We start from the raw sequence: 47,805 nt of genomic DNA, 5'->3' as shown, positions 1-47,805 counted from the left end.
CTCCCCCATCGGCGCACCGCCCACCGACGTCTCCGCCGACGAGATCATCGCCGGACACCGCGAGCTGATCCGGCAGGCCCACGCGAAGGGCGTGCGTGCCATCGGCGCCACCCTGCCGCCGATGAAGGGCTCGCGCTACCACTCGGCGCGCGGCGAGGCCAAGCGCGACGCGGTCAACGCCTGGATCCGCGGGTCGGGAGCGTACGACGGGGTGGTCGACCTGGACCGCGCGCTGGCCTCGCCGTCCGACGAGGACCAACTCGACCCCGCCTACGACTCCGGCGACCACCTGCACCTCAACGACGCCGGATACCGGGCCGTGGCGGAAGCCGTCGACCCCGCCGACCTGAGCTGAACGGAGCCGGCCTTACGGGCTGGTCCAGCGACTACGGGGCCTGCGGTCGGCCTGGGGCGCGGTGCCGGTGTTGCCTGTACCGCTTCAAATTCCGAACCACTGCTGCAAGGCTGCCTGGAGTGTTTCGATCTCCATGGGATCGGGCCGGGGTGATGCAGATGCCCAGGCCACATAGCAGTCCGGTCGAAGGAGCAGGGCGGTGGGCGCGGGGGTCTGGGAGCGCGCCGTGACGATATCGACCTGGTCGTGCCGTAGGGCAAGTGACTCCGCCAGTGATGCTTCTTCGGTCAGGTCGACCAGCAGAGGGCGTGCGGTTCTGGTCAGCTCGGCCAGCCGGACCGGCCCGGTGGGGGTGTGCAGGTCCATGTCCGGGGCGAACCGGCCGGTCAGCGGGTGCGTCTCGCGTCCGCCCATGTCGTAGCGGACGTCGGCGCCCGCGGTGAGCTCGGCCAGGCGCTGCACGGTGTCCGGGTCGCGGAGCAGTTCGGTGAACACCTCGCGAAGTCCGGTGACATCGCTGCCGGGGGCGATCAGGGCCGCCTGTGCCTGCGCGTTCAGCACCATGCGCTGGGCGGCCGATCGCCGCTCTGTCTCGTAACTGTTCAGCAGCCCGGACGGGGCGCTTCCCCGGATCTCGGCGGCGAGTTTCCAACCGAGGTTCACCGCGTCCTGCAGGCCGAGGTTGAGCCCTGGACCGCCCCCCGTGGCGGCGTACACGTGGGCGGCGTCACCGATCAGGAACACCCGGCCGTCGGCGAACCGTTCGGCGACCCGGGTGTTACCGCCGGTCAGCCGGCGCAGCGCGTGCGGTCCTTGGCCGTCGGGTGGACCAAGCGGCACGTCGACGCCGAGCACGCGGCGGATGCTCGCCCGCAACTCCTCCAGGCTCATCGGAGCGTCGGTCGTGGGCTGGTCCCACTCTGTGGTGCTGACCAGCGGCGGGTGGCCAGGCATCGGCGCGTAGGAGAACCCTCCACGCTCGGTGCGGTGGGGCATGAACGGCATGACGGCGCCGTAGCCGGGCACGTTCAGCGCACCGGTCGCAGGATCGACCCAGCCCGCCGGGACCGTCGCATGCGCTGAACGCACAGTCATCCGGTCGTAGGTGATGCCGGGGAATTTGATGCCGGAGAGCTTGCGCGTGGTGCTGTGAGCTCCATCCGCGCCGATGAGGTACCGGGCCCGCAATTGGTAGGCCTCGCCCGGGCTCGCGACGTCGATGGTCACCGCGTCGTCGTCCTGCGATAGGCCGACGACCTCGTGTCCTCGCCGGATTTCCACGCCAAGTTCGATGGCGCGCTCCTGCAGGACCTGCACTATGCGTCGCTGCGGCACCGGCAGGGCATAGACAGGGCTGTCCTGCAGCAGGCTCAGGTCTAGGCCCATCGCGCCGAACATGAAGTATCTGGAGTTCGGCTGCGGAGGTTGTGGGCTACCACTGAGACGTTCATGCAGCCCCCGGTGGTCGAGCATTTTCACGACTTGGCCGAGCAATCCGTTCGCTTTCGGTTCCTCGCTGGGCTCAATCAGCCGCTCCAGCACGACCGGCCGGGCTCCTGCCAGGCTCAGTTCGCAGGCCAACATCAGCCCGTTCGGGCCACCGCCGGCGATGACGACATCTGTGATCACGTGTTCTCCTTGATTCGTACGGAAAGGGCATGACGGATGGAGCGCTGAAGCGCAGGGTCGTGGGCGGTGCCGGTCCGGCTCGCTTCGAGTTGCGGTCTTTGGGACGTGGTCAGCCGCGGTAGTACTCGGCGAGGGTGGTGAAGGCAGCCTTGGGTTCCCAAGGCATGTCGGGGTAGGTGGCTCCGAGCTGGTCCTCGTAGACTTTGACGATGCCGTAACTGGCCAGGTCCAGGTCGTCGCGAGGATCGCCGTCGGGCCGGTGCACATGGTCGTACAGCGCGAAGGTGAACACGAACGTGCTGTCGACGCCGCCAGCTTCGAATGCCTCAAGCAGCTCACGCACATACGCGGCCTGACCAGGCTCGTCCCGGGCATACTCACCGTTCAACCGGACAGGCCCATCCTTGTCGTACTCGACGATCTCCAAACCGCGAGCGCCCCGATCGCCGGCACCCTGATAGCCGGCCGCGCCGAACTCGGTGATCGCGACCGGCTTTCCCTGCGCGACCAGGCCACGGACACCTTCGGCGAAACGGTCGGCGAATTCGGCCGACCGGTAGAGATCCATGGACACGATGTCGAAGAGTGCCCAGTCGACGCGCTCAAGCGGCACGGAGGCGTAGGTCACCTTGCCGCCGAAGCGCTCGCGGACCAGCGCCACGGCCGTGCCGAGGAATTCGTTGACACGTGCGCTGAGCTCGCCGATCTGCTCCCGCACGCGATCCGGCCGGCTCAGCAACGCGACCCGCTCGTCGGTGCTGTCACCGGGCAGGAACCCAGGATTCATCAGGCTCAACTCGGCACCAACGACGAACACCACCTCGGCTCCCCGCCGCCGCAGCCGCTCCGCGCGTTCGGCGCAGTCCGCGAACAGCGACAGCATCTCCTCGGCGGTCAGTTCGAGGGGGTAGGGGGAGAACCAGACCTCCACACCCAAATCGGCGGCGTGCGCCGCCGCCAGCTCAATCCGCTCCGGGTCACCGCCCATGACACGGACCGCGGTGCAGTGCAGGTCATCGCGGATGATGCGCAGCTCGCGCTCGACCACATCCGGGTCGAAGCGCTTCCGGGAGATCGCTCCGTTCTTGACGAAGCCGGTGTCATAGCTGATGCCCTTGGCCCTCATCGTTCTGGTCCTTCCTGATGGAGTGAGGACGCCAGGCTAGACAAAAAGAATGCGTGCACGCAAATTTGCGCGCACGCATCCAAGCTATGCTGAGACGGTGACGATGAGACGGACGGGGCTGCGCGAGCAGAAGAAGCTGGCCACCCGAGAGGCATTGCGTGCGGCGGCCCTGCGGCTGGCTCTTGAGCGTGGACCGGACAACGTGCGCGTCGATGACATCGCCGAGGCCGCCGGCGTCTCACCGAGGACGTACAACAACTACTTCTCCAGCCGCGAACAGGCGATCGTCGCCGCCGTCGCCGGCGAACGGGAAGCGCGAGTCGCGGCGGCGGTGGCCGACCGGCCCGCCGACGTCGGCCTCGCCGACGCCGTCATCGAGGCGATCGTGGATCAGTACACCGTCCCGGACGCATCCGGCCGGGACGCGCTGCTGCTGATCACCACCCGCCCCGCGCTGCGCGACGCATTCGTCGAAACCACCACCGCGATCGAACATCCCCTCACCGACGCGATCGCCGAACGTCTCGGCGATGGCGACCCGCACACCGCACGGGTGCTCGCGGCGAGCGTGGCCGCCGCAGTTCGCGTGGCGCTCGAGCAGTGGCTGCAAACCACTGCCTCGTCCTCCACAACCAGTGGGCTCGTCGTGCCGTCCGGCTCGCTACCAGACCTCCTTCGCACCACTCTCGCACCCCTCACACCCGCACTCGACGCCGCCGAGCAACGAGCACTCCGCCGCCGGCATCAGTGAACCCCCGCCTCAAGAAACGGCGCCCCGGCATCTGTCGCTGAATCGTCGCTGGCGCGTAGGAACCCGCCGAACACCACCAATCAGACCGCGCCCGCTCTCGTGCGACTACGACGCCTGGCACGTGACAGAGAACTCAAATGATCTGTCGCACTGGCCCTTCCAGAGCCTGTAGCGCGTCAGAACTTGCGCATACGTTCTGATCTGGGGTTTCTCTGGCCAAGCTACGCGGTTCTGCGGTGCTCGCTGATCGCTCCGCGGAGTATCCGGTCGGCGTTCGATCCGGCCTCCCATGGGCACCACAACCTGCTCATCTTGATCGGGTGGTCGTCGCCCACGCGCTCGGTGAGGACGATGCCCGTTGTAGTGATCGATGTACCCATCCAGGACAGCGCGCAGGTGCCTGTGGGTGCCAAGAACTCGCCCGCCTGCGACCGGCGCGCATTCGTGGATCAGCCCGCCGAGGCGGTCACGTCGAATGACCCTGATATCGTCCTCGACCGGGTCGGGAAGGGCTCGCAGCGGACCGGCCTGGCCCCGGGAGCGAGGTGGGCGATACTCATTGAAGTGGGTCTCGTAGATGGCCGGCACGCGTCGTAAGTGGCGGGCGTTGACGATAAGGATCCGATCGAGGAGTTTCTCGGCGCAGGCCGCCGATCCAGCGTTCGGCGAACGCGTTGGCTCGCGGAGCCCGAGGTGGCGTCTTGAGGATGCGGATACCCTCGGCCGTGAAGAGCTCGTCGAACATCGTGGTGAACTTCGTATCCCGATCGCGGATGAGGAACCTGAACCCCTCCACCCTGTCCCCCAGCTCGATCATCAAGTTCCTGGCCTGCTGCGCAACCCACGACCCGGGTGGGATGCTCGGTGGCACCGAGGACGTGCACCCGGCGGGTCCTGATTTCCATGATGAGCAGGCAATACAGGCGCTTGAACAGCACGGTGTCGCAGTGAGAGAAGTCGCTCGCCAAGATGCCCTCAGCTTGAGCGCGCAGGAACGCAGTCCAGGTTGGTCCCGCGCGTCGCGGCGCTGGGTCGATGCCGGCCTTCTTGAAGATGAGCCACACCGTTGAGGCCCCGACCCGGTTGTCCAGAGCGGCGAGTTCCCCGGCAATCCGCCGGTACCCCACCGCGGATTCTCCCGGGCCAGACGAAGTACCAAGGCCTAGACGGAGGCGCGGGGGGCCGGCCCTGGCTGCGGCGCTTGAATGTCCAGCGCCGCGGCACCAGATCGGCGTGCCAGCGCAGCAGCGTGCCCGGCGTCACGAACAACCACCGACGATCTTCCGAAGACAGCAGACGCGCCAACACGCTGATCACCGCCCGATCCGCCCATGACGGCTGGGGCCTTGCCACCTGCCGACGCAACACCGCGAGCTGATGACGCAAGACCAGAATCTCCGCGTCCTTCGACTGCTGTGAGCGAGCCAGCAGCACCACCCACTCCGCGAGCCGGACGAAGATCAGATACAGCAACCGCAGCGCCATGGACAGCGATCATGCCTGCCAGACCGAGAACGCCAAACCCCAGGTCAGCCCCAACGGCCGAGTTTCGGGCACCCACAGGCTCTGGAAGCACTCTAGGAAGATTCTCCCCGTCGTCGTGTCGACCTGTGCCGACGCGTGCCGTGTGGTACCGCGTACACGCGCGCAATCACCGAGCAACCACGCGTTCCTGACCATCGGCATTATGCACGTCGGCCGGGCCCACACTCCGCCAGATCAAGGCTCCCGCAACCGCGACGCTCCTACCCATCATCCACGTCCGGCAGGGTCCCCCCTGAACGCGCGGACACGCCCTGACCGGTTCAACATCAGCATCGCTGCGGCACAGTTGAAGCCGTGACACGACAGCCGCGAGAGAACTACGTCCGCCTCTATCCAGAGATCAGCCTGGCGGGGAGTCTCCAGGCCGCGATGCAGACCGTGCTCAATCACGCAGGCTATGAGCTGACAGCGCTGCCCGCCAGCGCGCCCGGATGGTGGGACTGCGCAACACGAGTCGGTGATCGTCACCGGCATGTGAACGCCAACGCGGCCAGCCAGGAACGCTGGTTCCTGATGGAGTTCTGGGACCGAGGCGTCATGATGGCCAAGGCCCAGACCGGCGACCTGTCCGTGGCGGCTGACGCCATCGGCCTCTGGCAGGCGGGCTCGCGTCTGCATGAGTTGAAGGCCGCATGCCCGTTCGTCGAGTACAGTCCGCTCGCCGAAGCCCACGAACGCGGCGCCGCGGTCGAAGCCCAATGGGCGATCTACCGCACCACCTCAGCCCGGCACGTCGATCACGATCTGATCGAAGCCGCCTACACCCACCCCCGGCTGCGAACACTGTTCCCCATCCACAGCCACCGGTCGCTGAACTTCAGCCGCTGCACCGGATTCCCCTACACCTACGACATTCCCATGATCGATCACCGACCTAACGGAACATACCGCGTCGTGTGGTGGCACGATCGCTCGCCTGACGGACCCGCCATCGAAGAAGCCGACAACGCCCACGACGCCGTCGCCGTGGTCATCGCCCACCTCCCGGACGGCTGCGGGCCAGCCGTCGCTGGCACCGCCAGTGACCTTGACAGCCCGACCGCAGATTCCACATAAAGGGCAGAAGGTCGCCGGGCAGGCCGTGCCCGAGCTTGGTCGGCCCGACGGCGCCAAGCTTGCTGCGGGGAGGACCGATTCGCCGCCCGTTCCCCTTCGCGAGAGAAGGCCACCCAGCCGAGCGCAGCAAAATCGTGCAACTCGGTGTGGCAGGTCAGCTACGGTCGCTTCGGAGGTGCACGTGTCCTGGCCATCTGTGATCATTCTTGCCTCCAAGGCAGAGTGCTCGTCGCTTGAGGGGCGGATCCGTTCCTTCGAACTCGTGCCAGACCCTGCGACGGGCGACGAGAGACTGCACTGGCAGGGGTACTCGTATTACATCGACCTCTCAGGTGGGATCCTGGCCGACTTCGGGCCTGAGGAACTGGAGCAGATCGCGGCCCGGATCGGCGAACCGTATGGGGTCTATGTGTCGTGCCAGTCCATGGACGCTGCCCGGGTCTTCCTAGGGCAGGTTCTTCCTGGCCTCGACGGGCTCGTTGACACCAACCACAACGACATCCTCCCGGCCAGCGAGTTCCTTGCATTGCTGGCTCGCCATCCGCGATGGGACTGGCGGCGCATACCGAGCGCGGACCCCCAGTAGAGCGGCTCTCTACGCACTGTGGTTTTGTCCCGCGCAGGTCCCGATGAGGATGACGGCGAGGTGAAGCGCGGCCCGATACTCCAAACGTCATCGTCCGGAATGTGGCTCACTTGTCATCAGTTGCACCGAGCAAGGTCTCCTCCAATGCGGCCAGTTCGGCAGGGTTGACTGTAGGTGGCGTCCCTCCGAAGCTCTGGACACGTTCGACGAACCGATCGTCCAACCGCACGTGGTACTGCGCGACGTAATAGGCCAGGTCGGTGTACCAGAACCACTGGCCATCGGTCAGGAGCGCCAGGTGGGCGACGGGCTCTTCTGAACTGCTCAGAACGTCGGGCACCGATGATGCGGTAACCGCGAGCACAGTGCCCGCACGCAGATACCTCACCAGGAGGCCCTCATTCTCATCACCCTGATCGCGCACTGCCAAACGCAGTGAGGGCCCGTCCAGGCGCCCATGGCGCAATTCCCGGAATTTGCCCAAAAAACGATCCGCGTACTGCCTATGCCCACCCATCGGAGCAGAGTAACGCGCGCTGACCACCCCAGAATTTCTGCCGGTCCAGGGCGTTCCACTAGCCCGTAGGAGCTTGCGACGTGACGGCGGACCAGAGTCACCGGCATGCAGCTTTCGCTCATGGATATGATCGCTGACATCAAAGCGCTCGGCCTCGCGGGCGCGGGGCCGAGGTGTTTACCGCTGGCGGCGCCGATGTCACCGTCGATGGTTCGAGCCCTCTTAGAGCTGCTAACTGCGGTACTTCGCCCAGCGGCCCAGCAGTACCGAGCCCACGTCGATGCCGCCCAGCAGTGCGGCGCCAGCCTCCGCGGCCTTGTGCACCAGCTCACCGGGCGGCGCCTGGATCTGCCGAGTGATCTCGTCGAGTACCCGGTGGGCGTCCACGGCCTGCGACAGCTCCTGGGCCGCTCGTCTCGGATCGGTTTTCGAGCGGGACAGCCTTAAAAGGTCGAGCAGGCGGGTGTTGCGTAAATACCGTTCTGATGCATCTCAGGGGCACAGCTTGCGGTATTCGGGGCCGGCCGGGATGTAGAGGGCCCATTCGGCGAGGGTGAGGGATCGTCCCACTTGGCGGCACAGAGCGGAGAGCACGTCGTCTGGGTGGCCGACGTCCCAGAGCCGTACGCTTCCGTCGGCGTTGCCGGTGGCGAGGGTTCGTACCGGTGAGCGAGAACGCGACCGCCTCGATCCCGGAGGTCTGGCTGGTGAGGGGCGTGCCGGTCTGGCGGCGGGTGCTGACCTCCCAGAACCGGACGACGCCATCGCTGCTGCCGGTGGCAAGGGTCTTGCCGTCGGGTCAGAAGGCCAGGCCTTGCGCGTCCCCGGCATGGATGCCGGGCTCGCCTATCCGGCGGTGTGTGGCGGTGTCCCAGAGCCGCACGGACTGGTCGGCGCCGGCGCTGGCCAGGGTGCCGCCGTCGGGCGCGAAGGCCACGGAGTTCACCTCACCGGTGTGGCCGGTCAACATGCCGATCTGGCGGTGGGTGCCAGGTCCCACAGCTTCACCGCTCCGAAGGCGTCGGTGCTGACCAGCGTTCTGCCGTCCGGGGAGAACACGACCGCTTCGACCCAGCCGGTGTGGCCGAAGACGGCGATCTGGCGATGGGTGGAGACATCCCACAGCCGTACGGTGTCATCGGCCGAGCCGCCGGCGAGCCAGTGGCCGTCCGGAGAGAACGCGAGCACCTGCGGCAGTTCCTCGATGAAGTCTCCCTGCTGACGGTCGGTCTGCACATCCCACAACCGCAGGTAGTTAGGGCCGGTGGTGGCGACCGTGCGCCGGTCCGGACTGAACGCGGCGAAGATGGGTCCCAGAGCCGGATGCCACGGTCCTGGCCGCCGGTGAGCAGAATGCGCCCGTCCGGGGAGAACGCCGTGCCGGGGAAGTCGCGCACGAGCATGCCAGGGCGCCAGCGCATCGGTAGCCCATTTTTATCTGAAATTCACCTGAAATGATCACAAAGCGGGTTTTGTAGGAGTGTGAGGATCACACCGCCGCATGACTCGTCGGATCGTCCGCCTGTGAGGGCGGCGCGGAGCACTGCCGGGAAGCGAGTCGTGTCGCCCACGCTGGTCGGGCGCGTTGAGGAACTGGCGACGCTGGTGGCGGCGGTGACGGGTCCACCGGCGGTGGTGTCGGTCGAGGGCGAGGCGGGGGTCGGCAAGACCAGGCTGGTGTCGGAGCTGCTCAGCCGGCCCGAGGTCGCCGGCCACCGGGTGCTGCTGGGCCGATGCCACCAGTTCCGCGAGTCGTTTCCGCTGGGCCCGGTGATCGAGGCGGTGCGCGGCATCGGGGACGAGCTGCGGGGGCTGCGTCTCAGCGGGGTGGCCGGGGCGTTGCGGCCGTTGTTGCCGGAGCTGGCGGAGGTGCTACCGGCCGCACCCGATCCACTGGACGATCGGATGGCCGAGCGTCACCGGATTTTCCGGGGCTTGGCGGATGTGCTGGTGACGGCTTCGCCGGCGGTGCTGGTTCTGGAGGACCTGCACTGGGCGGAGGAGCAGACCACCGATTTCGTGGCCTACCTGCTGGGCGATCCGCCGCCTGGGCTGACGGTGGTGCTCACCTATCGGGGTGAGGAGGTCAGCGCGGCGGTGCGGGCCTCGACGGTCAGGCTGCCACCTGGTACGAGTAGAGCCCATCTTGTGCTGGCACCGTTGGACCAGGGCGAGACCGGCGCTCTGGCGACCGCGATCCTGGACACCGACCAGATGTCGGAGGAGTTCGCCCGCTATCTGTGGGAGCGCACCGCCGGTTTGCCGTTCGCGGTGGAGGAAGTGCTGGCTCTGGTGCGTGAGCGCGGTTCGCTGGTACGCCGCAGTGACCGCTGGACCCGCAGGGTGCTGGAGGAGCTCGAGGTTCCCCGGGGGGTCAGGGACTCGACGCTGGAACGGATCGCCCGGCTGCCGACCGGTGCTCAGCGGCTGGCCGAGGCCGCAGCTGTGCTGCAGACCCCCGTTGCGCTACCGGTTCTGCGGTCCGTCGCCGAGGACGCGGGTGGAATCGAGGGACTGGAGGAGGCAGTCGGCTCGGGCCTGCTGATCGAGGACGCGAAGCGTTCGGGTTCCGCCACGCGCTGGCGGCCCAGGCGGTCTACGAAACCCTGAGCAGTCCCCGCCGGCGCGAGCTGCACGGCCGGGCGGCCGAGGCGTTGCGGGCCCTCGACCCCGTTCTTCTCGGTCAGGTGGCTCATCACCTCAGGCAGGCGGGCCGCCTCGACGAGTGGGCCGCGGCCGCGGAACAGGCGGCCGGGCAGGCCATCGCGCTGGGGCACGAGGACGAGGCCGTCCGCCTGCTCGCCGAGGTCGTACGACATGCGCCGATGACGGGCGAGCTGCGCGGTCGGGTCGCGGTCAAGCTCGGGTGGGCCGCACTGGACACGCTGCATGCGCGGGAGGTCATCGCGCTGCTGGACCACCTTCTGGACGATGACCTGGCCGGGCCGGTGCGCGGAGAGTTGCGGTTCCTGGTGGCCGTCGCCTTGGGCCAGGCGGGCCAGGACCCGGCCCGGCAGCGGGAGCTGTTCATGGCCGCGATCAGTGATCTCCAGGACCGTCCGGATCTGCGGGCGTGGGCGCTGATGGGCCTGGGCGTCACGCCTCGTCCGGGCGGCCCGATCTCAGAGTGTGTGCAGTGGCTGAACCAGGCACTGGAACTGGTTGACGAGGTCGACGACCGGCTGCTTGAGGTGTTCGTGCTGGGCAAGGCCGGTTCTGTCTTCCTGGACATCGGGGACCCGTCGTGGCGTGGTGTGGCCGATCGTATGCTGAAGATCACCGGCGGCTCCCCTCAGCAGCGTCGCGAGGCTAACGCCCATTATTCGGTCGGTATCTCCGCCTGTTACGCGGGCCACTTCGACATGGCGGAGTCGATGCTCACCAGTGGACTCCGCGCTTCGGCCGTGCAGCAGAACCGGCGGCTCGAGGTCATGCTCCGCAGCGGACTCGCGCTGCTGCGGTATTGCCGCGGTAGCTGGAACGGATTGCGCGGCGAGGTCGACGACCTCCTCGCCGACGTGGCCCATTACGCGACGAGTCGCATGGACATCGAGCTGGTCGGCGGTGGCCTCGACCTGGCGTACGGCGCGGTCGACGACGCACATGAGCGGCTGCGGCGGGTCACCGAGCTGGCAGTGGAGATCGGGGCGTACGAGGTCGTGCCGGTGGCGGTCGGCGGGTGGGCACGCGCCACGCTGGCGCGAGGTGACAGACAGGGTGCGCTCCACTGCGTCGGGGTTCTGCTGGACGCGCTCGACGTACAGGGTCTTTGGCCATCGGTCGGCTGGGCGCTGCCGTCGGCCGTCGAGGTATGGGCGGCGGCCGACGAGCACGAGGAGGCGCGACGCTTCACCTATCGCGTGGAGCGAGAGCTGCGTGATCTGGATGCCCCGCTCGCCTCCGCTGCCTTGTGTTACGCCCGGGGTGTGCTGGACGGCCGCGCGGACGAGTTCGTGGCGGCGGCCGAGGAGTACACCAAGGTGTCCGCACCGTACGAAGCGGCGAGGGCGAACGAGCGGGCGGCCGGCCTGCTGCTCGCCGACGGGGACGTGCGGGGAGGCTCGATGCTGCGGGACGCCGTGGCCGCCTACGAGCGGCTCGGCGCGAGGTGGGACCACGACCGTGCCGCCGGTGTCGCTCGGTGGCACGGTGTCGCGCTCCCGGCCCGCCATCGCGGTGGGCGTCAGGGCTACGGCGCGGGGTTGTCTCCCCGCGAGCGTCAAGTGGCGGAGCTGGCCACCGCCGGGCGGACCAACAAGGAAATCGCGCAAGCGCTGTTCGTCTCGACCAAGACAGTGGAGAAGCACCTAGCTGCGGTGATGCGCAAGCTCCAAGCCCGCTCGCGCACGGAGCTGGTGCATCTGCTGGGGCGCGCGGCGGGCAAAGATGGAGGGTTTCCCTAATAGCTAGCGGTTCACTCACTCCCCGAGCCTGTCGGTGTGGAAGAGACCAAACCATCGGCAGTCAGCCCATCAGCGCCGGACGAGGAGATCGGATCGACCGACCGCGACCCGAACGAGCAGCGTCCGTCAGTGGAACCGGAGGCCGCGACACCACCCGAACCCATCGAACCGGACGAGGACGGGTGGGTGCCGTTGTGAGCTGCCTCATTAGCCGGCTCCGAGGACCGATCTTCAGCCGGCTCTGAGGACCGGTCTCCCTCCGCAAGGTCAGGCAAAGTTCCGAAAGGGTCCCCCATGCGTTTCTTCCGTTCGAGCGCGTCCGCGCTGTTAGCGGGCGCGTTGATGGCCACGGCGGCCGGGCCCGCCGTGGCCGCTGCGCCCCCCACCTCTGCGCCTCAACCATCCCCCAGCACCTCTGCTTCCATCGGCACCAAGGCCGCCGCCAAACCATCGGAGGAGAAGTACTTCACGCTGCTGACCGGTGATGTGGTCCGGCTACGGACCGCGGCCGACGGCAGCGCGATCGGTGACGTCGTCCACGATGTCGCCCCCGTGGGCGACATCACCTTCCAGCAGAGGTCAGGAGGTCTCTTCGCGCTTACCGGCGACGTGGTCCGCCAGATCGCCGCGGGCAAGCTGGACCACGAGCTGTTCAACCTGACCAAGCTCGCCGAATACGGCTACGACGACGCGCACACCAAGCAGCTGCCGGTCATCGCCATCTACAAGAACACGCAGGCTCGGGCGGCGGTGCCGGCCGCGCCGAAGGGCACGTCACGCAAGCGGACGCTGGCCAGCGTCAAGGGCCAGGCGCTGGCAGTCGACAAGAGCAAGACGATCGACGCGTGGGCGGCGCTCAGGGGCGGAGACACGCAGAAGGTCTGGCTGGACGGCCGGGCGAAGGCGTCACTGGACGTGAGCGTGCCCGCGGTCGGCGCGCCGGCCGCCTGGTCGACGGGACTGACCGGTAGGGGCGTGAAGATCGGTGTGGTGGACACCGGCATCGACCAGAATCACCCGGACTTCGCCGGCCGGATCGCCGCATCGCAAAGCTTCGTGCCCGGCATCTCCTCCGCGACGGACGACAACGGGCACGGCACGCACGTCGCGTCGATCGCGGCCGGGTCCGGCGCGGCGTCCGACGGCAAGCACCGGGGCGTCGCACCGGATGCCGAGCTGGTAGTCGCCAAGGCACTCGACGCCGATGGAACCGGTGCCAATTCCGACATCATCGCCGGGATGGAATGGGCGGCCGGCCAGGGTGCCAAAGTGATCAACATGAGCCTGGGCGGCCTTCCGAGCGACGGAACCGATCCGCTGTCGCAGGCGGTCAACCGGATCTCGGAGACCACCGGCGCCTTGTTCGTCGTCTCGGCGGGCAACGACGGCGCCGCCGAGTCGCCGTACTGGGTCGGCAGCCCGGGGAGCGCGGACCAGGCGCTGACCGTGGGAAGCGTGAACAAGACCGCCCCCTACGAGCGCAGCTACTTCTCCAGCTGGGGCCCGCGGCTGGGCGACAACGCGGTGAAGCCGGAGATCACCGCGCCGGGAGCGAACATCGCCGCCGCCAGGGCGGCCGGCTCGAAGCTCGGAGGCGACGTCGGCAACAACAAGTACCAGTCGCTGTCGGGCACCTCGATGGCCGCGCCGCACGTGGCCGGCGGCGCCGCGCTGCTGGCGCAGCAGCACCCAGACTGGAGCCGCGGCCAGATCCGCGACGCGCTGGTCAGCACGGCCAACCCGGGAGAGGAAGGCGAGGTGACCCGGGAGGGCGCCGGCATGATGGACCTGGCTCAGGCCGTGGCCGGTGGCCTGACCGCGACCGGCACCCTGAACCTAGGCATGATCAAGCCTCCCTACGAGACGGCTACCGGGACGGTGACCCTGCGGAACACCGGTGCCGAGGCGGTGCAAGCCACCCTGGGCGTCACGCTGTCCAAGATGGATGCCAAGGTGGTCAAGGCCACCCCGTTCGCGCCCGGCGACGCGGTCACGGTGGCCCCGTCGCAGGTGGACGTGCCGGCCGGAGGCACCGCCACGGTGACGGTCACGGTCAACCCGGGAGCTCTGGAGCTCGGGGCGTACTACGGCTTCCTCGAGGCCCGACACGGTGACGGGGTGGTACGGACCACGCTGGGCTGGACCAAGGACGTCGAGCGGGTCCAGCTGAAGGTCCGCGGCATCGACCGCACCGGCGCCCCGGCCCACACCACGTGCTGCTCGCTGCTGAGCCTGATGGACCTGGAGACCGGCCAGGATTGGCTCGGCCTGTACGACCACGGAACGGCGTACTTCATCGGGCTCGGCTACGACCCGATGGTGGCGCGCGGCCGCCGGTACGCACTGATGACCAACATTTCGGATTGGACCGCCAAGGAGCCGTACTCCAAACTGTCAGAGACCATCGCCGGTGAGCCGGAGCTGGTCATGGACGGACCTCGGGAGCTGATCTTCGACGCGCGGAAGGCCCAGCGCGTGAAATACCCCACCCGTCAGCCGACGGAGGCGGTCGACCGGATGAGCGTGGGCTGGGACCGGCGTGTCGGAACGCCCGGCTACGACCTCGGCGTGATCGGACAGAGGTTCCACGGCAACGTCAGCCCGGCCGAGGTCTATGTGCTGCCCGGCACGACCACGGCCACCACCGGCACCTTCACGATGGGATTCGGCACGATGCTGGTCGCTCCCGCTCTGACCATGAAGATCACCGGCCCGCGGGCACAAGAACTGCATCCCGTCTACCCGTTGGAGTACTCCAACGCCTGCTACGCCGTCCTGCGATGCACGGCCACGTTCCGGTCACCCGGGTCGTATCAGGTGGTGGACGCGGGCAAGGGCAGCCCGGCAGAGCTGGCCGCGGCCGGCGTCCGAGGCAAGGTGGCGCTGGTCGACGAGACCCTCGCCATCGATGAATGGGGTGCACCGACGCCGCTCGACCAGGTGGCGGCCGACGCCGCGGCGGCGGGCGCCACCGGTGTGTTGGTCACCGTGGCCGACGCCGGGCCGGCCCGCCGCGCCGTGGAGAAGCCGACCACGGTGCCGGTAGCGGTGCTCACCCACGAGGACGGTAAGCGGCTGGGCGCGCTTGCCGCCAAGGAACGGACCACCGTGGAGACCGGCGGTGACCCGGTCTCTCCTTTCCTGTACGACCTGTCCTACATCGTCAAGGACAAGATGCCGACGGACACCGTCTTCGAGACGGGGCCGAGGGATCTGGCCACCATCACGGCTCGGTACCGTGCGGACACACCCGGCACGCTGTACCACGTCAACGGCATCGCTCCCAACCATCTGATGAAGGAAGACACCAAGGTCGTCGCTCCGTTCACCCGCACCGAGTACGCCTCGCCGGGCGTGCGCTGGCAGTTCGTCAGCCAGACCAACGGGCTCCGCGAGGAGAGCTCGCGCGAGTACGCGGCCGGTGCCACTGTCACCGAGGACTACTTCTCCGCGCCGATCGCGCCCGGGCCCACGGGCCCCGGGCCGAACCTGACCGCACAGGCGTACGCGCAATGGGGGTATGGCTATATCTCGTTCAATCTGTTCCCGCTCCGGATCGGCAACGGGTATCACCACCTGCCTGAGTGGCCGCAATCGAACATCCGGTACCTGAAGGACGGCAACGTGCTCTGCGAGACGGCGTACATCAGCAGCTGCACCCTGCAATCGCCGACGCCCGGCCGGTATCGGATAGAGCTCGACACGACGCAGTCGATCAGGCCGCTGTCCACGTCAAGCCGTACGGCTTGGGAGTTCGCCGCCCGGCTCGACGGTCAGGAGCCGGCCGGGAACGAGTTCGGCGAGATCCTGCCCATGGTCGACGTACGCTACGACGTGGCACTAGACCCGTACAACACGGTCCGGGCCGGATCGGATTACTCGATCAAGCTGCTCCCCGGCTACCAGCCCGGATACAGCGGATCGGACAAGTTCACCGTGCACGCCTGGGTCAGCGGTGACGACGGGGCCACGTGGACCGACCTGGGCAGCCGCAAGGTCAGCGGCGGCAAGACGGCCGCCTACGAGGCCAACGCGCCAAGCAACAGCGAGTTCGTGACCCTGCGTGTGCAGGCCACCGACTCCGCCGGTAACTCGATCGACCAGACCATCACCAGGGCCTGGAAGGTCGAGCAGGGGTAGGAGGGCCGCGGCATCGGCGCCATTCGCAGGACCACTCCGCGAATGGCGCCGTTCGTGCGCGGGGCGGTTCGTGCTGGTCGAGCGGCAGAGCATCTCCAGCCCGGCAGCCGGTCGGACGCCTTCGAGCAGGGCTGCCCTTCAACAGCCGCACACAACAAGCCCGACACGCCAGCGCGGCCGAAGACGGCAACGAGCCCGAGGACATTTCGATGCAGTTGCGGTGTCCTGGGACCGCGATGCCTACCTCGCGGCGGCCGCGATCAGACTGACAGGCGGCCGTCGAGGCGGCGGGCGGCGATCGCCTCGACCAGACCGCGGTGAGCGTCGTAGATCACAAGCTGAACAAGTACGAGGTCGGCAAGGCGTGAACGGGGTACATGGAGCGCTCCAAGCGGAGACTGGCCGGTCAAGAAGCCAGGAGGTCGAAGTGGACACGATGAACAGGGCGAGAGCGATCCAGCGGGCCGGGCACGCGGGCCGGTGACGGTCCAGCAGCCATCCGAGGCCTCGGCTGAGCGGTACGCAGAGACCGAAGATGAAGATCAGCCACGGTAGAAGCAGGAGTCCGACGGCGATGGTGGCGATCAGGACCACTGGGGTCAGGAAGAGCGCCAGGTTCAGCTCGGTGCGTGATTTGCTGCGTGTCTTAGTGCCCGTGAACAAACTGATCGCGGCCGTGCCTGGACTGGGTGAGGAGATCGCGCGAAACGTCCTGTACGAAGGGGAACCTGCCCTTGGGGTTACGTCCATCTGATCTTCATCTGCCCGTCAACGTGGGCTCATAGCGTAACGATCATGCCCCGTGAGCCCCAACCCACCCTCCAGGACGAATGGTCGGCGTGGGAGCCCTATCCCCAGCGGCAGCCCTACTGGCCGGGGCTTGGCGTCGAGCGCGTCGACGGGTACGAAGTCGATCACGCCCGGCTGCAGGCCATCGGCACGCACTTCATGACCGAGTTCGAGGGGGTCTACCAGCGCCTGCCCAAGCCGCAGTACAGCGACTTCGCTGACCGCATGGGTTACCACCCGACGGGGTGGCTGGCCGCGCAGACCTGGACGACCTTGGTCGGCAGCTTCGAGGATGCGTTGTGCTTCCTGACCAAGGACGCGATGATGGAGACGGCGGTGGCGGCCAGGGGCGTCGCGACGAGCGGGCGCACTTACGAACTGGCCGACAAGGACCCCTGGCTGTCCAAGCACGGGGGTGGGGGCATCTCGGATCGAGCCGACCGCTACCCGGTGACCAACGCCTACCCGTCGGGATCGATCGGGCTGATCACACCGTATGAGAACGTCGACGACGTGATCGGGAACTGGGTGGCGAACGAGCCCTGGATGGACGACGACAGCCGTGCCTACGTCAGGTCCAAGCTCATGAGCTGGAAGCCGGAGGGACTGACCTCCTACGCGAGCACGGTCACCGGCATCGCCAACGGGCTGGTCGAGGTCGCGCATGGGCTGATGTCGCGCGCGCAGGAGATGAGGGACGCGCCCTGGCGGGGAGCCGCGGCGGACCACGCCCAGCAGTCGCTCCGGCAGATCTACGAGAACGTCCGCGGACTGGCCGCCACCCACGGCCAGGTCGCGCAGGGCCTCACCGCCGCCGCCGAGATCATCACGACCGCGCAGAGCCGCTTCGACGCGGTGGTCAACAAGGGCGGCTGGGAGTTCTCCGACCTGTGGAACGGCGACGACGAGGACGCCAGGCACTTCCTCAAGGGGGTCGGCCAGCAGCTCGCGGACGTGCTGCGGCAGATGCCGCAGACCGCGCGGATCGACCTGCCAGGCCTGATCCCCGAGGCCGCGCGGGCGACCTACTCCCTGGCCGGGTGACTGCGCTGGAAGCATTCCAGCAGGCCGCCGCAGTCAGCACCTGACCGACCAGCGGACCCTGGTCGGTCAGGTGGCCCAGGGCACCGCTGATGCGATGATGACAAGACAGGCATGGCCTTCTCAGGTGATCATGTGGCGGCGAGAACCTCATGATCTCGAAGGTCGCGCCCGTTCGTTGCTCAGACGACGACCCATCGACGCGCCTACGTGCACACCGTGCCACTCACCTCCGGAAAACGGACACTCGGGTCGTCAGTGACACCTTGCCGGAGCCCGGGTCAGGCGCCCCAGCCGTCGGACGCGGCCGCGGGCTGCCAATTGGTGCGGCGCAGCCAGTCCTCGAACAGAGGGCCAGGAGGCGGCCTCGAAGGCCTGCCCCGGCGCCGTGAGAACGAGCCGCTTGGCCCTTCGGGCCTCCGGGTCTGGTTCCCGACGCAGGAAACCTGTACCGCGTCAAATCGCAGGCGCGACAGCTCTGAGCTGTGGTTTGCCTGGGGCGGCGTCCGCAAACAAGATCACGGGCTCGTCGCGGCGGTGCCGCCGCTACGGCGGATGCGACTCCCCATCGAATAAGTCAACATTTCCTACTGGATATACATGTTATGCTCCCAGGCATGCGCATCATCCCCTTTTGGGTCGTTCTGTCCGCCGCCGCACTCATGCTGACCGCGTGCGGCGGATCCGAGCGGCCGGCCGCCTCAACCCCCGGAAAGTCCGTCATCCTCATCACGCCCAACCCGGTGGGGGCCAACAGCTTCCTGCAGCTCAGCGTCAAGGGCGCGGAGGCGGCGGCCAAGGAGATCGGCGCCTCGTTCAAGCTCTACGAGAGCAAGGACCCCACGAGCATCGCGCAGAACCTCGACGCCGCCGTCAGGGCGAAGCCGACCGTGATCGTCGGCGTCAGCTTCTCCTTCGACGACCTGTTCGCCACCGTGCCGAAGCAGCATTCCGGACAGCAGTTCCTCCAGGTGGACTCATGCGCCAAGGACCAGCCGGCCAACCTGACCTGCGTGTCGTTCAAAGAGCACGAGGCCGCGTACCTGGCCGGGGTTGAGGCGGGCCTGCTGACCAAGAGCGGCAAGCTCGGCGTGGTGGCGGCGCTCGACTCGCCGTTCGTGCACCGCTGGATCGCCCCGTTCTTCGCCGGCGCCAAGTCCGTCAAAGCCTCCGCCACCGGCACGCCGCTGTACGTCGGCGGCAACAACCCCTTCAGCGATCCTGCCAGGGCCAAGTCGCAGGCCCAGACGCTCACCGGCCAGGGGGCCGACATCGTGGCCGCCGCCGCGTCGGGCGGCAACCAGGGCGTCTTCGAGGCCGCGGCCGCCGCCGGGGCCAAGTCGTTCGGCGTGGACGTCAACCAGTGCAAGCAGAGCCCGGGCACCGTCATCGACAACGTGCTCAAGCACGTGGACGTGGCGGAGAGCGCCGCCATCAAGGACATCGCGGCGGGCAAGGCGGGTGGCGTCAAGGTGTACGGCTTGAAGGAGGGTGGCGTCGGCGTGAACGCGCTCGGCGACGATCTGGCCTCCTCCGGCTGCGCGGTCGCCTCCAACCCTGACGTGGTCGCGAAGGTGAAGCAGGTCCGGGACGACATCGTGGCGGGCCAGATCGTGGTCGCCGACCCGCTGGCCGGATGAGCGCGGCGGTCGAACTGGTGGGCATCACCAAGCGTTTCGGCGCCGTGCGGGCCAACGACGGTATCGACCTGGCAGTGCAGCCGGGTGAGGTGCACGCCGTCGTCGGCGAGAACGGCGCGGGCAAATCCACGCTGATGTCCATCCTGTACGGGCTGCACCAGCCGGACGCCGGCCAGGTGCTCCGCGCGGGCGTTCCGGTGCGGCTGCGCTCCCCCGCCGACGCCATCGCGCACGGCCTCGGCATGGTCCACCAGCGGCTGCGGCTCTTCCCCGGCCTCAGCGTGGCGGAGAACGTCGTGATTGGCGCGGAGCCGGTGCGGCGCGGCGTACTTGATCGCGCGGCCGCGCACCGGGCGGTGGCGGAGCTGGCCGGACGGCACGGGCTGGGCGTGGACCCGGCGGCGCGGATGGTCGGCGATCTCCCGGTGGGAGTGCGGCAGCGGGTGGAGATCCTGAAGGCGCTCTACCGGCGGGCCGAGGTGCTCATCCTCGATGAGCCCACCGCTGTGCTCACCCCCGGCGAGGCCGCGGGCCTGTTCCGCATGGTGCGGGAACTCGCGGGTGGGGGCGTGTCGGTCCTGCTGGTGACGCACAAGCTGGAGGAGGTGCTGGCGGCGAGCGACCGGGTCACGGTGCTGCGCGGAGGGCGGGTGACCGGCCGGTTCGACACGGCGGCCACGTCGGTGGACGAGCTGGTCGGCGCCATGATCGGCCGCTCGCTGGGGGGTGTGCGGCAGGCGCGTCCGCAGCCGGCGGAGGCGAGCCTGGCATCGGTCGAGGGCGGCGTACGGCGTCCGTACCTGTTGGAGGTACGCGACCTGCACGTTCGGGACCGGGACGGTGTGGCGGCGGTGGCCGGGGTGTCGTTCGGGGTGCGGGCCGGTGAGATCGTCGGGCTCGCGGGCGTGACGGGAAGCGGGCAGCGCGAGCTCGTGGAAGCCCTGACCGGACTGCGGCGGACCGACTCGGGTGCGGTACTCCTGGATGGAAGCCCCATAGGGGGCGGCAGGGAAAGGCACGTGGCCTACGTTCCCGGGGATCGCACGGGGCGGGCGACCGCCCCCGGCATGTCGCTGGCCGACAACCTGCTGATGGGCGAGCAGCGTGGGCTCCGCCTGCGTCCGGGCCGGGTGCGGCGGCGGGCCGCAACCCTGGTGGAGCGGTTCTCCATTCGCGCCTCCTCGGTGCGGGCGCCGATCGCCCAGTTGTCCGGCGGTAACGCGCAGAAGGCTGTGCTGGCCAGGGAACTGTCCAGGGACACGCCGGTGCTGGTGGCCGAGGAGCCGACGCAAGGGGTGGACGTGGGCGCCCAGGAGCAGATCCACGCACTGCTGGCCGAGGCACGCGACGCCGGGCGGGCGGTGCTGCTGCAGTCGAGCGAGTTGTCCGAGCTGCGTGCCCTGGCCGATCGGGTGCTGGTGATGTTCGAGGGCCGCCTGGTCGCCGAGCTGCCCGTGGCGGAGGCCACAGACGAACGCCTCGGCACCGCCATGACCGGCGCCGCACAGCTCGACGAGGCCTCGGGCGGCGCGGCCCGAGGCCTCGTCGGGCCCGGCGGCGTGGCATCGGATTCCGTCGGGCCCGGCGGCGCGGCCGGAAGCTCCGTCGTCCCCCATGGCGCGGCACGTCGGGAGGCTAGCGGATGACACGTGTCAAGAAGCCGCTGAGAACGCCTGCACCCGGCCTGAGAAGGGAGGCGGATCGGCGGGCGGGGGTGGTCGTGCGGCGGCTGGTTGAGTCACCCGCCGTGCTGTCGGTGGCGGGCGCGCTGGTGCTCGCCACGCTCGTCATGATCGCCGTCGGTGTCGACCCGTCGGTCGCCTACCCGGCGTTGGTGCGGGGCGCGCTCATGGACGGCAATCTCGAGTACACCCTTGCGACGTACGTCCCCACGCTCGGCATGGCGCTGGCGTTCGCGATCCCGTTGCGGGCGGGCGAGTTCAATCTGGGCGGCGACGGCCAACTGTCGCTCGGCGGCGTCGTGGCGGCGGCGCTGGCCCTGCATGCCGGCGGCTCGTACGTGGTGCCGCTGCTGGGCGCGGCGCTGGCGGGGGCGCTGCTGGCGGGCCTGTCCGCGCCGCTGCGCACCCGGCTCGGCATCCCTGCGATCGTCAGCACGCTGCTGCTCAGCGCGCCGGCGGTCTCACTGGCCTCCTACCTGGCCAGATTTCCTCTGGCAGAGCTGGGCACGGGCCTTGCGCAGACGCCGCTCCTACCGGAGGCAGCCCGGCTGCCTGCGCTCGGCTCCAGCGCGTACGTCACGATCGCGCTCCTCATGGTCGCCGTGCTGACCGCGCTCTGGCTGTACGCCGACGCGCGCACGGTCCCCGGCTACGAGATCCGGGCGCTCGGCGCGAACCGCGAGTTCGCCCGGTACGGCGGCGTCCGGGTGGACCGGCTGGCCGCCGTGACGCTGGCCGCGGGCGGGGCGTTCGCAGGGCTGGTCGGCGGCCTGATCGTGCTCGGCCCGCCGTACCGGTTCGTGGACGGTGCCCTGACCGCGCCTGGCTACACCTTCACCGCGATCGCGGCCGTGCTGCTGGCCGCGGGCTCTCCGCCGGCGATCCCGTGGGCGGTGGCGCTGCTGACGATCCTGCAGGCCGGCGGGCAGGGCATGGAGCGGGAGGCGGGCGTGCCCAGCCAGCTCACCCAGGTCGTGCAGGGCCTGATCATTGTGATCGTCGCCGCGGCCGCGGCCATGCGCGACCGGCTGGTGGTGAGGCGCGCATGAGCACCGTGCCGGAGGCGAGGCGCCGGTGAGCGTGTTTCTCGCGGCGGTGCTCACCGCCACCGCTCCCGTCGTGCTGGCCGCACTAGGTGGACTGCTGTGCTCGGTGTCCGGCGTCTTCAACATGGCCCTGGAAGGACAACTGCTGTGGGGCGCATTCACGGCGGTGCTGTTCAGCCACGTGACGGGCAGCGCCTGGCTCGGCGTGGCCGGCGCGGTGCTCGCCACCGCCCTGTACGCCCTGCTGCTGTCGGTGCCCGCGGTGACGTTCCGCGCGGACCCGGTCGTGGTGGCGGTCGGGACGAACCTGCTCGCGCTCGGGCTGACGGCGTTCCTCATGCGGCAGGTGTTCGGCAGCGGCGGCACCTTCAGCTCGCCCGAGCTGGCCGGGCTGCCCACGCTCGCCGTACTGGGGCTGGACCTGCCGGCGCTGGGGCCGCAGTCGCCGCTGGTGCCGGTCGCGTTCCTGCTGGTGGCGTGGGCGGGGTGGTGGCTCGGGCGCACCAGGTCGGGGCTGCGGCTGCGCGGTATCGGGCAGCACGTGGAGGCGGCCGAGTCCATCGGGCTGCGCGTGCCGCTCTACCGGCACGCCGCGGTGCTGGGGACGGGGGCGCTGTGCGGGCTCGGTGGGGCACAGCTGGCGCTGGGCAACGTGACGATGTTCAGCGAAGGGATGAGCGCGGGGCGTGGGTGGGTGGCCGTGGTGGCGGTCATGCTCGCCGGCTCGCGGCCGTGGCTCGGGCTGGGGGCGTGCCTGTTGTTCGGGGCGGCCGAGGCACTGGGGTTCCGGCTTCAGGGACTCGGGCTGCCGCAGCAGGCCGCCGACGCGGCCCCCTACCTGATCACGCTGCTGGCCCTGGTCGTGGTGGCGGCGGCGCGGCGGCGGAAGGAGATGACGGTATGAACGAGCCGGTGCTGGCGGACTCGGTGAGGTTCGCGGGGGATGCGGTGGAGGTTCTGGATCGCCGCGTCTATCCGTTCGAGCTGCGCTGGGTGCGGTGTGTCACCAGCGAAGCGGTGGCGGTGGCCATCGAGCAGATGGTGACGCAGAGCTCGGGCCCGTTGTTCGCGGCCACGGCGGGGATGGTGCTGGGGGCTCGTGAAGCCCGGCATGATCCGCCGGAGGAGGCGGCGGCGCGGTTGCGAGCCGTGGGGGCTCGGCTGGTGGCTACTCGGCCTACCAACAACCACATCAGGGACGCGGTCCACGCCGTGCTGTCGGCGACCGTGGGCGTGGGCGGGCGGGCGGAGCTCGCCGGGGATGCGCTGGTGGCGGCCGTTGAGGGGGCGGCGCGAGCGCATGAGGACGGCTATCGGGCTCGTAGCGCCACGCTCGGGGAGCATGCCGCCTCGCTCCTCAAGGATGGCACGCGGGTGCTCACTCACTGCTGGGCCGACGCGTTCCTGATCGCGACCGTGCGGGCGGCGCAGGCGGCGGGCAAGCGGCTGGAGTTCGTCTGCACCGAGACCCGCCCCTACCTGCAGGGCGCCAGGCTGACCGCGGCGACGCTGGTCGAGATGGGCTACCGGCCGACGCTCATCACCGACGGCATGGTCGCCGCCGCCCTGTCCGACGGGCTGGCCGACGTGGCGCTGACCGCCGCCGACCGGGTGACGCTGGACGGCCATGTGATCAACAAGGTCGGCACGCTGGGCGTCGCGCTGGCGGCCAAGGCGTTCGGCGTCCCGTTTTACGCGCTGATCGACGCCCCGGACCCGCAGGCGCCGACCGCCGCGGACGTGGTGATCGAGCGGCGCGACGGCGACGAGGTGCTGCACACGCTCGGCCGCCGCACCGCCGCCGACGGCGTGGCCGGCTACTACCCGGCTTTCGACGTGACCCCACCCCATCTCGTGACCCGCATCGTGACCGAGCGCGGCGTCCATCGTCCCCAGGAGCTTTCATGAGACGAATCGTGGTCGACACCGACACCGGCATCGACGACGCCCACACCCTGCTGTATCTGGCAGGCCGCCCCGACGCTGAGATCGTGACGGTCACCTCCGTTTACGGTAATTGCACGGAGGAGGACGCCATCCGCAACATCGGGCACGTCACCCGCCTGCTCGGCCTGGAGGTCCCCATCGCCAGGGGGGCCGCCGAGCCGCTGCGCGGCCCAGCCCACATCGCCGGGTACGTGCACGGCAAGGACGGCCTGGGCGACCTCGGCCACGACCGCTCCCTCCCGCGGGTGGCCGACGAACCCGCCCCCGAACTGCTGGTGCGGCTGGCGAACGAGCACCCCGGCGAGCTGGACCTGCTCGCTCTGGGCCCACTGACCAACCTGGCGCTGGCCCTGCGCCAGGACCCCGAGCTGTTCACCAAATACCGCTCGGTGGTGCTCATGGGCGGCTCTGGCCCCTACGCCCCGCCCGGCACCCTGCTGATGATCGACGCCAACATCAACAACGACCCCGAGGCGGCGCGGGCAGTCTTCGCCGCGCCGCGCCGCGAGCTGGTCATGGTGGGAGTGAACGTCACGGCGCGCACGATCCTGGACGAGCACGCCATCGCGGCGCTGAAAGCGTCCGGCACCCCCGTGGCCCGCTTCGCGACCGAGATCCTGGACGCGTACCTGGACTTCTACCAGAACGAGTGGGGCCGCAGGATCATCCCCCTGCACGACCCGCTGGCCGCGGGCGTCCTGCTGGACCCTTCCTTCGCCACCGCCTGGACGGACGGCCCGGTGAACGTGCGCGGCGACGGCTTCCTGTACCGCGCCAGGCTGATGCGCACGCACGACGGGCTGCCCCCGGCCTTCCCGTACGAGCCCGCGCCGCCTACGCGGGTGATCACCGCCGTGGACGCGCTTAGGTTCGTGGCCGACTTCGTGGAGGTGCTGGCCCGGTGACCGCGATCGTGCTCGACATCGAGGGAACGACCAGCTCGACGGAGTCCGTGCACGTCGGCTTGTACGCCTACGCGCGACCACGGCTCGGCCCGTACCTCGACGCCCACCGGGACGACCCTGACGTGCGCGCGGCCCTGGCGGAGATCGGCGCCGCCACCACCGCCGAAACCGTGAAGGTGCTGCACGGCTGGATGGACGGCGACGTCAAGGCCACCCCGCTCAAGACGCTGCAAGGGCGGATCTGGGCCGAGGGCTTCGCGGCGGGCGAGCTGACCGCCCACTTCTTCCCCGACGTGCCGCCGGCGCTGCGTGCCTGGCACGCGGCCGGGCACGGGCTGGCGGTGTTCTCCTCGGGATCGGTGGCCAGTCAGCGGCCCTGGTTCGCGAACACCGCTTACGGCGACCTGTCCGTACTGATCGACCACTGGTTCGACACCGTCAGCGCCGGTCCCAAGCGGGAGCCCACCTCATACGCCCGGATCGCGGACACGCTCGGCGACCCCGCGGGGCCGCTGTTCGTGTCCGACGTCCCGGCCGAGCTGGACGCCGCGGCGGCGGCCGGCTGGCGCACCGCCGGCGTGCGCAGGCCGGGCGAGCCGAACGCGGCCACCTCGTTCGGCCCCCACTCCGTCATCACGACTTTCGAGGAGCTTGAAGTATGAGCGTCGACACCACTGTCGCCTCCGACCAGGTGCACGCGGCAGGAGCAAGGCTGGCGGTTGAGGCGGCCAGATTCGCCGGATACGGGTGGATGCGCGGCACCTCCGGCAACATCTCCGAGGTGGTCTCCCGCGAACCGCTGCGGCTGGCGGTCACCGCCAGCGGGCTGGACAAGGGCGAGCTGCTGGCTACCGATGTGGCCGTGGTCGGCCCGCGCGGTGAGGCCGTGCCGGTGGAGGGGGTCGCGCCGCTCAAGCCGTCCGCCGAGGCCGGGCTGCACGCCCGGGTCGCGGCGCTGACCGACGCCGACGCGGTCGTACACGTGCATGCGATCAACGCGGTCGTGGCCGCGCGCCGCTGGCCGGGCGGGGTGCTGTTGCGGGACGTGGAGACCCTCAAAGGCATCGGCCGCCTGGCCCACGACGATGAGGTGACGATCCCCGTGATCCGCAACAGCCAGGACATGCGTGAACTGGGCGACCGGTTCGAGGCCGCCTACGACCCGCGCACGCCGGCCGTCATCGTGGCCGATCATGGTCTGTACGCGTGGGGCACGGACCTGAAGCACGCCAGGCACGTCACCGAGTGCGTGGAATGGCTACTCGCCTACGCGCTGGCCGTTGCCTGACGGGTCGTCGTCCTGCCGTGGGGCGTCGCGTTCCTTCTTGAGCTCCTCGGCGAGCCTCCTGACCCAGGCCAGGCGCTCCTCCTCAGGTAGATCGTGATATTTCTCCGGCAGCGCGGCGTAGGCTTACGCCTCGTCCAGAAGGCCACCGGCCCCTCCCGTGTTGACGTAGCCGACGTCAGCACGGCGATCGCGCGAGCCGGCCCGTCGCGGTCCACCGCCTCATGCCACACCTCGGGCACGTCGGGCGGCTCCTCGGCGGTCGACTCGACAGCCCGCCTGGCGGCGTTGATGAACCGGTCGAAGTCCTCGGCGCTGAGGTCGCCGATCACCTGCCTGCCTCCGCCAGGACCTGTCCCACCCGGTCGAACAGCGGTTTCGGCTCGCCCTGGGGAGGGTCGCCGGTGAGCAGCAGCCTGGCCGCGGCCAGCACGGCGCGGATGGCGCGTACGCGCAGTTCCTCCGGCAGGGTCTCGATGTCGCTGACCGAGGAGAAGCCGATCACCCTCCGGGCCGCCTTGGCCGCGGCGAACGGCACCGCGTCCGCGTACACCTTGGCGATGTAGTGGTCGAGGTCGATGATCCGCGGGTCGGCCCGCCCGCGCCACAGCGCGGCGAACTCCTCGGCGAACCCCTGCCAGGTCTCGGCCGCCTGCGCCAGCACCCAAGCCGCGTACGCGTCCTCACCCAAGACGAGAGCGCGGGCGGCGGCCAGCACGTAGTTGCCCCACAGCGCGCCTACATCGAACCCGACCGGGCCGTAGAAGGCGAACTCCACGTCGAACGCCTTGGCCGAGTGCGGCTCGTCGCGGACCAGGACGGAGCCGGTATGCAGGTCGCCGTGGACCAGGGCCTCGGTGTGCGTCATGAACGCGAGCTTGGCCGCCCCGACGGCCGCCCGCACGTCTGGATCGCCCGCGTAGGCGGCCACGTCCGCCTCGTTAGCGGGCAGGATCCGGTTGTGCTCGTGCGAGATGTACGGCTCGGTGAAGACGAGATCCTCCGTGATCTCGCACAACTCCGGGTTGGCAGCGGCGGCCAGCGCCGCCTTGTGCCCCTTGGCGCCGAGCCCGAACACCGAGGTGCCGAAGGCGACTTTCGCGACGTACCGCCCGAGGTCCTCGGCGACACCATCGTGCCGTAGCCCCTCGTTGAGCGCCCCCCGCCACACCCGGTGGTCCGACAGGTCCTCGATGACGATGACGTGCCGCTCGGCATCGGCGTCGTACAGCTCCGGCACGAGGCCGGGCGCGACCACGTTGTGCAAGCGCAGCGCGCGCCCCTCGATGCCGTTCCGCTCCGGGGTGATGGGCCAGGTGGGGTCCACCCGCACGTACGGCAGCGCCTGCTTGAGCACCAACCCGCCACCCTCGGCCTCGGCCACGAACACCAGGTTGAGATTGCCGTCGCCCACCTCCCGCACCCGCGTGACCGCGCCGAAAGGGGCGAGCGCGGGGCGCGCGGCAACGTAGCCGGGCACCGTCTCCACAGTGAGGAGCTCGTAGCTCACCGGATCCTCCTGAGCGTGTAACTGGTCACCAGCGCGCCGACGAGCAGCGCGCCCTGGACGAAGGTCTGCGCGTAGTAGGGAGCGTTCAGCATGGTCAGGCCGTTGATCATGACACCGATGAACAACGCGCCCACCACGGTGCCCAGCGCGTTGGGCCGGTTGGCGCCCAGCACCGCGAAACCGATCAGCGCCGCCGCGACCGACTGCAGCAGGTACGGGTCCCCGGCGCCCACGTCGCCCCTGCCGAGCCTGGCCGACAGGAGGATGCCGGCGATCGCCGCGCACACCCCCGACACGGCGTACCCCAGAGCGCGGTAGCGGGCCACCCGAATGCCCGCCAACCGAGCCGCCTCGGCGTTGCCGCCGATCGCGTACAGCGCACGACCCCAGCGGGTGTGGTTGAGCAGCACGTACACAGCGGCGGCGAGCAGGGCGAACGCCACCACCGGGACCGGCACGGAGACGATCGTGCCGCCGCCCAGCCAGGCGAACCCCTCGGTGTAGCGGCCGGGGGCGGGCGCGCCGTCCACCGTCATGCCCGGCGCGACCGACTGCCCGCCCGTGACGATCAGCGCCAGCCCCTGGAACAGGAACAGCGTGCCCAGCGTCGCGACAAGGTCGGGCACCTTGGCGACGACGGTCAGCAACACGTTGACGCCGGCCACGAGCAGGCCGGTGAGCAGGCCGGCCACGATCGCGGTGCCGCCGGTCAGGTTGAACCTGACCATCGTCAGCGCGGTCACCATGACCACCGCGCCAACGCAGGCGCCTGCCGACAGGTCGAACCCGCCGGTCGTCATGGAGACGGTGACGCCGAGCGCGACGATCCCGACCACGGCAACGGACTGCAGGACGACCAGGGCGTTCGGGTAGGTGGCAAACGCGGGCCGCAGCAGGGAGAACAGGACGATCATGGCGGCCATCACACCCAGCAGCCCGTATCGGTAGGCGACGGCCGCGGCCCGCGAGGCGACCCGGCGGGATGGCGCGGCACGGCTCCCGCCCTGCACGGCGGCGCTCATTCCCGGCCTCCCGATCTCGTCGCGGCGCCCGACATGAGAACGGCCAGGCGGTCCGGGGTGGCGTCGGCGATCGGCAGTTCGCCCGCCGGACTGCCCTCGTGCAGCACGAGCACCCGGTCGGCCAGGTCGTGCAACTCCTGAGGGTCGGAAGAGGCCACGATGACGGCCGTCTCCCGCGCGCGTTCCCTGACCACCCGGCCGATGTCCGCCCGCGCGGCCACGTCCACCCCGCGGAACGGCTCGTCGAGCACCAGCAGCCGCGGACTCCCCGCCAGCCAGCGGCCGACCACGACCTTCTGCTGGTTGCCGCCGGACAACGCCTCGATCGGCGCATCAGGTCCGGGGCCGCGCACGCCGAACAGGTCGATGACGTGCCGTGCAGCCGCCGACTCTGAGTGGCGCGCCAGCAGCCCCGAGCGGATGTGGCGCCGCAGCCACGGCAGCGTGACGTGTGCGCGCACCGACCAGCCCGGCACGATCGCCTGCGCCGCCCGCTCCTCCGGCGCGAACGCCACTCCCGCCGCGATCGCGTCGCGGGGGTCCTTCGGCTCGTACGGCGCGCCGCCGAGCGACAGCTTTCCCGACACCAGCGGCCGGGCTCCGCCGAGCTGTTCGAGCAGTTCGGTCTTCCCCGCCCCGACCAGCCCGGTCACCCCCAGCACCTCGCCGGCGCGCACCCTGAAGCCGAACGCGTCCCCGCCCGGCATGGCCCGCACCCCGTCGGCCATCAGCACTTCCCGACCCACATGGGCAACGGCCTCCCGGGGTGCGGGCACCGCGCCCGCCGGGCCGAGCATGGCGGCCACGATCGCCGTCCGGTCCAGCGGCGCGGCGAACATGGCGACCAGTTCACCGTCCCTGAGGACCACCACCCGATCGCACAGCGCCTCGATCTCCGACAGCCGGTGCGACACATAGAGCACCGACACGCCCGCGGCCGCCGACTCCCGCACCCGGAAGGCGAGCGCGCCCGCCTCGACCTCCGACAGCGTGGACGTGGGCTCGTCGAGGATCAGCAGCCGGGCGCGGCGGGCCAGCGCGCGCGCGATGACGATCTGCTGCCTGGCACTCGCCGGCAGGCTCTCCACCGGCGCGTCCAGAGGCAGTCCAAGCCCGGGCGCGACGGCGGACGCGGCGGCGCGGACCTGGGCACGGGTCAGGAACCACCCCCGCGGGCCGCCCGTCGCCAGCGCGTCGAGCATGAGGTTCTCCGCCACGCTGGCGCCGAACACCACGCCGTCGTCGATGTTCTGGTGCACGGTCTGCACCCCGGCCTCCTGCGCGTCCAGCGGGTCGCCGAACGCCAGGGGCCTGCCCTCGTACGACAGCGTCCCCGAGCTGGGCGCGGTCGCCCCGGAGAGGATCTTGATGAGCGTGGACTTGCCGGCCCCGTTGGTGCCGATCAGCCCCACGATCTCGCCCGGCCGCAGGTCCAGCGTGACGGAGGACAGGGCCGTGGTGGCGCCGTACACCTTGGAGACCGACGTGACCGCGAAGGTCACGACGCCGCCCACGGTACGCGCGCCACGTCGGGCGTGGTGAGGCCGGGGAAGGCCCCGGTGAGCTGCTCGACGCTGGAGATGCCGGCATCCCGCAGCCCCTTCTGGTTGATCAGCGACGGCGGCACGGTGAGCGCCCGGTCCACCTGCTCGCCGGCGACCAGCAGGGCGGCCGCCCGTACCGCGACCCGGCCCACGTTGGCGGGGTCGGTGGCCGAGGTGGCCACCCACGGGCTGTTCGGCTCGGTCATGACGCCGATGTCGGCGGTGGACATGTCCGCGCCGTAGATCTTCACCTTGTCCGCCAGGCCGAGCTCTTTGACGGCCAGTGCTGCGCCCTTGGCGAACTCGTCGTACGGAGCCAAGATCGCCTTGACGCCCGGGTGGGCCTGGAGCGCCGCCTTGGCCTGGTCGGCCACTGCCGAGGCGGTCGAACCGTTGACCACGCCGATCTGCGCCACCTGCTTGATGCCCGGGTTGTCCTTCTTGAACTGCTCCCAGGTCTCGTTGCGCCGGTCCAGGGGCGCGAAGCCGGCGACGTAGACGTAGACGACCCCGCCGGAGCCGCCCGTGTCCGCCTTCAGCGCGCCCAGCACCTGCTTGGCGATCTGGTGATCGTCCTGGGTAAGGGTCACGGCCTCGGCGGTGCCGGGATCGACGTCGAACGCGACGAGCGGGATCTTGGCGGCCACCGCCTTCTTGATGGCCGGCTGCACCGTCTGGGCGAACCCGTGGTCGACGATGATCGCGTCGGGCTTGGCGGTGACGGCCTGCTCCAGATTGAGCGCCTGCTTGTCGTTGTTGCCGTCGCCGCTGGAGATCTCCAGCTTCACGTTGAGCGCCTTGGCCTCGGCCTGGGCGCCGGCGAGCCACTGCTCGAAGTAGTCGCCGGAGGACAGCTGGCGGACGAGTGAGATCCGGACGTCGCCCGAGGCGAACTTGGCGGGCACGGCGGCGGTCGGGGTAGCCGCAGCCGTGGACGGCGAGGGCGGTGGAGCGGATGGGGCTGCGGCGGGCACGCCCTGAGAGCAGCCGGCCAGGGCGAGGAGCGCCGCGACGCCCACAAGTCTTGCGAGGTTCACACAGCGGACTATATCCCACTATTCATGCATGTATTGTAGGCTTTAGCTCATGACGTACCTGACCGTTCACACCGACGGCGCGCAGCCGCAGACGCTGCTGGAGACAGAGGACGCCGCGGAGATCGCGGCGACGCTGAAGGAGATCGACGTCGTCCTGCGGCACTGGGAGGTCGTCGAGGACCTGCCGGAGGGCGCCGGCCAGGAGGAGATCCTCGCGGCCTACCGGGAGCAGGTGGACCGCGTCATCGCCGAGGAGGGCTACACGTTCGTCGACGTCGCCCGACTCCACCCCGACGGCAGCGCCGACTGGCCGGAGCGGGCCGCGGTGGCCAGGCAAAAATTCCTGAACGAGCACACCCACGACGACGATGAGGTGCGTTACTTCGTGGCCGGCTCCGGAATCTTCTACCTGCACGTGAACGGCAAGGTGCACGCGGTGCTGTGCGAGGCCGGGGACCTGCTGAGCGTCCCGAAGAACACCACGCACTGGTTCGACATGGGCACGCGGCCGGACTTCACCGCGATCCGCTTCTTCCACGACGACGACGGCTGGATCGGTGACTTCACCGGCGACCCGATCGCCCAGCGCATCCCGGACTTCGACACGATCACAGCCGGCCGGGCGGCCAGAACCTGAGTTCAGGGCTTCGCGACAGGCTCGCGACCGGGCTGCCCCCTGCCCTGGGGCCAGCCCGGTCACGCGGTCTCGGGAGCCGGCAGCGCGGTCGAAGGGACGGAATCTACTGGCTCACCGGAACCGCAGGTTCCTCCGCACGCATCTACCGCGACAGTCCTGCCGGTCCGCTGCCCTGCCCGCCACCGATCGGGGTGGCGGTCTTCGCCCACGACATCACCCTGCCCGTGCGCCCCATCGCCGAACGGACATCCACCATCACTCACTGGAGCGAGTCCGACCGCGGCGGTCACTTCTCCGCCCGGGAGATGCCCGATTCGTTCATTGACGACGTCCGGGTGTTCTTGCGTGACCTGCGCTGATTCAGGGGTGATGCATAGCACGGGTAGTCGTTGCCGCTGGCAATGCTCGTCCGGCATCTGGACGACCTCCTCACCCGGAAGAACGCGAACGCCTCCGCGCACGCCGTGCGCGCCTACCTCCAGCTCACCGCTCACTGCGACGGCGAACTCGCCGACCTCACCGCTGACCCGATCCGCGCCTACCTCGCATACCTCGCCGACATCAGCGAACTGTCGGCCGCGACCCGCAAGCGCAAACGCGCCGCGGTTTCCTCGAGGGCGAGCCCAATGGCGGTGGCGAAGACCTGGCCCAGCCCGAGGAAACCGGCACCGACAAGGCCCGGGGCCCAGGCTCGGGTGAGGTGTCCGGTGAGGGTGAGACCGAGGGCGGCGACGCGGAGGCGAGCATGAGGCCCGGCCCGGCCCGGCCAGGAGCAGGAGCCGAGGGCTGTAGCGGCCGACGAGACGGCTGCCGGCCAGGGTGGACACAGGGGCGGTGAGGGCACCGACGGAGAAGACGGTCGACGCCGCGCCGACGCTGAAGCCCAAGACGCTTCTGCAGGAGAAGGGTGGAGGCGGAGATGTAGCAGAAGAGCGCGGCGGTGGCACGCCCCTCGGGGGACGACGCGCCCCCGCCCGCGACTGATCAGCCGGTATGTGTGGCCAGCAGTCCGCTGATGGTACGGGCGGCCGCCGCGGCGACTCCGGGCTTGAGCGGTGCGGAAACTGCCCGCTCAGCGTGGGTCCCGCGTGGGACGCGCAAAACGGGTGAGGCGTGGCCGAGCCACGCCTCACCTGCGATAGGTCGTGTCACTCGGGGCGCGCGATCGCCTCCACGGCCGGCGGCCGCAGCGCTAGCCGGGTCGGCAGCATCACGGCGGGCCAGGCGATCACCGCGGCCACGATCACGATGCCGATGTAGATCAGGGGTGGGACGGAGGGAAACACCGAGTGGCGTATCGCGTAGCTCATCCCGATCAGCGACGGCAGCGCGGCGATCGTACCCACGACGACCGCGCAGATCACGATGATGCCCGTCTCCTGGCGCATCATCGACTGGACCTGGCTGGTGCGGGTGCCGACGAGGCGCAGCAAGGCGAACTCGCGCACCCGTGAGATCGTCGCCATGACCAGCGTATTGACGACGGCGATCGCGAGATAGCCGAGCAGCACGGCGTTGAGCACGAGGCTGATCGCGCCGTCGCCGGTGTCATCGGTCGGTGCGGCGGTGACCGCCGCGGCGTCGCGCACCCTCACCGTCGGGTATGCCTTCAACACCGCGCTCAGGTTCACGCCCCGGTCGGAGTGCACCAGCAGCCACTGGTCGAGATGGTCGGTGGTGTGCGCGACGACCACGTCGTGGGGCAGCGTGACGTCGCCGAAGCCGAGCCCGTTCTCGTAGACCGCGACCACCTTGGCCTTCTCGACGGTACCGTCCCCGAGGTGCACGTCGACGCTGCCGCCCACGTCGACGCCGACCGTGCCGGCGACGAGGCGGCTGAGCGCGACCGTGGACCCGGTGAGACCGCTCAGGTTGCCGCGCAGCACGTCCAGGTTCATGGTGTCCGGCACGGCCGCGGGGTCGACGCCCTGCGCCGTGGAGACCCTGTACTGGATGCTGTCGCCGTCGGGCCAGGTGAGGATCACCGAGGTTCGGGCGACCGGGCCGACCGTGCGGACGCCCGGGACGCCGCGGAGCGCCCCGGCCAGGTCGGGTGAGATCCCCGCGCTGTCGGAGGTCACCATGTGGTCGGCGATCACGCCGTCGGCGGCCTGGTCGTGCGCGGTCGCGGCCAGCGTCGTGCCGCTGAAGAGCTGCGCGGACGCCATGGTCACGCCCATGATCAGCGGGGTCGTGGCGGCGCTGAGCCGACGGGCCCGGGCCCGGGAGTTGGCGATGGCGAGGAACCGGGTGACGCCGCCCGGGTGACGGCCGAGCAGCGTCGCGACGCCGCCGAACAACCGCGGTCCGAGCAGGGCGACGGCGATCACCAGGATCAGGGCGGAGCCGGCGGCGCCGTCGATGGCCGATTCACCGGGCAGCACGATCGGCAGAACGATCGCGACGGCCAGGCCCGCGGGCACGAGCAGCAGGCCGAGCGAGAGCCGGAACCAGCCGAGCTTCTTCGGTTCCACGGCCACGTCGCCGAGCGCCTCGACGGCACTGACCTTTGCGGCGCGCCGGGCCGCGAGCCAACCGCCGAGCCGGGCCGCGAGGACGCAGGTCAGCAGGGCGAACAGCACGGGCAACGGCGTGACCACCAGCGAGAATCCGGACGGCAGCACGCCGGCCGCCGTGAACACGGCGTGCAGCAGTATGGCGAGCAGGACGCCGGGGATGGCGCCGAGCACGGCGCCGATCCCGCCGACCAGCACGGCCTCACCGCCGATCATGCGCAGCACCTGCCGGGGCGTGGCACCGACGGCCCGCAGCAGAGCCAGCTCGCGGCGGCGCTGCTGCACCGACAGCGCCAGCGTGCCGGCGACCACGATGATCACGAGAAGGATCATGGTAGCGCCGAACGCACTGGCCACCTCGATGACGAACGACCGCATCTGCCCGACGTCGAGCGTCTCGACGTCGCTTCGGTCGTCGCCGGTATAGGTGACCATGCCTGGCACAGCCTTCTTGATCCGGTCGGCGAGGTCGCCCGCGTCGGCCCCGTTTGCGGCCAGCACGCCGACCGCGTCGATCTTGCCGGGCTCGCCGTGGAGCCGCGCCGCCTGGTCGTCGGTGAAGAAGACCGCAGACTGCCGGTCGAGCGAGACGGCGGGCTCGGCGACGCCGCTGACCCGGTACGATCCCGGCGTCGACCCGATCACCAGCGTGACCGTGCCCCCTTCGGCGACCCCGGCACGCTTGGCGAGGTCGGTGTCGAGCACGACGTCGTTGGCCGATTGCGGCTGGGTGCCCGAGCGCAGCGTGAACGGCGCGAGCACCGAGGCGGACCAGCCGTGCCCGTACACGGATGGGCCGTCGAGGACGGAGTTCCCCTTGAGGACGGTGGTGCGGACGCTGACGTCCCCGACCGCGGACTTGACGCCCTTGACCGCAACGACCTTCGCGACCGTGTCGGCGGGCAACCGCACCCGCTCGGAAAGCCGCAGGTCCGTGTCGCCCTCGACGGGCATGGCCTGGTAGGCGCCGACGACCACTGCCGCGTCGTGGTACCGCTCGGCCGGGACTCCCGAGCCGGCGCCGGTCTCCAGCAACACGCCGCAGGCGGTGATCACGGCGGAGCCGACCGCGACGGCGATCAGCACCGCCGCGAAGCCGCCCTTGCGGCCGCGAATCGTGCTCCAGGCCAGCGAGAGGTTCTGGCGCGAGAGCGTGCGGACCTTCTTCTTGGCCTTCGGCAGGTTCACCGCCCTGGCCTTGCTCTTGCGGCTCACCACTCACCCAGCCTGGTCATCCGGTCGGCCACCTTCTCCGGCGTCGGCCCGGTGAGCTCGCCGGCCAGCCGCCCGTCGGCCAGGAACGTCACCGAGTCCGCATGCGACGCGGCGACCGGGTCGTGGGTCACCATCACCACGGTCTGGCCGGTCCGGTCGACGATCCCCCGCAGCAGCTGCAGGACCTGCTTGCCGGTACGCGTGTCGAGCGCGCCCGTCGGCTCGTCGGCGAAGATCACGTCGGGTCCGGTGATGAGGGCGCGGGCGATGGCCACGCGCTGCCGCTGACCACCGGAGAGCTGCCCTGGGTAACGTTCGCCCATGTCGGCGAGCCCGACGCCTGCCAGCTCGGTGCGGACCCGGTCGGCGGGGACCGGGGCGCCGGCCAGACGGAACGGCAGGCCCACGTTGTCGGCGACGGTGAGCGAGTCGAGCAGATTGTACGCCTGGAAGACGAACCCGACCCGTTCCCGGCGGATCTCGGTGAGCTGCTCCTCGTTGAGGCTGGCCAGGGGCATGTCGCCGAGGATCACGCGACCCTTCGTGGGTTTGTCGAGGCCGGCCGAGCAGTGCAGGAACGTGCTCTTACCCGAGCCGGAGGGACCCATGATCGCGGTGAATGTCCCGCGCGGCACGCCCATCGACACATCGTTCAACGCAGTTACCGCATGACGACCGGAACCGTAGACCTTCGTCACGGATTCCAATGCGAGAGCGTATACCGTCACCTTTATATCCTTTTTCGATTGCCGGAACGGTACTGGCCGACGCCCTCGTCCGTTCTCAGCCTTCGCCAGCCGTACGAGGCGCTAGGACTCCTCCAGCGTGTACGCGATCGTGACCCCAGCGCTGAGCAGTGACTCGACGATCTCCGGGTGCGCGTCGGTGGCAGCGCGCACGAACGCCGCGCCGACCCCACCTTGATCGCCTCGTCCACGCTCGTCGACCGGCCAGCGATACGGTAGGTGCCGGCTCCGTCGCTACCTACGGTGGGCCGCTGGACGCGGCCCACCGCAGACATCGCCGAACCGGTTGAGGCGGGCGCTGTTGCGGGTGCAGAGGTCGAGGGCGGGCTGGGCGGCGAGCACGGGCAGGTACGCCTTCTCCGCGATGTCACCCAGGCCGATCACGGCTGACTTCGTCCGTCGAGCGTAGCCTTGAGCGCCTGGTCGATCGGAGTAGGCGCCACGCCGAACGTGCGCTGGAAGGCCGACGAGTCGAGCACGAACGGCTCAGTGAACTGGTAGCGGACGTGCCCGAGCTCGCCGATCAGGGGCGAGAACAGACCGGCCGCCCGCACCACGGGCCACGGCAACTGCGCCATGCGAGGCGCGGGACGGCCGAGCAGCGCCGCCACCCGCTCCCCCACCTGACGGAAGGTCACCGGCTCGGCGGTCGGCACGTGCCAGGGCCGACCCCAGGCCCGCTCGTACCGGCCCGCCATGATCAGGGCGTCGGCCACGTCCGGCAGGTACGTGAAGCTGTGCGGCACGTCGGCCGGCCAGACGAGCTGGATGGTCTTGCCCGCCCTGAGCGGGACGAGGAACCGGTCGCCCAGGTAAGACTGGTCGGTGGCGCCAGGACCGAAGTAGTCCGAGCCGCGGACCTCGGTCGCCCTGATCCGGCCGGCCTCGTGAGCGGCGCGGGCGTCGGCCCATATCTTCGCGCGTACCTGCGCCTTGGGGCTGGTCGAGGCGAGCGGCAGGTCCTCGGTCATCGGGACCGAGACGGGACCGTAGGCGTAGAGGTTGCCGAGCATCACGTAGACAGCATCACTGGCCTCGGCGGCGGCCAGGAAGGACTCGGCCATCGGCGGCCAGTCGGTGAGCCAGCGGTGATACTTCGGGTTGACGCAGTTGTAGAGGACATCCGCCCCTCGGGCGATCTCGATCATCCTCCCCTTGTCGGCCACGTCCGCGGCGACCCTGACCGCCCCTTCCGGGCCGCTGCCGGACCGGGTCACGACGGTGACCTCATGCCCCTGGGCGAGGAGCTTGGTGGTCACGTGCGTGCCGACCTGGCCGGAGCCCACCACGATGTGCTTTCCCATGATCAGACCTGTTTCCAGACGATGCGGAGTACCGCGTTGAGAACGAAGAGCGCGAAGAAGACGGCCGCGGAGGTCGTCAGGCCGGTGTAGAGCGCCAGGGTGCCGCCGCCGAACCAGAGGATCTCCAGCGCGGCCCGGGCCAGGCCGGTGAGCGGGAAGGCGGCGCTCGCGGCGCCGGGGGCGCCGGCGACCTGGCGGATGGCGGATGGCGGGAATACCGACGAGGCCCGTGCGATCGCCCGCGGAGGTGATCGTGGCGAAGCTGGCTGCTCCTTGGCTGTGGTTGGGAGGGTGGGTCGATGAAGTCCCCGGCGCCACCGGCGGCGCCCGGAGACCTGGGTAACGGCTACGTGCGATGCCCGCTGTCGGGGTGCCTGTGTTGATCGGCGTTCGACGCCGTCGAAACCGGGCGCATGGTGGTGATGGCGTCGCTGTCGCGCACGCGCAGGGAGATGAGAAAGCCGATCAGCGCGAGCGCGGTGGTGACGAGGAAGATGTCGTGGTAGGCGGCGAAGAGCGCTTCCTGCCTGCCGGCGAGATCGGCGGCGCGGGCACCGAGGTCGGCGAGCCTGGAGTCGGTTCGCGCGGTGAGCAAGGTGGCGACCGCGGCGACGCCGGCGGCGCTGGCGACCTGACGGGTGGTGGAGAATACCGACGAGGCTCGGGCGATCGCCGTGGGGGTGATCGTGGCGAAGGTGGCGGCCTGCAGGGAGATGACGGTGAGTGCCATGCCCGCGCCCATGGCGAACAGCGCCAGCCTGACTGCCCACAGGGTAGTGCCGGGTCCGACCATGATCAGCATTGCCTGGGCGGCGGCGATGATGCCGAATCCTGTTGCGAGCAGGCGGCGAGGGCCGACCTTCGGGTACAGGCGGCCGGCCAACGGGAGGAAGGCCATCATGCCCAGTGCCTGGAACATCGTGACGAGGCCGGAGCCGGTCGCGTCGACGCCCATCTGATATTGCAGCAGCAGTGGCACCAAGAACAACGCGCCCATCAGCGCTCCTGACGCCGGAAGCATCAGCAGGTTGCCGGTCCGAAACAGCCGGTCCTTCAGCAGGCGCAGGTCGATCATCGGCTCGCTGCGGGCCAACTCGATCGTGGCGAACACTGCCGCCAGCGCGAGCCCGGCGCCCAGCTGCACGAGCACCGGGGCGGCGCCCCACCCCTCTCGAGCGCCACCGTCGAGGCCGAGCAGCAGCAGCGCGAGCGCGGCACCGCCGGACAGGAACCCTGCGATGTCGAAGCGGCCAGGACGATCCGCGCGTTCTTCGCGAAGGGCCACCATCGCGAAGAGCAGACCGAGCACGCCGATCGGCACTTTGAGGAAGAAGATCCATCGCCAGCTGACGTTGTCGACCATCCATCCGCCAAGCACCGGGCCGAAGGCCGGGGCGATGGTGGTTGGTATGGACAGCACCGCCGACGCCTTTGCCCGCTCGGCCGGCGGGAAGGCGCGGAACAGCATCGCGGTGCCGACCGGGGTCAGCAGCCCGCCGCCGACGCCTTGGACGACCCTGGCCACGATCAGCTCGCCGAGCGATCCGGCGATCCCGCCCCAGGCCGAGGCGGCGGTGAAGACCGCGAGCGCGAACAGGAAAGTGCGCTTGGTGCCGAACCGGTCGGCGACCCACCCGGAGGCGGGGATGAACACCGCCATGCTGACCAGATAGCCGGTGACCAGCCACTGCAGCGTCTCGGTCCCGACGCCGAAGTGCTGGCCGAGTGCGGGCAATGCGGTGTTCAGCACAGTCATGTCGAGGATCTCCATGAACAGCCCGAACACGAACGCGGTGGCGACCAGCCACTTGTATGGCACCCGTCTCACCACGGTGCGACTCCTGCCCATCCGCCCATCGAGCTCCTGACACCAGCCGACAGGGTCGAACAATCAAGGAGCGCAGAGGTCTGGTGCGGTGCGGTGCAGGGACGCGGTCGCCGCATCGGGTGCAACCTCGCCCGATGCCAGCGGTAAAGGAAAGTCATGGTCATGCCCGTGGTCAGATCGTGCAGGTGCCGGCCACGCCGGCTGGATTGGGTGTGGTGTCGCCAGTTTCGGCATCCCCGGCCCCGGCCTCGTCGCGGGCGCGTTCGAGCGCGTCGAGCAGCGCGGGTATCTCCTGGACGCCCTGGATCGCGTGGCGGCCGTTGACGACGATGGTGGGTACAGAGCTGACTCCGCGTGCGTGCGCGGCCGCGATCTCCGCCGTGACTTCGCGTACGCCTGTGGATCCGGCCAGCATGTCCAAGACGTGCCGGCGGTCCAGGCCCGCGGCGGCCGCCGCGTCGGCGAGCACGGCGTGGTCGGTGATGTCCCGGCCGTGGGTGAAGTAGGCGGCGAACAGCTGCTCCAGCACCCCCGCCTGCTTCCCTTCGGCCTCGGCCAGCCGTAGCACTCGGTGGGCGTCGAGGGTGTTACCGATCAGTGCATGATCGAAGTGCATTTCGATCCCCTCACGCGCCGCCATCCGCGAGGTGCGTTCAAGGACCGTGCCGACCTGCGACCCCAGCTTCTGACCGAGGTGCCGGCGAGCCGGGGTGCCCGTGGCCGGGGCGCCCGGATCGAGCTGGAACGGCCGGTAGACGATCCGGACACCGTCCGTTCCCCGGAAGTTGCGCAACGCCCGCTCCAGTCGGCGCTTTCCGATGTAGCACCACGGGCAGACGATGTCGGCGTAGACCTCGATCGTCATCGTGTCGTTTCGGGTGGAGCTGGTCATGAAGTCCTCACTCAGGAGCATGGGTGATCAGAACCCGATGGGTTCGCGGACGAGGACCACGGTGCCTCGGTCGGGGAACATCTCGCGGTCGATGATGAGGATCTTGGAGAGCAGAGCCGGCGTGCCGTAGGCCTGGCGGGCGCGGACGTCCTCGCGCGGGTAGGCGTATGCCTCGATGCGGCGCAGCGCCGTGTCGAGGTCGGGCACGATCTTCTGAGAACCGACGACCCAGAAGGCCCGGCCCGCGCCGAAGCTGTAGGAACCGAGCTGGCTGCCGCTACCTGAGGCGGTCAGCAGCCGCCCGTCCTCGGTCACCGCGTGCACGCTTCCGACCACGACGTCGGGGGCGGAGCCGACGGCACGCATCTCATCGAATCGCCCCTCTTCGCGCAGCCGCATGAGCTTGGGGCGCACGGCGTCGAACCGGCCGGAAGCATTGATGTCATCGTCCAGGCCCGATAGGCGGAGCGTTTCGCTGGAGACGGTGAGGACGCTCCGATCGCCGGGCAGCAGCCGGTTGACGACGGCACGTGCGTCGGCTGCTGTGTCGACGATCTCGACGGCGTGGCCCTTCTCCCGCAGGGCGGCCGCGGTCCGCTGGAGCTGCTCCTCCGTGGCGGGCCGTTCGAAACGGGTGTCGATGGGGAGACCGGTCTCGGTCATGGCGTGAGTGGTCATCACAATGCTCTTTCTTGTTTCGGGGGGTTGAGTCGGTACAGCTGCGCCCTGTCGCGGAGGCGTCGGGCGGTGCCGATCATGTTTCAGCCGGCCAGCCCGAGGCCGAGTGCGGTCGCGCTGAGAATCAGCAGGACCAGCGACGGCAGGGTGTGCTTGGCGGTGTCGCGGGCCTTGATATGAGAGGCGACGGCGCCGGCCATGAGGAGCGCCAGTCCGGTCGCGGCCGCGACCCCAAGGACTTCGATCCACAGTCCGGCGATCAGCCCTACGGCTCCGAGGATCTCCAGCGCGCCGATGACGCGCATGAGCCCGGCTGACACCCCGAGCCTGCTGAGCTGGGCTGCCATGTCGTCCTTACCGGAGAGCTTCGGGAAGCCGGCTCCGGCGAAGGCGAGAGCCAGCAGGAGGGATAGGACGGCGGTGGCGATGAACATGGACGCAAGCTCCTCGCGTAGAACGTTCAATACTTCAGTGACTGAAATATGTTCTACCAGAAGTTATCGCAGCCGACGCCAGGGGGTCCAACTTGCGGTGTCGTGAGAGGAGCAGCACCGAGCGAGCGGGAACGCAGTGCGCATGCGGTCGCCATGGGCAGCAGTGGCGTAGAGAGGGAGGCGAACCGTCGCGCGAAAATCAACGCCGGGAGCGGGGGCCGGCTGCCGATCGAGCCAGACGGAGCCGAGGATCAGGATCCGGTCCAGGAGTTCACGGCGCGCCGATGACCCGCTCGCAGATGGCGTTCATTCTCGGCGTCCACCACGACGTCACACGCGGTGATCGCGTGGGCTTGAGCGGACAGGAACTGCCGCCGGCTCAGCCCGGCCCGGCGCCGGATCGATACCCGCCGCATGAGGATCTCCCACACCGTAGAGGCCGCGATGGCGTAACCCAGGCGGGCCGACTCGCCCTGGATCCGCCGATGTGCCCCCCGGGCCGGGTTCTCCCGCACCATCCGAACAACCAGTGCCGGGCTAAAGATCAAGGTAGGACATATCATCGCGCGCTTGCCCTTCGTGCTTCTGGCCACCTCCAATACCGACGTGGCCTGCGACGCGTCGCCACGCGAAGATCCCACCGGGTGCGGGGCAAGGACCACCGCATCCACGCCGCCGGCCGCGACCCGCTCCCCGCGCCGTCGCGGCTGTGCGCCGTGAATACAAGCTCCCGTCAGGACGAAATTAATAATTGCCCCTAAATACATCGATATGTAGCGATGTGTGCATTATTGGGAGATATATGGCTGCATGAGAGCGACTTTTTATGCCTGTGCTGTGGCCACCCGTGGCAGGCCTGATCGGTTCGTGCGGCACTACCACGGGCGCACCGGCCTGCAGGCGGTAGGTCTGGCAAACGCGCCGACGGCGAGCTCCGAGGCCGGTGCCAAGCCCAAGGTGGTGGTCAGCGGGCTCGCCGATCCTTACGAGCTGCTCATGGGGCCGGACGGTTACCTGTGGCTGACGGAGAAGAGCGGGCTGAAGGTCAAGCGCGTCAAGCCGGACACGGGGGCGGCGAGCGTGGTGCTCGACTTGACCGGCACCGCGGTGCACAGCCCACACGGCAAGGACGGCGTGCTCGGCATGGCGTTGCACCCCGACTTCGGCAAGGGCCGCAGATCCGACTACGTCTACCTGGCCTACTCCTACGAGGGCAACGGCGGGAACGCGACAAAGATCTCCAGGTACACCTGGGCGGACGGCAGACTGAACGAGCCGAAAGACGTGATCGTCGGGCTGCCTTCCGGAGACGATCACCAGGCGGCCAGGCTGCGTTACGGCCCGGACGGCAAGCTCTACTATTCCGTCGGTGACCAGGGCGCCAACTACGAGAAGCATTACTGCGTGCCCAACCAGGCGCAGTCGCTGCCCACCAAGGAGCAAGTCGACGCCAAGGACTTCGGGCTCTACAAGGGCAAGATCCTGCGCATCGAGGTGCGCAGCCATGTCTTCGCGTACGGCCTGCGCAACCCAAACGGGCTGGCCTTCAAGGGCAGGGATCTCTACGTCGCCGAGCTCGGCCCGGCGACCGACGACGAACTGGACGAGATCGACGCGGGCAAGAACTACGGCTGGCCCGATGTCGCCGGTAACAAGGACGATAGGAACTACGCCTACGTGAACTGGTCCAAGGCCGAGGGCGGCTGCGCCAAGCTCACGTTCACCGCGGACCCGGCCCAGGTGCCCGTACAGGTGCCGCAGACCAAGGAAAGCGCGTTCGACCAGAACTTCGAGAAGCCGCTGACCACGTACGGCACCACCGTGGACACCGGGTACGCCCTGGGCACCACGAGCACGTGCCCGGACCCGGGCTCGGCCTACATCTGCTGGCCCACCATCGCCCCCGCCAGTGTGGAGGTGGCCGGCGACGACCTGCTGGTCACCTCGATGAAGGACGGCTCGGTCTACCGCATGGACGACGACGGCGAACACCGGGAGAAGCTGTTCGACACGATCAACCGCTACCGCGACACCGCGCTCAGCGCCGACGGCAAGACGCTCTACATCGCGACCGACAGCAGCGGGATCACCAGGGGCGCGAACGGCGCGCCGACCACGGCGCTGGCCAACCCGGGCGCGATTCTCGCCGTGCCATACACGAGTTAGCACATGTCCCGCTATATACGACATTTGCAGTTTTATGGGATAAACCAGCACGGGATTGGGCCATTATTCACCTGTATCCATGTGGGACAGACTCCGAGGAGAAGACCCATGGACAAGCAGAAGAGCGACAAGCTCGAGCGGCCCGTCCACGCCAAGAAGCAGCGAGCACGTGCTGAGGACGTCATCTGGCACAAGCCCGCGTACCAGGTGGTCGAGGCCTCGATGGAGATGTCGGCCTACCTCCTGGCCACCAGGTAGGGCCGGAACCGCGGTGCGCCTGCAGGTCCTGGGTACGGCCGCGGGCGGCGGCGTTCCGCAGTGGAACTGCGGCTGCCCGGGCTGTCGTGGCGCCCGGGCCAACCCGTCGTGGCGCAGGCTGCACGCCTCGCTCGCGATCGAGGCGGGGTCCGGGCAGGTCTTCCTGGTCAACGCCACGCCCGACATCGGCGAGCAAATCGAGACGTGCGCGTGGCTGCGCCCGGCAGGCAGGTCCAGCGCGCTCGCGGGTGTCATCCTCACCGACGCGGAACTCGACCACACCCTGGGCCTGGCCCGGCTGCGCGAGGCCGACACGCTCCGGGTGGTCGCCACCGACACGGTACGGCAGGCGGTGAACGAGATCCTCGCCATGCTCGAGCCGTACGTCACCATCGAGTGGCTGACCTTCGCGGACATCGGAGCCGAGGCGGTGCCCGTTTCCGGCAAGCGGCCGAGATACGCCTCCGCCCGGCCGCCCGGCGCGTGGGTGAGTGCGCTGCGCTGGGCCGGCCTGCTCTACGCACCGGCCATGGGCGTCTGGCCGGACGTCACCGCCGGCGACGCGGAGGTCCTCTTTGTGGATGGCACCTTCTACACCGACGCAGAGCCGCTGTCCTTCGGCCAACGGACCGCGACGCAGATGGGCCACCTGCCGATCGAGGCGACCAGGGGCCGGCTGGCCCGGCTCGGCACCCGCTGCCTCTACACGCACCTGAACAACACCAATCCGCTCGTCGACCCGGGCTCGCCGCTGCACGAGGGCCTGGGCGTCGAGGTGGCGCGAGACGGAATGGTGATCGACCTGTGAACGAGTTCGAGAAGGCGCTGCGCGCCGTACCCGCACGCCGCTACCACCACCTGCACCCGTTCAACCGGCGGATGCACGACGGGCTGCTGTCGAAGGAGGAGCTGCGCGGTTGGATCCTCAACCGGTTCCACTACCAGCGGCACATCCCGATCAAGGACGCGTTGATCCTCGCCAAGCTCGAGGACCCGGCGCTACGCCGTATCTGGATCCACCGGATCACCGACCAGGATGGTTCCGAGCCCGGCGAGGGCGGCATCGAGCGCTGGCTGCAGCTCGGCGAGGCGGCGGGCATCCCGCGCGCCGACCTGTGGTCCGGCGCCGGCGTCCTGCCCGGCGTACGGCTGGCGGTGGACGGCTACGTGAACCTGTGCCGCACCGGCAGCCCGTTGGAGTGCGTGGCCTCCTCCCTCACCGAGTTGTTCGCGCCCGACCTGATGCGTACCAGGATCGCCGCGTTCGAGAAGCACTACCCCTGGATCGACCCGGAAGGCCTGCATTACTTCCGCGCCCGGGTCGGCCAAGGCCGCCGCGACAGCGGCGAGGCGCTCGCGCTGGTCCTCGACTGGGCTCGTACCGAGGCGGACAGGACGAAAGCGATCAAGGCGCTGGAGTACAAGTGCGAGGTGCTGTGGACGCTGCTCGACGCCGTCGACCGGGCGTACACATGAGCTGGAAGCCCGCGCTGGCTCCCGCGGCCCGGCTGCGTCACTGCGACATCCGGCAGGCGGAGCTCCTGATCGTGCCCGAGCGGATCGTGGTGCTGAACGACACGGCGGCGGCCATCGTGCGGCTGTGCGACGGCACCCGCACGGCTACCGAGATCTCGCGACACTTCCCCCAGGCCGGCCCCGACGACGTCACCGACTTCCTCGACGACCTCCGAGGCCAGGGGTGGCTGCGATGAACGCGACCGTGCCACCGCCCTGGGCCATGCTCGCCGAGGTCACGCACGGGTGCCCGCTGCGCTGCCCGTACTGCTCCAACCCCGCCGAGCTGGTCCGCAGGTCTGCCGAGCTGGACACCGCGGACTGGAGCCGGGTGATGAAGCAGGCGGCTGCGCTCGGCGTGGTCCATGCCCACATCTCCGGCGGCGAGCCGCTGGTCAGACGCGACCTCGCCGAGATCGTCGCCGCAGCGGAAGGGATCTATTGCCAGCTGGTCACCAGCGGCGTCGGGCTGACCGCCGCCCGACTGGCCGAACTGGCCGCGGCCGGGATCGACAGCGTGCAGCTCTCCGTCCAGGCGCATACGGCGGCCGCGTCGGACCGGATCGCCGGACGCGCGTCGTTCGCGGCCAAGGAACGGGCCGCCGCCGTGGTGAAGGACGCGGGCCTGCCGCTGGGCCTCAACGTCGTGCTGCACCGGCACAACCTGGACACGGTCCACGAGATCATCGAGCTCGGCATCGCCTGGGGCGCGGCCAGGATCGAACTGGCCAACACCCAGTTCTACGGCTGGGGCCTGGTCAACCGGCGAGCCCTGATGCCCAGCCGCGCACAGCTCGCCCGGGCCGCCCGGGTGGTCGAGTCCTGGCGCCACCGTACCGACGTCGAACTCATCTGGGTGGTGCCCGACTACTTCGACGGCGTGGCCAAGCCGTGCATGGGCGGCTGGGGAGCCATTTCGCTGACCGTGGCGCCGGACGGCCGGGTGCTGCCCTGCCCGGCGGCGTACGGCCTGCCGCTCGACCTGCCCAGCGTGCGCGACCACCAGCTGGAGTGGATCTGGTCCGAGTCGCCTGCCTTCAGCGCCTACCGCGGCACGGACTGGATGCCCGAGCCGTGCCGTGGCTGCCCACGCAAGACCGAGGACTTCGGCGGGTGCCGTTGCCAGGCGTTCGCGCTGACCGGTGACGCCGGCCGTACCGACCCGGCCTGTGTCCTCTCCCCCGACCACGGCCTCATCACCGAGCTGACCAGGAAGAACGACGCGGAGTTCGTCTACCGCTCGATGTCGCACCGGCCCGCCGCCACCTAAGGTTCGACACGAGCTCCTCCAGCCGGGCCACGGCCTGCGTGCGGTGGCCGTGATGCAAGTGACCCAGGGGCGGCGGGTTTGCTCCATGCGCGGCAGGAGGAAGTCAGCGCGTGTCTGGGTATCGACCTGGCATGATGCCGGCCTTCCTTCGCCGTCCCACCCTCGGGTAAGGACTTGCTTTACCCCTTGTGCTTGGAACACACAAGAGGCATGAGATAGTTCAATAACTGAAACAGTGAGGGCGGCGGGGGAAGTCGTGGCGGAACAATACATCGATTGGCCAGACCCCGAGGGCCAGGAGATCGTGGAACGCCTATTCGCTGCGGATGCGGCTCTGCGGGCTCACTTTGAGGAGACCGCCGCCGCAGTCGGCGTGACCGTGCCGCAGGCTCACACACTGCTTCAGCTTGGGCAACCTCAGCGTATGGGCCAGATAGCCGGCCAACTGCACTGCGAACCCTCCCACGTCACCGGGATCGCAGATGCTCTCGAGCAGTGCGGTTTCCTGCGGCGGGAACCCGACCCTGATGACCGAAGGGCCAAGCGACTCGTTCTCACCGCGTCGGGGCAGGACCTTCGGGGCCGTCTCCTAGCCCATCTGTTCGAGAGAGCGCCGATCATCTCGGTGCTCAACGTCGACCAGCGGACCGCCCTGCTGTCGCTGCTCCGTCTGGCTCAATCGGCAGCCGACCCCAGCTCCCGGCGCTGACTTTCGGGCGACGGTTCGCCTGTACGACTCTGCTGGTTAACTCATTTCATGCGGCCAAGGCTGGTTCGAGTTGGGCCAGGC

Annotated in this window: 46 protein-coding genes; 25 read left to right on the top strand and 21 right to left on the bottom strand. The window is 69.5% G+C overall.

Annotation, left to right across the window (positions count from 1 at the left end; genetic code table 11):
* A partial coding sequence (locus ACFSKW_RS38525) for a GDSL-type esterase/lipase family protein (protein WP_379578513.1) occupies positions 1 to 355 on the top strand: 355 nt, incomplete at its 5' end.
* Between the two features lie 84 nt (positions 356 to 439).
* Here the strand turns inward: ACFSKW_RS38525 and ACFSKW_RS38520 are convergent.
* Complete coding sequence (locus tag ACFSKW_RS38520) at positions 440 to 1,984, bottom strand: FAD-dependent oxidoreductase (RefSeq protein ID WP_379578511.1); 1,545 nt, start codon at positions 1,982 to 1,984, stop codon at positions 440 to 442.
* A gap of 109 nt (positions 1,985 to 2,093) precedes the next feature.
* Positions 2,094 to 3,110, bottom strand: a complete 1,017-nt coding sequence (locus tag ACFSKW_RS38515; RefSeq protein WP_379578509.1) for a hypothetical protein — start codon at positions 3,108 to 3,110, stop codon at positions 2,094 to 2,096.
* A gap of 49 nt (positions 3,111 to 3,159) precedes the next feature.
* Between ACFSKW_RS38515 and ACFSKW_RS38510 the strand changes: the two genes are divergently transcribed.
* Positions 3,160 to 3,861, top strand: a complete 702-nt coding sequence (locus ACFSKW_RS38510) for a TetR/AcrR family transcriptional regulator (protein ID WP_379578507.1) — start codon at positions 3,160 to 3,162, stop codon at positions 3,859 to 3,861.
* Between the two features lie 221 nt (positions 3,862 to 4,082).
* On the opposite strand, the gene ACFSKW_RS38505 is transcribed toward ACFSKW_RS38510, so the two are convergent.
* Entirely contained in the window at positions 4,083 to 4,241 is a 159-nt protein-coding gene (locus ACFSKW_RS38505) for a hypothetical protein (RefSeq protein ID WP_379578505.1), read from the bottom strand.
* Positions 4,242 to 4,836: 595 nt separating this feature from the next.
* The gene (locus ACFSKW_RS38500) at positions 4,837 to 5,346 is read right to left on the bottom strand and encodes a hypothetical protein (protein WP_379578503.1); all 510 of its coding nucleotides are present in this window, start codon (positions 5,344 to 5,346) and stop codon (positions 4,837 to 4,839) included.
* 354 nt (positions 5,347 to 5,700) lie between these two features.
* On the opposite strand from ACFSKW_RS38500, the gene ACFSKW_RS38495 reads away from it, so the two are divergent.
* Both ACFSKW_RS38495 and ACFSKW_RS38490 read left to right on the top strand, forming a co-directional pair.
* Positions 5,701 to 6,462, top strand: coding sequence for a DUF6193 family natural product biosynthesis protein (locus tag ACFSKW_RS38495; RefSeq protein ID WP_379578502.1), 762 nt, complete (start codon positions 5,701 to 5,703; stop codon positions 6,460 to 6,462).
* A 196-nt stretch (positions 6,463 to 6,658) separates the two neighbouring features.
* A complete protein-coding gene (locus ACFSKW_RS38490; RefSeq protein ID WP_379578500.1) occupies positions 6,659 to 7,048 on the top strand; it encodes a hypothetical protein in 390 nt (129 codons plus the stop codon).
* Positions 7,049 to 7,154: 106 nt separating this feature from the next.
* Here the strand turns inward: ACFSKW_RS38490 and ACFSKW_RS38485 are convergent, their stop codons facing one another.
* From ACFSKW_RS38485 to ACFSKW_RS38470, 4 genes are all read right to left on the bottom strand, one after another.
* Complete coding sequence (locus ACFSKW_RS38485) at positions 7,155 to 7,565, bottom strand: hypothetical protein (RefSeq protein ID WP_379578498.1); 411 nt, start codon at positions 7,563 to 7,565, stop codon at positions 7,155 to 7,157.
* Positions 7,566 to 7,796: 231 nt separating this feature from the next.
* Positions 7,797 to 7,952 carry a hypothetical protein gene (locus tag ACFSKW_RS38480; RefSeq protein ID WP_379578496.1) on the bottom strand — a complete coding sequence of 52 codons (156 nt, stop codon included), beginning with the start codon at positions 7,950 to 7,952 and terminating at the stop codon, positions 7,797 to 7,799.
* A 412-nt stretch (positions 7,953 to 8,364) separates the two neighbouring features.
* Positions 8,365 to 8,511, bottom strand: a complete 147-nt coding sequence (locus ACFSKW_RS38475) for a hypothetical protein (RefSeq protein WP_379578494.1) — start codon at positions 8,509 to 8,511, stop codon at positions 8,365 to 8,367.
* 17 nt (positions 8,512 to 8,528) lie between these two features.
* On the bottom strand, positions 8,529 to 8,801 hold the full coding sequence (locus ACFSKW_RS38470; RefSeq protein ID WP_379578492.1) for a WD40 repeat domain-containing protein: 273 nt from the start codon (positions 8,799 to 8,801) through the stop codon (positions 8,529 to 8,531).
* Positions 8,802 to 9,125: 324 nt separating this feature from the next.
* Between ACFSKW_RS38470 and ACFSKW_RS38465 the strand changes: the two genes are divergently transcribed.
* The 12 genes from ACFSKW_RS38465 to mtnB all read left to right on the top strand — a co-directional run bounded on the left by ACFSKW_RS38465 (position 9,126) and on the right by mtnB (position 26,446).
* Positions 9,126 to 10,175 carry an ATP-binding protein gene (locus ACFSKW_RS38465; protein WP_379578490.1) on the top strand — a complete coding sequence of 350 codons (1,050 nt, stop codon included), beginning with the start codon at positions 9,126 to 9,128 and terminating at the stop codon, positions 10,173 to 10,175.
* Between the two features lie 215 nt (positions 10,176 to 10,390).
* A complete protein-coding gene (locus tag ACFSKW_RS38460; protein WP_379578488.1) occupies positions 10,391 to 11,968 on the top strand; it encodes a helix-turn-helix transcriptional regulator in 1,578 nt (525 codons plus the stop codon).
* 294 nt (positions 11,969 to 12,262) lie between these two features.
* The gene (locus ACFSKW_RS38455) at positions 12,263 to 16,108 is read left to right on the top strand and encodes a S8 family peptidase (RefSeq protein ID WP_379578486.1); all 3,846 of its coding nucleotides are present in this window, start codon (positions 12,263 to 12,265) and stop codon (positions 16,106 to 16,108) included.
* Between the two features lie 795 nt (positions 16,109 to 16,903).
* Positions 16,904 to 17,941 carry a WXG100 family type VII secretion target gene (locus ACFSKW_RS38450; protein ID WP_379578484.1) on the top strand — a complete coding sequence of 346 codons (1,038 nt, stop codon included), beginning with the start codon at positions 16,904 to 16,906 and terminating at the stop codon, positions 17,939 to 17,941.
* A 614-nt stretch (positions 17,942 to 18,555) separates the two neighbouring features.
* Positions 18,556 to 19,578, top strand: coding sequence for a BMP family ABC transporter substrate-binding protein (locus tag ACFSKW_RS38445; RefSeq protein WP_379578482.1), 1,023 nt, complete (start codon positions 18,556 to 18,558; stop codon positions 19,576 to 19,578).
* The gene (locus ACFSKW_RS38440) at positions 19,575 to 21,224 is read left to right on the top strand and encodes an ABC transporter ATP-binding protein (protein ID WP_379578480.1); all 1,650 of its coding nucleotides are present in this window, start codon (positions 19,575 to 19,577) and stop codon (positions 21,222 to 21,224) included. Before ACFSKW_RS38445 ends, ACFSKW_RS38440 begins: the two co-directional genes overlap by 4 nt.
* Entirely contained in the window at positions 21,221 to 22,309 is a 1,089-nt protein-coding gene (locus ACFSKW_RS38435; protein ID WP_379578478.1) for an ABC transporter permease, read from the top strand. Before ACFSKW_RS38440 ends, ACFSKW_RS38435 begins: the two co-directional genes overlap by 4 nt.
* A 25-nt stretch (positions 22,310 to 22,334) precedes the next feature.
* Positions 22,335 to 23,210, top strand: coding sequence for an ABC transporter permease (locus tag ACFSKW_RS38430; protein ID WP_379578476.1), 876 nt, complete (start codon positions 22,335 to 22,337; stop codon positions 23,208 to 23,210).
* The gene (locus ACFSKW_RS38425; RefSeq protein ID WP_379578474.1) at positions 23,207 to 24,214 is read left to right on the top strand and encodes a s-methyl-5-thioribose-1-phosphate isomerase; all 1,008 of its coding nucleotides are present in this window, start codon (positions 23,207 to 23,209) and stop codon (positions 24,212 to 24,214) included. The genes ACFSKW_RS38430 and ACFSKW_RS38425 overlap by 4 nt, the downstream gene beginning before the upstream one ends.
* Positions 24,211 to 25,158: a nucleoside hydrolase gene (locus ACFSKW_RS38420; RefSeq protein ID WP_379578472.1), complete on the top strand. Its 948-nt coding sequence runs from the start codon at positions 24,211 to 24,213 to the stop codon at positions 25,156 to 25,158. Before ACFSKW_RS38425 ends, ACFSKW_RS38420 begins: the two co-directional genes overlap by 4 nt.
* On the top strand, positions 25,155 to 25,820 hold the full coding sequence (gene mtnC / locus ACFSKW_RS38415; RefSeq protein WP_379578470.1) for an acireductone synthase: 666 nt from the start codon (positions 25,155 to 25,157) through the stop codon (positions 25,818 to 25,820). Before ACFSKW_RS38420 ends, mtnC begins: the two co-directional genes overlap by 4 nt.
* Positions 25,817 to 26,446: a methylthioribulose 1-phosphate dehydratase gene (mtnB, locus tag ACFSKW_RS38410; protein ID WP_379578468.1), complete on the top strand. Its 630-nt coding sequence runs from the start codon at positions 25,817 to 25,819 to the stop codon at positions 26,444 to 26,446. Before mtnC ends, mtnB begins: the two co-directional genes overlap by 4 nt.
* A gap of 325 nt (positions 26,447 to 26,771) precedes the next feature.
* Here the strand turns inward: mtnB and mtnK are convergent, their stop codons facing one another.
* Genes mtnK through ACFSKW_RS38390 form a run of 4 tightly spaced genes read right to left on the bottom strand, consistent with a single transcriptional unit; the run spans position 26,772 to position 31,556 of the window.
* Positions 26,772 to 27,953: an S-methyl-5-thioribose kinase gene (mtnK, locus tag ACFSKW_RS38405; RefSeq protein WP_379578466.1), complete on the bottom strand. Its 1,182-nt coding sequence runs from the start codon at positions 27,951 to 27,953 to the stop codon at positions 26,772 to 26,774.
* Entirely contained in the window at positions 27,950 to 28,975 is a 1,026-nt protein-coding gene (locus ACFSKW_RS38400; RefSeq protein ID WP_379578464.1) for an ABC transporter permease, read from the bottom strand. Before ACFSKW_RS38400 ends, mtnK begins: the two co-directional genes overlap by 4 nt.
* Positions 28,972 to 30,477 (bottom strand): sugar ABC transporter ATP-binding protein, encoded by a 1,506-nt coding sequence (locus ACFSKW_RS38395; protein ID WP_379578463.1) that lies wholly within the window; start codon positions 30,475 to 30,477, stop codon positions 28,972 to 28,974. Before ACFSKW_RS38395 ends, ACFSKW_RS38400 begins: the two co-directional genes overlap by 4 nt.
* Entirely contained in the window at positions 30,474 to 31,556 is a 1,083-nt protein-coding gene (locus ACFSKW_RS38390) for a substrate-binding domain-containing protein (RefSeq protein WP_379578461.1), read from the bottom strand. Before ACFSKW_RS38390 ends, ACFSKW_RS38395 begins: the two co-directional genes overlap by 4 nt.
* 49 nt (positions 31,557 to 31,605) lie before the next feature.
* On the opposite strand from ACFSKW_RS38390, the gene ACFSKW_RS38385 reads away from it, so the two are divergent.
* Complete coding sequence (locus tag ACFSKW_RS38385; protein ID WP_379578459.1) at positions 31,606 to 32,193, top strand: 1,2-dihydroxy-3-keto-5-methylthiopentene dioxygenase; 588 nt, start codon at positions 31,606 to 31,608, stop codon at positions 32,191 to 32,193.
* A 191-nt stretch (positions 32,194 to 32,384) separates the two neighbouring features.
* On the top strand, positions 32,385 to 32,552 hold the full coding sequence (locus ACFSKW_RS38380; protein WP_379578457.1) for a hypothetical protein: 168 nt from the start codon (positions 32,385 to 32,387) through the stop codon (positions 32,550 to 32,552).
* A 789-nt stretch (positions 32,553 to 33,341) separates the two neighbouring features.
* Here ACFSKW_RS38380 and ACFSKW_RS38375 read toward each other — a convergent pair.
* From ACFSKW_RS38375 to ACFSKW_RS38335, 9 genes are all read right to left on the bottom strand, one after another.
* Positions 33,342 to 35,927, bottom strand: a complete 2,586-nt coding sequence (locus ACFSKW_RS38375) for an ABC transporter permease (RefSeq protein ID WP_379578455.1) — start codon at positions 35,925 to 35,927, stop codon at positions 33,342 to 33,344.
* Positions 35,921 to 36,580 carry an ABC transporter ATP-binding protein gene (locus tag ACFSKW_RS38370; RefSeq protein WP_379578453.1) on the bottom strand — a complete coding sequence of 220 codons (660 nt, stop codon included), beginning with the start codon at positions 36,578 to 36,580 and terminating at the stop codon, positions 35,921 to 35,923. The genes ACFSKW_RS38375 and ACFSKW_RS38370 overlap by 7 nt, the downstream gene beginning before the upstream one ends.
* A gap of 324 nt (positions 36,581 to 36,904) precedes the next feature.
* Positions 36,905 to 37,054: a hypothetical protein gene (locus ACFSKW_RS38365; protein WP_379578451.1), complete on the bottom strand. Its 150-nt coding sequence runs from the start codon at positions 37,052 to 37,054 to the stop codon at positions 36,905 to 36,907.
* Entirely contained in the window at positions 37,051 to 37,974 is a 924-nt protein-coding gene (locus ACFSKW_RS38360) for an NAD-dependent epimerase/dehydratase family protein (RefSeq protein WP_379578449.1), read from the bottom strand. Before ACFSKW_RS38360 ends, ACFSKW_RS38365 begins: the two co-directional genes overlap by 4 nt.
* A 346-nt stretch (positions 37,975 to 38,320) precedes the next feature.
* Positions 38,321 to 39,802: an MDR family MFS transporter gene (locus tag ACFSKW_RS38355; RefSeq protein ID WP_379578447.1), complete on the bottom strand. Its 1,482-nt coding sequence runs from the start codon at positions 39,800 to 39,802 to the stop codon at positions 38,321 to 38,323.
* 172 nt (positions 39,803 to 39,974) lie between these two features.
* Positions 39,975 to 40,694, bottom strand: coding sequence for a DsbA family oxidoreductase (locus ACFSKW_RS38350; protein ID WP_379578445.1), 720 nt, complete (start codon positions 40,692 to 40,694; stop codon positions 39,975 to 39,977).
* Positions 40,695 to 40,721: 27 nt separating this feature from the next.
* Positions 40,722 to 41,372, bottom strand: coding sequence for an LUD domain-containing protein (locus ACFSKW_RS38345; protein WP_379578443.1), 651 nt, complete (start codon positions 41,370 to 41,372; stop codon positions 40,722 to 40,724).
* Positions 41,373 to 41,455: 83 nt separating this feature from the next.
* Positions 41,456 to 41,806, bottom strand: a complete 351-nt coding sequence (locus ACFSKW_RS38340; RefSeq protein ID WP_379578441.1) for a DoxX family protein — start codon at positions 41,804 to 41,806, stop codon at positions 41,456 to 41,458.
* A gap of 251 nt (positions 41,807 to 42,057) precedes the next feature.
* Positions 42,058 to 42,477, bottom strand: a complete 420-nt coding sequence (locus tag ACFSKW_RS38335) for a hypothetical protein (protein WP_379578439.1) — start codon at positions 42,475 to 42,477, stop codon at positions 42,058 to 42,060.
* A 196-nt stretch (positions 42,478 to 42,673) separates the two neighbouring features.
* Between ACFSKW_RS38335 and ACFSKW_RS38330 the strand changes: the two genes are divergently transcribed.
* The 7 genes from ACFSKW_RS38330 to ACFSKW_RS38300 all read left to right on the top strand — a co-directional run bounded on the left by ACFSKW_RS38330 (position 42,674) and on the right by ACFSKW_RS38300 (position 47,724).
* A complete protein-coding gene (locus tag ACFSKW_RS38330) occupies positions 42,674 to 43,972 on the top strand; it encodes a PQQ-dependent sugar dehydrogenase (protein WP_379578437.1) in 1,299 nt (432 codons plus the stop codon).
* Between the two features lie 108 nt (positions 43,973 to 44,080).
* On the top strand, positions 44,081 to 44,230 hold the full coding sequence (locus tag ACFSKW_RS38325; RefSeq protein ID WP_379578435.1) for a hypothetical protein: 150 nt from the start codon (positions 44,081 to 44,083) through the stop codon (positions 44,228 to 44,230).
* A gap of 13 nt (positions 44,231 to 44,243) precedes the next feature.
* Positions 44,244 to 45,038, top strand: a complete 795-nt coding sequence (gene pqqB / locus ACFSKW_RS38320; protein ID WP_379578433.1) for a pyrroloquinoline quinone biosynthesis protein PqqB — start codon at positions 44,244 to 44,246, stop codon at positions 45,036 to 45,038.
* On the top strand, positions 45,035 to 45,706 hold the full coding sequence (gene pqqC / locus ACFSKW_RS38315; protein ID WP_379578431.1) for a pyrroloquinoline-quinone synthase PqqC: 672 nt from the start codon (positions 45,035 to 45,037) through the stop codon (positions 45,704 to 45,706). The genes pqqB and pqqC overlap by 4 nt, the downstream gene beginning before the upstream one ends.
* Complete coding sequence (pqqD, locus tag ACFSKW_RS38310) at positions 45,703 to 45,942, top strand: pyrroloquinoline quinone biosynthesis peptide chaperone PqqD (RefSeq protein WP_379578429.1); 240 nt, start codon at positions 45,703 to 45,705, stop codon at positions 45,940 to 45,942. The genes pqqC and pqqD overlap by 4 nt, the downstream gene beginning before the upstream one ends.
* Positions 45,939 to 47,015 carry a pyrroloquinoline quinone biosynthesis protein PqqE gene (gene pqqE / locus ACFSKW_RS38305; protein WP_379578427.1) on the top strand — a complete coding sequence of 359 codons (1,077 nt, stop codon included), beginning with the start codon at positions 45,939 to 45,941 and terminating at the stop codon, positions 47,013 to 47,015. The genes pqqD and pqqE overlap by 4 nt, the downstream gene beginning before the upstream one ends.
* Before the next feature lie 235 nt (positions 47,016 to 47,250).
* Positions 47,251 to 47,724, top strand: a complete 474-nt coding sequence (locus ACFSKW_RS38300) for a MarR family winged helix-turn-helix transcriptional regulator (protein ID WP_379578425.1) — start codon at positions 47,251 to 47,253, stop codon at positions 47,722 to 47,724.
* The last annotated feature ends 81 nt before the right edge of the window (positions 47,725 to 47,805 follow it).

The organism is Nonomuraea mangrovi, assembly GCF_042681425.1.
In the GTDB taxonomy this organism is placed as follows: Bacteria; Actinomycetota; Actinomycetes; order Streptosporangiales; family Streptosporangiaceae; genus Nonomuraea; species Nonomuraea mangrovi.
The sequence above is the reverse complement of the archived record's forward strand: the minus strand, read 5'-3'. Positions and strand labels throughout refer to the sequence as shown.

Excerpts from the sequence above, each read along its gene's own strand:
- ACFSKW_RS38445 (WP_379578482.1), top strand. The coding sequence starts at position 18,556 with ATGCGCATCATCCCCTTTTGGGTCGTTCTGTCCGCCGCCGCACTCATG.
- ACFSKW_RS38420 (WP_379578472.1), top strand. The coding sequence starts at position 24,211 with ATGAGACGAATCGTGGTCGACACCGACACCGGCATCGACGACGCCCAC.
- pqqE (WP_379578427.1), top strand. The coding sequence starts at position 45,939 with ATGAACGCGACCGTGCCACCGCCCTGGGCCATGCTCGCCGAGGTCACG.
- mtnB (WP_379578468.1), top strand. The coding sequence starts at position 25,817 with ATGAGCGTCGACACCACTGTCGCCTCCGACCAGGTGCACGCGGCAGGA.
- ACFSKW_RS38460 (WP_379578488.1), top strand. The coding sequence starts at position 10,391 with ATGACGGGCGAGCTGCGCGGTCGGGTCGCGGTCAAGCTCGGGTGGGCC.
- ACFSKW_RS38505 (WP_379578505.1), bottom strand. The coding sequence starts at position 4,241 with ATGGGTACATCGATCACTACAACGGGCATCGTCCTCACCGAGCGCGTG.
- ACFSKW_RS38485 (WP_379578498.1), bottom strand. The coding sequence starts at position 7,565 with ATGGGTGGGCATAGGCAGTACGCGGATCGTTTTTTGGGCAAATTCCGG.
- ACFSKW_RS38510 (WP_379578507.1), top strand. The coding sequence starts at position 3,160 with ATGCGTGCACGCAAATTTGCGCGCACGCATCCAAGCTATGCTGAGACG.
- ACFSKW_RS38500 (WP_379578503.1), bottom strand. The coding sequence starts at position 5,346 with ATGGCGCTGCGGTTGCTGTATCTGATCTTCGTCCGGCTCGCGGAGTGG.
- pqqD (WP_379578429.1), top strand. The coding sequence starts at position 45,703 with ATGAGCTGGAAGCCCGCGCTGGCTCCCGCGGCCCGGCTGCGTCACTGC.
- ACFSKW_RS38345 (WP_379578443.1), bottom strand. The coding sequence starts at position 41,372 with ATGACCACTCACGCCATGACCGAGACCGGTCTCCCCATCGACACCCGT.
- ACFSKW_RS38350 (WP_379578445.1), bottom strand. The coding sequence starts at position 40,694 with ATGACCAGCTCCACCCGAAACGACACGATGACGATCGAGGTCTACGCC.
- ACFSKW_RS38360 (WP_379578449.1), bottom strand. The coding sequence starts at position 37,974 with ATGGGAAAGCACATCGTGGTGGGCTCCGGCCAGGTCGGCACGCACGTG.
- ACFSKW_RS38340 (WP_379578441.1), bottom strand. The coding sequence starts at position 41,806 with ATGTTCATCGCCACCGCCGTCCTATCCCTCCTGCTGGCTCTCGCCTTC.
- ACFSKW_RS38435 (WP_379578478.1), top strand. The coding sequence starts at position 21,221 with ATGACACGTGTCAAGAAGCCGCTGAGAACGCCTGCACCCGGCCTGAGA.
- ACFSKW_RS38450 (WP_379578484.1), top strand. The coding sequence starts at position 16,904 with ATGCCCCGTGAGCCCCAACCCACCCTCCAGGACGAATGGTCGGCGTGG.
- ACFSKW_RS38385 (WP_379578459.1), top strand. The coding sequence starts at position 31,606 with ATGACGTACCTGACCGTTCACACCGACGGCGCGCAGCCGCAGACGCTG.
- ACFSKW_RS38325 (WP_379578435.1), top strand. The coding sequence starts at position 44,081 with ATGGACAAGCAGAAGAGCGACAAGCTCGAGCGGCCCGTCCACGCCAAG.
- ACFSKW_RS38425 (WP_379578474.1), top strand. The coding sequence starts at position 23,207 with ATGAACGAGCCGGTGCTGGCGGACTCGGTGAGGTTCGCGGGGGATGCG.
- ACFSKW_RS38440 (WP_379578480.1), top strand. The coding sequence starts at position 19,575 with ATGAGCGCGGCGGTCGAACTGGTGGGCATCACCAAGCGTTTCGGCGCC.
- ACFSKW_RS38455 (WP_379578486.1), top strand. The coding sequence starts at position 12,263 with ATGCGTTTCTTCCGTTCGAGCGCGTCCGCGCTGTTAGCGGGCGCGTTG.
- ACFSKW_RS38400 (WP_379578464.1), bottom strand. The coding sequence starts at position 28,975 with ATGAGCGCCGCCGTGCAGGGCGGGAGCCGTGCCGCGCCATCCCGCCGG.
- ACFSKW_RS38515 (WP_379578509.1), bottom strand. The coding sequence starts at position 3,110 with ATGAGGGCCAAGGGCATCAGCTATGACACCGGCTTCGTCAAGAACGGA.